A 55,954-nucleotide genomic window follows, 5' to 3' on the forward strand; every position below is an offset into this window, starting at 1 on the left:
CAGCAGCGACGCGACGCCCGCGGCCGACAGCACCATCAGCACCGTATCGCCGACGAACACGCCGCAGGCCGCGCGATACCCGGCCTTCACGCCGCGCTGCGCGGCGAGCGACAGCACGTACATCGAATTCGGCCCCGGCAGCAGGATGATGAAGATCACGCCGAACACGTAGGTCCAGATATCCGTGATGCCGAGTGCGTGGCCGAACATGATGTGAATCTCCCGTCCTTCGGTTGCGTCGATGACGTTAAGCGGTGCGCTGCTTCGCCGCGTCCATCAGCGCGGTGAAACGGTCGAACAGGTAGCCGATGTCGTGCGGGCCGGGCGACGCTTCCGGGTGACCCTGGAAGCAGAACGCCGGCTTGTCGGTCAGCTCGAAGCCCTGCAGCGTGCCGTCGAACAGCGACACGTGCGTCACGCGCGCATTGGCCGGCAGCGAATCGGCGTCGACCGCGAAGCCGTGGTTCTGCGACGTGATCACGACACGGCCGTCGCCGAGATCCTTCACCGGATGGTTCGCGCCGTGGTGGCCCGTCTTCATCTTCAGCGTCTTCGCGCCGACCGCGAGGCCCATGATCTGGTGGCCGAGGCAGATGCCGAAGGTCGGCACGCCGCGCTCGATGAATTCCTTCGTGGCCGCGATCGCGTAATCGCACGGCTCCGGGTCGCCGGGGCCGTTCGACAGGAAGACGCCGTCCGGATTCAGCGCGAGCGCATCGGCCGCGCTCGCCTGGGCGGGCAGCACCGTCACTTGGCAGCCGCGCTCCGCGAGCATCCGCAGGATGTTGTACTTGACGCCGAAGTCGTACGCGACGACGCGGTACTTCGGCGCTTCCTGCATGCCGTAGCCGCCTTCGAGACGCCATTCCGTCTGCTTCCACTCGTACGGCTTGGTGGTCGACACGACCTTCGCGAGATCCATGCCGGCGAGGCCCTCGAACGAGCGCGCGAGCTCGATCGCCTTCGCTTCGTCGTCGGAGCCCGTCAGGATGCAGCCGCTCTGCGCGCCCTTGTCGCGCAGGATGCGGGTCAGCTTGCGGGTGTCGATGCCGGCGATCGCGACGACGCCTTCGTCGCGCAGGTAGTCGCCGAGCGTGCGGTCCATGCGGAAGTTCGATGCGAGCGTCGGCAGATCGCGGATGATCAGGCCGGCGGCATGGACTTTCGTGGCTTCGACGTCTTCGGCGTTGACGCCGACGTTGCCGATATGCGGATAGGTGAGCGTGACGATCTGGCGCGAGTAGCTCGGATCAGTCAGGATTTCCTGATAGCCGGTGATCGCGGTATTGAACACGACTTCGCCGATCGTATGGCCTTCGGCCCCGATCGAATAACCACGAAAGACCGTGCCGTCGGCGAGTGCAAGCAAGGCGGGAGAAAAAGACGGCAACACGGGAGGCTCCTTGGGGAACACCCTGCTGCCGACCTGTTTACCCTGCCGCGCAAGCGCCGCGCTGCGTGGGCGCGCGCGGTCGCTAGCTGGACGCGGCCTGCATTGTCGAGACGCGAACCCGGCGCGTGGCGCACGAGGTTTCGCGGCATCGCCCGGCAGGCGGCGTGCGGCGGATGAACGGGATGAATGAGGTAGGCGCTAGGGTGCGAGGTTGATCAGCACAAACTTTCAAATTATAGCCTGAAAATGGCCCCATCTTCAATGGATATGGCCGTCCGATCGTGCGCGCACCGCGCTCGGCGGCGCAGCGCGCCGTGCTGCGGCCCCGTTTTCGCGGCCGCCTGCCCACCAGCGTACCGCCGGATCAGTGCGCTTGGCCAGCGCCGCCGCCGCGCGCGGGCCACACGTACCAGACCGCGCTCGCCAGTTGCAGCACGAGCAGCACGCCCCACGCGGTGAAATGCGCGGCGGCCGGATAACGGCCGTCGACCGCCGGCCAGTGCGACAGCACCGCGCCGACGCCGATCTGGAACGCGAAGATCAGCAGGAAGATCACGAGCGTGAGCGTCGTGTTCGCGCGGCCGATCAGATGGGCGGGAAAGTGGCCGGCCATTACCGCGTAGGTCAGGATGCCCACGCCGCCGAACATCCCGTACGCGGCCCACAGCACGGCCGGCGGCAACGGCACGCGCGCGACGATCGCGAGTTGCGTCGCGACGAACAGCGCCATGCCGATGCCGCAGGTGGCGTAGACCGACACGCCGCGCCGCTCGAGCACGCGCGCCGCCGCGCCGAAGCCGACGCAACCGGCCATCATCGCGAAACCGAGCACCGACACGAGGCGTGCGGCATGCGGCGCGTCGAACCCGCCGACATCGCGCAGATACGGCCCCACCCACAACGACTGCATCGCGTAGAACACGCCCTGCGTGACGACCGAGAACGACGCGATCTTCCAGAACGCGCGGCTCGTCAGGATGTGCCACGTGCCCTTGAACTGGCTGACGAGGCCGCCCTGGTGGCGCGCCTGTTGCGCGTCGGGCGCCCCGAAGCCGATCGAGGCCGCGACGACTACCGTCAGCACCGCGAGGCCGAAACAGATCGCGCGCCAGCTCGCCCAGCCGAGCAGCCAGGTCAGCGGCGAGCCGACCATCACGCCGCCGAGGCCGCCCACGGCCATCACCAAACCGTTCACGAGCGGCAGCCGGCCAACCGGGAAATGCTGCGCGAGCGCCTTGAACGCCGCACCGAGACACACCGATACGCCGACGCCGATCAGCAGCCGGCCGACCATCATCGTGCCGATGCCGTGCGCCGCGCCGAACACGGCCGCGCCGGCCGCCGCGAACAGCAGCATGCCGGCCGTCACGCGGCGCGGGCCGAAGTGGTCGAGCATCACGCCGGCCGGAATCTGCGCGCCCGCGAAGCCGAGGAAATAGAGGCTGGTGAGCAGGCCGAGATCGGCGGCCGACAGCCCGAGCTCGTGCGTGACGAACGGCGCGAAGCCCAGATTGACGCCGCGAAACACGTACGACACGAAATACCCGACCGAAAACAGCGCAAGCGCCCTCACCTGCATCGACGACATCGCCTCTCCTTGTTGGATGAAGACGCGCGACGCAGCGCCGCCGCGCACAAACGAAAACGCCGTCACCTCGGTGACGGCGTTTCGTCGAATTCGTCGGATGATAGCGCAATCGTGCGAGCCTCACCGGCCGCTGCGCCGCGCGCGACGGCCGCGCTTACTTCTTCTTGCCCTTGTGCGCGACGGTCTTGGCCGGCGCGGCTTTCGCGGGAGCGGCCTTCGCCGACTTCGCCGACTTCACCGACGACTTGACGGTGCCACGCTTGCCGCCATGCGACTTGCCGCCCACCGCCAGGCTCGCGCGCTCGATGTGCGCACCGGCGGCCGACGTCGCGATCCGCTCCGGACCGGGTTCCGCCGGCACCGAACGGCCGACCGGCACGTGCAGCACGAGCGCCTGGCCCGGCATCACGAGATCGCGGTGCGTCCGGTTCCATGCCTTCAACTGGCCGACCGACACGCCGTAGCGGCCGGCGAGCGCCGCCATCGACTGCTTGCGACGCACGCGGATCAGCATCTTGCGCGTATCGGGAACGTCCGGCTCCATCGCGAGCGCGCCGTTTTCGGCGACGTCCGCGCTGATGTCCTCGTCGTCGTCATTGCCGCGCGGCACGACGATCGTCGAGCCCGGTTTCAGGCGCATGCCGGCCGGAATCTTGTTGACCGACATCAGCGTATCGGCGTCGACGCCGATCTTCTCGGCGATCGCAGCCGGGCGTGCCCGCTCGCTGACCGTATAGGTGGTCCAGGACGACAGCTGGCCGCTATACGACTTCAGGCCCTTCTCGAACGCGGACGCGTTGTCGAACGGCAGCAGGATCTGCGGCTCGGTCGCGCCGAGGATCACGGGCTTCGAGAACGACGGGTTCAGCGAGCGGAATTCGTCGAGCGGCAGGTTCGCGAGCTTCGCGGCCACCGCCACGTCGATGTCGCGCGACGTCGTGACCGTCACGAAATACGGGTGGTTCGGAATATCCGGCAGCGTCAGGCCATACTGCTGCGGGCTCGCGATGATGTTCTTCACCGCCTGCAGCTTCGGCACGTAGTTGCGCGTCTCGTTCGGCATGCGCAGGCTCTGGTAGTCGGTCGGCAGGCCGGCCGCCTGGTTGCGCGCGATCGCGCGCTGCACGTTGCCCTCGCCCCAGTTGTACGCGGCCAGCGCCAGATACCAGTCGCCGAACATGTCGTGCAGGCGGGACAGGTAGTCGAGCGCGGCGCTCGTTGAAGCGAGCACGTCGCGGCGCTCGTCCTGCCACATGTTGCGCTTCAGGTTATAGGTGCGGCCGGTGCCGGGCATGAACTGCCACATGCCGGCCGCCTTCGCGACCGACAGCGCCTGCGGGTTGTACGCGGACTCGATGAACGGCAGCAGCGCGAGCTCGGTCGGCATGTGACGCGCCTCGAGCTCTTCGACGATGTGGTACAGATACTTCTGCGAGCGCTCGGTCATGCGCTGCACGTAATCGGGCCGCTGCGTGTACCAGGTCGTCTGCATGTCGACCAGATCGCTCTGCAGGTCGGGCATCTGGAAGCCGCGGCGGATGCGCGCCCAGAGATCGGAGTCCGCAGTGGTCAGGTCGCCGACGGACTGCTTGTCGACGTCGACGGTTTCTTTGGCGGTGGCTGATTTACGGAGGTAGTTGGACGCCGCCTGCGAATCGGCGGCGTTGTTGGCGACAGGGGGCTGGCTCGCACAAGCGGCGAGTAGCAGCACCACCATCGCACTCAATATAAGTCGCATGAAAATCTCTGCTTCCGACGGCTGGAAATTGCAGGCGATACTACGGAAGTGCGTGCTTCACGTCAATAAAAACACCGAAAACTCAGCGAAATCCTACATTTGGAGCAATTTTTACAGACACCGCTTGAGCTTCGGAATCCTCCGGAAAACGTCATCGGAACCGGTTTTTCCATTCGCGCATCAGCGTGAACGCGGCCAGACGATCCGTCACCGTTTCGTGCAGCTCGGCCGCGAGCGTCGCGTGGATCGCCACGCTGTCGGCCCGCATGAACGGGTTGACGGCACGCTCGTGCGCGATCGTCGTGGGCAGCGTCGGCACGCCGCGCGCACGCAGCGCCTGCGCGTCGTCGCGCCACGCGGCGAGCGCCGCATTGCCCGGCTCGCACGCGAGCGCGAAGCGGATGTTCGACAGCGTGTATTCGTGCGCGCAATGCACGCGCGTGTCGTCCGGCAGCGCCGCGAGCGCGTCGAGCGACGCGAGCATCTGCGCGGGCGTGCCCTCGAACAGGCGGCCGCAGCCGCACGAGAACAGCGTGTCGCCGCAGAACACGTGCGGCGCCGCGCTGCCCTGCCCGGCCGCGCGTTCGCTGGCCGCCTGAAAGTAAGCAATGTGGCCGCGCGTATGGCCCGGCACGTCGAGCACGTCGAACGCGACGGCCGGCGCGTCGAGCGTCACGCGATCGCCGCCCGCAAGCGGTCGCGTGACCACGTCGATCGCTTCGGCCGCGGGGCCGTAAACGGGCAGCGGCGCATCGTCCGGTTGGCTATTACGCAGCGCCTCGACACCGCCGACGTGGTCGGCGTGGTGGTGCGTGAGTAAAATAGCGGTCAACCGCCAGCCTCGTTCGGCAAGAACCCGGCGTACGGGCGCGGCTTCACCCGGATCGACGGCGATCGCATCGCGGCCGTCCGAGACGAGCCAGATATAGTTGTCTTCGAATGCCGGAACCGGCACGTATTCCAGCTCGTTCATGGGCGCGCAATCATCGTTATGTCTGACCGTCAAATTATAGACTGGCCCGCCTGGACCGACTCGCCGCCCGGCCGTTACGTGCTGGGCTGGGAACAGGCGCAGCTCGACCGGATCGTGTCCGACGTCTTCGGATTCCACGCGCTGCAGCTCGGCCTGCCGCAGCTCGACGCGCTGCGCGAGAACCGCATGCCGTATCGCGGCCTCGTGCTCGACCCGGCGAGCGGCGCGAGCGCGCCGTATCAGTATCCGTGGGCACGCGAAGCGCACGCGGCGGGCCACGCGCCCGCCGATCGCAGCACGACCTGGTGCGACCTGCTCGACCTGCCGTTCGAATCGCAGAGCGTCGACCTCATCGTGATGCCGCACACGCTCGAATTCACGTCCGACCCGCACCGCCTGCTGCGCGAGGCCGAGCGCGTGCTGATGCCGGAAGGCCAGCTCGTGATCACCGGCTTCAACTCGCTGAGCCTGTGGGGCATGCGGCAGTCGTTCGGGCGCATGGCCAACCGCCCGTTCGTGCCGGCCACGCGCGACCAGATCGCGTTCATCCGGCTCAAGGACTGGATCAAGCTGCTCGGTTTCGACCTCGAACGCGGCCGCTTCGGCTGCTACCGGCCGCCGCTCGCCACCGACCAGTGGCTGGCCCGCTACGGCTTCATGGAGGCCGCCGGCGACCGCTGGTGGCCGATTTTCGGCGCCGTCTACATGGTGACGGCCGTCAAGCGCGTGCGCGGCATGCGCCTCGTCGGTCCGATCAAGATGAAGAAGCCCGTGCTCGCACCGGGCCTGACGCCGGCGGCCTCCCCGACCACTCACCAAGAACGTTCATGACAACCGACACCATCGACATCTATACCGACGGCGCCTGCAAGGGCAACCCCGGCCCCGGCGGCTGGGGCGCGCTGCTGCGCTACGGCAATCAAGAAAAGGAACTGTTCGGCGGCGAGCCGAACACGACCAACAACCGCATGGAGCTGATGGGGGTGATCGCCGCGCTCGAAGCGCTGAAGCGGCCGTGCCGCGTGATCGTGCATACCGACTCGCAATACGTGCAGAAAGGCATCAGCGAGTGGATCCACGGATGGAAGAAGAAAGGCTGGGTCACCGCGGCGAAGGCGCCGGTGAAGAACGCCGACCTGTGGAAGCGGCTCGACGCGCTCGTCGTGCAGCACGAGATCGAATGGCGGTGGGTCAAGGGCCATGCAGGCCATCCCGAAAACGAGCGCGCGGACGCGCTCGCGAACCGCGGCGTCGAATCGCTGGCCGCCTGAACACCGGCCGCCCTCCCCCGTTTTTCTTGCTTTTCCCGACATGCGCCAGATCATTCTCGATACCGAAACCACCGGCCTGAACGCCCGCACGGGCGACCGTCTCATCGAAATCGGCTGCGTCGAGCTGCTGAACCGGCGGCTCACCGGCAACAACCTGCACTTCTACGTGAACCCCGAACGCGACAGCGATCCGGGCGCACTGGCGGTGCACGGCCTCACGACCGAATTCCTGAGCGACAAGCCGAAATTCGCGGAAGTCGCCCACCAGATCCTCGACTTCGTGAAGGACGCCGAGCTGATCATCCACAACGCGCCGTTCGACCTGGGCTTTCTCGACGCCGAATTCGCGCGGCTCGGCCTGCCGCCGTTCACCGAGCATTGCGGCGGCGTGATCGACACGCTGGTGCAGGCCAAGCAGATGTTCCCGGGCAAGCGCAATTCGCTCGATGCGCTCTGCGACCGTTTCGGCATCAGCAACGCCCACCGCACGCTGCACGGCGCACTGCTCGACTCGGAGCTGCTCGCCGAGGTGTATCTCGCGATGACGCGCGGCCAGGACAGCCTCGTGATCGACATGCTCGACGACGCGGGCGTCGGCGGCGGCGCGGCGAATGGCCAGCGCGTGTCGCTCGCCGCGCTCGACCTCGCCGTGGTGATCGCGAGCGACGACGAGCTTGCCGCGCACCAGGCTCAGCTCGACGAGCTCGACAAGTCGGTCAAGGGCACCTGCGTGTGGCGCCAGTCCGCCGACACGGATACCGCCGAAGCAGCCTGACGCACGCGGCCCGCGCCGCGGCCGCGCCTATGCGCGCGGCTGCAGCGCGATGACGGCCATCCCGCCGAGCGCGAGCATCGCGCCCGCCATGTCCCAGCGGCTCAGCGCGACGCCGTCGACCACCCGCAGCCAGATCAGCGCCACCGCGATGTACATGCCGCCGTACGCGGCATACGTGCGCCCCGCCGCGCTCGGGTGCAGCGTCAGCAGCCAAGCGAACAGCCCGAGCGACAGCGCTGCCGGCACCAGCAGCCAGGCCGGTCGCCCCGCCTTCAGCACGAGCCACGGCAGGTAGCAGCCGACGATTTCGGCCAGCGCGGTAGCGGCGAACAGCGCCGCGATCCTCATCAGTTCGGTCATCCGGTTCCTCGCGAATTCAGCCCCGTCGCGGCGGCCGGCACGGCCGCGCCGCGCGCCGCCGATCATACCGGAGCGGGCCGCGGCGGATGCCCCGCCAGACGGGCGACTCCAGGCAATTTGCACGATCGTCCGTCATCGTGCTATCATGTCGCCTGTTTCAACATTCAATCTCTGTCTTTTCGATTTTGAGAGAAGTCCGGCCGCGCGTTGCGGGCCGGTGCCTCGATCGAAATTGCATCCACAGGAAAGCCCGCCCGACAGGCCCGCTTTTCTCGTTTCGTTGCCCCTCCGGGGCGTTGCCGGAACGCCGGACCCATCGTCCGCACCGGCATCCGCCGCTTGCATCACGCGGCCCATTCTTCATGAGCGCACTGTCGCGACGGCCCATCGGGCCCGCGTCGAAGCAGCCCCTTGGCCCTTTGCTGCCCTGCGCGCAGTAAGTGCTTAAAGGCCTGCCCCGACGCGCAGCACACGACACCGCGCTCGCCGGCAAACCGTGTCGGACGGCCCGCCCGTTCCGGCGCTGTCAAAGGAGTGCATGACCTTGACCGCAACACACGTCAGCCCGACCGCTGTCTCTTCCCTCGCTTCGTCGTCCGGCGAAGCCCCGCTCGCCGCGGACGACATCACCGTCGTCGACCAGAGCCTGCTCAAGCGCGCCGTCAGCGCGATGGCCATCGGCAATGCGATGGAATGGTTCGACTTCGGCGTCTACAGCTATATCGCCGTCACGCTCGGCAAGGTGTTCTTCCCGTCCAGCAGCCCGTCCGCGCAGTTGCTCGCCACCTTCGGCACGTTCGCGGCCGCGTTCCTCGTGCGCCCGCTCGGCGGCATGGTGTTCGGCCCGCTCGGTGACCGCATCGGCCGCCAGCGCGTGCTCGCCGCCACCATGATCATGATGGCCGTCGGCACCTTCGCGATCGGCCTGATCCCGAGCTACGCGTCGATCGGCATCATGGCCCCGATCCTGCTGCTCGTCGCCCGCCTCGTGCAGGGCTTCTCGACCGGCGGCGAATACGGCGGCGCCGCCACCTTCGTCGCCGAGTTCTCGACCGACAAGCGCCGCGGCTTCATGGGCAGCTTCCTCGAGTTCGGCACGCTGATCGGCTATGTGCTGGGCGCGGGCGTCGTCGCGCTGCTCACCGCGTCGCTGTCGCAGGAGGCGCTACTGTCGTGGGGCTGGCGCGTGCCGTTCCTGATCGCCGGGCCGCTCGGCCTGATCGGTCTCTACATCCGGATGAAGCTCGAGGAAACGCCCGCGTTCAAGCGCCAGGCCGAAGCGCGCGAAGCGCAGGACAAGGCCGTGCCGAAGACGCGCTTCCGCGAAACGCTGATGCGTAACTGGCGTGCGCTGCTGCTGTGCGTCGGCCTCGTGCTGATCTTCAACGTGACCGACTACATGGTGCTGTCGTACCTGCCGAGCTTCATGTCGTCGACGCTGCACTTCGACGAATCGCACAGCCTCGTGCTGGTGCTGCTCGTGATGGTGCTGATGATGCCGATGACGCTGTACGCCGGCCGCCTGTCCGACAAGGTCGGCCGCAAGCCGGTGATGCTCGCCGGCTGCGTGGGCCTGCTGGTGCTGTCGATCCCGTCGCTGATGCTGATCCACACGGGCACCACGGCATCGGTGTTCGGCGGCCTGCTGATCCTCGGCGTGCTGCTGTCGTGCTTCACCGGCGTGATGCCGTCGGCGCTGCCCGCGCTGTTCCCGACCGAGATCCGTTACGGCGCGCTCGCGATCGGCTTCAACGTGTCGGTGTCGCTGTTCGGCGGCACGACGCCGCTGGTGACCGCGTGGCTCGTCGACGTGACGCACAACCTGATGATGCCCGCGTACTACATGATGGGCGCCGCGCTGATCGGCATCGTGTCGGTCGTCGCGCTCGCCGAAACCGCGCGCCAGCCGCTGAAGGGCTCGCCGCCGGCCGTCGCGACGCGCCGCGAAGCGCACCAGCTCGCGCGCCAGTTGCGCGACGAGGACGACGAATCGGAAATCTACGGCGTCGCGACTCCCGCACGCGCGTGAGCGTCGCCCAATGAAAAAGCCCCGGCCGAAGCCGGGGCCCGATCGAACCCGATCCGCCCGACCGGCTTGCGCCGGCCGGGCTTTTTTCATTCAGGCGGCGTGCGCATTCATGCGTGCGCTTCGCAGTGACGGCAGAAGATCAGCGCGCGCGACCGCGACACGGCCGCCTGCGCACCGCGCGCCGCGACGATCATCCCGACTTGGCCGAGATTGAAATCGCGCTCGACCATCAGCTGCGTGAGCCCGGCAAGCGCCAACACGACGGACGGGTGGTACAGGCTCGATTCAATCAGGGCTTTCATCGTCGGCTCCATCTGGCAATGCGTGATTTGATGGAGTGGATTCTAGGGATCGGTCGCCGCCGGATAAACAGCGCGAATGCGAAGTCACTTGTCAGCGGCCGAGAACAATCGGCGGCGGCTTGCCGGACAACGGCGAGCGGCGTGTGACAGCCCGGCGGGCCGCTTCACAAGCTAGGCGAGCGGCGTGTCGACGAAGGCCGGCAGCGCTTCCGCCCGCGCGGAATGCGCGGCAAGCGCCGGATAACGGGCCGGATCGATCCGCGCGAGCACCGGGTAATTGGCCGCCATGAACTGCGTGAAGCGCCACGCCACCGCGACCGTCACGTCCGACTGCAGCAGTCGCGCGCCGCCGAACCAGCCGTTGGCGGCCGCGACCAGCGGTTCTAGCGCGCCGTATGCACCTTCGAGCTGGCTCAGCACGCGTTCGATCCACGGTTCGTGCTGCTTGTCCGATGGCCGCAACGCCTGCTCGTAGACGACCTGCACGGTTTTCTCAGCCGCGGCCAGCGCGAAGCCGATCGGCACCAGCGCGCGCAGCCGGGCCTCGACGGCGCCGGGCAGCAGGCGCCGCTCCGGCGCGGCCAGGTGGTCGAGATAGTCGACGATCAGCGACGAATCGAGCAGCGTCGCGCCGCCGTCGGTCACGAGCGTCGGCGCCTTGACGACCGGATTGACCCGCCTGAACTGGTCGATATGACGAAATACCGAGATCGACTCGTGTTCGAACGGCAGGTCGAGCAGCTTCGCCGAAATGGCGACGCGGCGCACGAACGGGGAATCCAGCATGCCGATCAGCTTCATCGCGAACGCTCCGCTTACGAGGATGGGGCCGATGACTGTAGCAGCGTCGCGCGGCAGCGCCTAGCGCTTGACGCGCATCAGCCAGCCGCGCATCGGACTCGCACTGCCCGCCCCCTGCGACCATAATGCAGGTTCACGCTCCTTCCGCCCCAGGGTCCGCCATGTGGTACGCCGTCGTCGAGCAGCAGCGGGAATGGATGCGCGCGTGGCGCGCGGCGACGCGATATGCGTTCGACGCATGGCCGGCCGCGTCGCTGCCGCATGCCGCGTCGTCGTGCTACGACGACCTGTTCGAACCGCTGCTCGGCCCGCAGGCCGCGCCGCCGGGCTTCGACCTCGCGTGGCCCGACGTCGGCGAGCAGGTCGTCGCGCACACGCCGTTTTGCGACTTGCGGCGCTTCGCGCGCGCCGACGCGCGCCGCATGGTGCTGCTATGCGCGCCGCTCGTCGGGCACGCGGCCGTGATGATGCGGGAAACCGCCGAAACGCTGCTCGCCGACGGCGACGTCTGCGTGACCGACTGGCGCAATGCGCGCGACGTGCCGCTCGCGGCCGGCCGTTTCGGACTCGACGAATACGTCGCGATGCTCGACGGCTTCGTCGGCACCCTGCAGCACGACGATCGGCCGCTGCACGTCGTCGCCGTGTGCCAGGCGACCGTGCCGGCGCTCGGCGCCCTGGCGTTGCGGGCGGCGCGCGGCCTCGCGCCGCCCGCGAGCATCACGCTGATCGGCGGCCCGCTCGATGCGCGGCGGAACCCGAGCGCGCTCGGCGTCGCCGCGGCCGCCCATTCGCTCGACTGGTGCCGGCGCCATCTGATCGACATCGTGCCGCCCGGCTTCGCGGGACACGGCCGCCATGTGTTCCCGACGTATCTACAGCAGGGCGAGATCGCCCTCCTGTATCCGCAACGCTTCCTGACACTGATCGAGACCTATGCGCTGGCCGCTTCCCGCTTCGACATGGCCGGGCTCGCCGATGCACGGCGGGCGCTGCGTGAATACACCGCGCTGCTCGACATGCCGGCCGACTATTTTCTCGACACGGTCGACGTCGTGTTCCAGCGCATGTTGCTCGCGACCGGCGCGTGGCACGTGCGCGGCCGGCGCGTCGAACCGGCCGCGCTGCGCGACGTCGCGCTGCTGACCGTCGAAGGCGCCCGCGACGCGGTCACGGGCGCCGGCCAGACGCATGCGGCGCTCGACCTGTGCAGCGGCCTCCCGGCCGATGCGCGCCATCGCGTCGACGTCGACGATTGCGATCACTACGGGCTGTTTACGGGGCCACGCTGGCACGGCAACGTCCATCCGGCGATGCAGCGCGTGTTCGCGCAGGCGGAAGCCGGCCGACCGCGCCCGCGCCCGCGCCGGAACCGTCGGACGTGACGACGGATCAGGCGCGCGCCGCGTCGAGCAGCGCGCGCACCTCGTCGTCGCTCGTCTGCTCGAAGCGCGCGTAGAACTGGCTGATTCCGAACAACCGCGCCGGCTGCGACACCGCGACGAACGCATCGGCCAGGCCGTCGAACGCATGCGCCGCACCCGCCGGCGCGACCGGCGCCGCCGCGACGAGGCGCGCCGGATGGCGCTCGCGCAGCGCCTGCAGCGCGACGCGCATCGACGCGCCGGTCGCGACACCGTCGTCGACGACGATCGCGATGCGTCCGTCCACCGCCAGCGGCGGCGCCGCGCCGCGGTACAGCGCCTCGCGGCGCTGCAGTTCGGCGGTCTCGCGCGCGATCACGTCGGCGAGTTGCGCATCCGATACGCCCATCGCGCGAATCACCGAACGCTGCAGATGAATCGCGCCGCCCGTCGCGATCGCGCCCATCGCGAGCTCGGGGTCGAACGGCACGCCGAGCTTGCGCACGACCAGCACGTCGAGCGGCGCACGCAGCGCGCACGCGACCGGATACGCGACGGGCACGCCACCGCGCGGCAGCGCGAGCACGACGACATCGGTTCGCCCCGCGTATTCGCGCAACGCGTCGGCCAACTGGCGGCCGGCATCCGCGCGATCGCCAAAACTGCTTTCGGTCACGATCGGCTCCCTGCCGTTGCGCTGGGTGCGCGCGAGCCGCGCCGACGCCATGTCAACGAGCATGGTTCATCGGTCGCGCCGATGCAAGCAGGGTCATACCGGCGCGCGACGCGCCGCGGGAAAGGGTCAGAGGCCGGCGGCCTGCCGATACAGCCGCCAGAACGACTGCGCGTAGGACTGCGCGAGTTCGGGCGCGCGTCGGAACACGTTCACCGTGTCGGCGTGCTCGGCCGCGCCGTCGGACAGCGTCGTCAGCGCGACGCTGTCGTCGACGATCATGAAGCGCGACGCGGGGCCGCCGTGCCGCGAATCGATCGCGACGTCGACACCGGCGGATTTCAGATAGCCGGCGCCGCTGGTCCGGCCCGCACGCGGCGAACGCACGAGCACGACGCGCACCTCGATCCCGCGCGCACGGGCCGCCCTCAGCGCGTTCGCGACCGCCGGCGGCACTTGCGTATAGCCGGCCAGCAGCACGCGGCGCTGCGCCTGTTCGATCAGATCGACGGTCGCGTCGACCGCCGCGTTGTCATACGAAAAGTACGTGCCGACCGATGCGGCATCGGACGGAATCTGGCTGGCGTGGGCGCTCGTCGCGCAGAAAAACGCGACGAAAAGGAAGGCGGCTGGTCTCATGGCGGGCGCCATTGTAGCGACGCCATTTCGCGTGACAAGAGGCGGCTGCGACGCTGCTGCGCCGGCGCAACACACAGTGCGGAACAGGTGCCCCGCGACTGTGTTTCAAGCCGGATTTCGACCCGCCGATCAGCCGGCCGCGACGCGCGCGAGCCAGCTCGTCACGCCGTCGACGGAACGGAAATCCGCGACGCTGCGCGCGGGCAGCGCGGGATACGCGCCGCCGGCCATTTCCGCCAGCGCCCGCCCGGGGCCGAGTTCGAGAAACGCGGTCGCGCCGGCCTCAACGCATGCGGCGAGACAGGCCGCCCACTCGACCGGCTCCGCGATCTGCCGCGCGAGCTTGTCGAGGCCCGTATCGACATCGAGCACCGACGCGCCGTCAATGCCCGAGAACAGCCGCGTGCCGGGCAACGGCCGGCGCACGCGCGTCGCGGCCAGCGTCGCGCGGAAAGCCGGCACGGCCGCCGCGAGCCGGCGCGTGTGCGACGCGATCCGCACGCAGACGGGCGCGACACGCAGCGCGCCGGCGCGCGCCGCGTCGTCGGCTACGGCGGCGACATCGGCGTGCCGCCCCGCGACCACGAACGCATCGCCGGGGTTCGCGATCGCGATGGCCGCGTCGCGACCGTCGCACAGCTGCGCCAGTCGCGCCCGCGTCAGGCCGCGCACGAACGCCATCCGCTCGTCGCCGCCGCTCGCGGCATCCATCTCGCGTGCACGCGCATCGGCCAGGTCGAGCGCGTCGTGCGGGTCGATCATCCCCGCGACGCTCCACGAGCCGACCTCGCCGACGCTGTAGCCCGCGACGCAGCGCCGGCGCGGCCACACCGCGTCGAGCAGCGCGGCCGCCGCGAGCGCCTGGACCGTGCAGAGAATCTGCGCGGCGCGGTTTTCCTGCAGCGCGTCGGGCCCGGCCCGCCGGACCCACGTGCGCGGATCGTCGCCGAGCAGCCGGCCCGCGTGCGCGAACAGTGCGTCGGCCTGCGGCGCCGATCCGGTCAGGTCGAACATGTCGGCACGTTGCGCGCCTTGCCCCGAGCACAGGATGGCCAGCGTCATCGCGCACGTCCTTCGGCTTCGAGCGCATCGGCGAACACGCTCATCGCGAGCAGGTCGGCCGCGCCGCCCGGGCTCAGCCGGCGCGCCACGAACGCACGATGCGCAGCTGCCGCGCGCAACCGCCAGCCGCGCGCGCGCACGCCGCCGCGCGCGACGAACGCGCGGGCGGTCGCGCGGGCAAAATCGAGGCCGTCCTGACCGCCCCGATGCAGCAGATTCGTGTCGTCGAGCGCGGCGATCAGCGCGAAGCACGCGTCGATGCGCGCGGCTTCCGGGTCGTCCGGCAGGTCGCGCTGGGCGCGGCGCAGCGCGGGCAGTCCGATCGCATACACGGTCGGGAAGCCGTCGGCCGCCTCGCGACGCGCACCGCCGACACCGTAGCGGCGGCTCGCGCGCTCGCCGTGGCTGTCCGGCAAACGCGGGCCGCCGAGGATCTCGACGCCCCAGCGGCGGGACACGAACGCACCGAGCGTCGTGCCGTCCGGTACGGCACCCGGCATCGCACGCCGGCCGGCGGCCGCGCACAGCAGCCCGAGCCCGAAGATCGCGCCGCGATGCGTATTGACGCCGCCGGTCGCGGCGAGCATCGCATGCTCGGCCCGCAGGCCGATCTTGCGCAGCACGGCCATGTCGGCATCGCGCGCGCCCGCGTCGGCGAGTTCCGCGAAGTACGGGCGCAGCACGGCGGCGCTGCGCGCGAACGTCGTGGCGTCCATGTCCGCGTGACTGCCGGTGTCGACGTGACTGACGAGGCCCGGCTTCGGATAGGTGTCGATCTCGAGCACGAGGCTGCGCTCGGCCAGCGCGGCGATGCGCTCGGCCTCCGACGGCGACGCGACGCGGCAGGCAGCCCCGGCGTTCATTCGGTGCCTCCGATGAATGCATCGACGCGCATCAATTCGACGGTAGTCGCGGTCTTCACCGCGACTTCGGGCAGCCGCGCGTGCAGTTCGCGCCAGTTCGCACCCGCGCCGTCGTCGCGCAGCAGTTCGCCGTCGATACGCATCGGCGCACGTGCGTCGATCGCCGCAAGACCGTCGAGCAGCGGCGCGAGCGACGCGGCGTCCGGCAGCGGGAACACGATGTCGAGATCGGACGACGCGCTCAGGTACGGCTCGCCGGTCAGCGCCTGCCAGGCGAGGCTGCCGAACACGCGGCCCTGCACGCCGCAGCGCGCGCCGAGCGCATCGAGCTCGCGCAGCGGCGCATGCCACGCGGCGGGCGCTACGGCGAGGACGTCCGCCAATGCCGGCAGCGGGCCGACCGTTTCGAGCATGTCGGCGGCCACGTTCAGCGCGATGCGCCGCTTGCCCGCCGAAGGCGGCAGCGGCAGGCCGAGCGGCACGCGGCCGGCAGCGGCTTCATCCGGCGACGCGCGACGCACGATCAGCGGCCAGCCGCGCTCGGCCCATGCGCGTACGAGCGGATCGCCCGCGAGCGCGGGGTCACGGGCGAAGGCCGCGCCCCACCCGGCCGCCGTCAGCGTGACGAGCGTGTGGCGGCGCAGCGGCAGCTCAGCGTGCGGCACGCGCAAGGGCCTCGACGCGGGCGGCCACGTCGGTCGCGACCGGCCGGCCGCGCGCCGCGCGCCGGTCGACGCGCTCGGCCGGCTTGCCGAGCCATTCGCCGACCTGCGCGTCGAGCGCGCGGGACGGATCGAGCACGGCGTCGACGGCGCCCATCTTCACGAGGTTGTCGAGCCCCGGCGCGAACACCGGTGTCGAACGCGCCATCTCCTTCAGCACGTCGATCGGCAGCTTGGTCACGCGCGACATCGACGGCAGGTCCATCACCTCGGGTTCGGCGCCCGGCACCGCGAGCAGCGTGCGCGTCGCGAGCGCGGTCGCGATGAACGCGCCCGCGGCCGTGTGGCCGTACAGCACGCCGACCGTCCGGTGTCCGGCGAGATCCGCGTGCATCAGGCACTTCGCGAGATGCGACAGCCCTTCGTTCAGGCCGAGCAATTCGTCGCGCTTGCTCATCCGCTGGCTGTCGCTGTCGACCAGCACGACGATCGGCGTATCGCCGCCGCGCTCGATCGTGTCAAGCACGCGCGATGCGAGCGTCAGCGCCTCGTCGATGCCGAACGGCAGGCGGTCGGACACACCGATCACGTCGACGCGCGTGCCGGCCAGTTCCGCGTGGCCCGTCAGCAGGCCGCCATTGCGCACAATCGAATGGCCTCGGGGAAACAGCGAGTTCAGTACTTCATCGAGCGTCATGCTGCGGCTCCTGCAGTTGATCGGCGAGCTTCGCGAATGCATCGTCGGGCATGCCGGGAATCGCTTCCGGCTTGTCCGCGCCGAGCACCCGCCAGACGTCGAGCGCATCCTTGCAGCCGCCGAACCGTTCGACCCGCGCTTCGAGACGCGCCTGTTCCGCGCGCAGCCTCGCCGCATCGAACGTCGGCGCGCGGCCGATCAGGTCGAGCGCGGCCGCGCGGAACGCGTCCGGCGTATCGGCCACGTAACGATCGGCACCGCCGATCAGCCGCCGATGCTTACCACCCATCGTGCGCCAGATCAGCGCGCGATCCTTCGAGTCGAATTCCTCGACACCGCGATTGGTCTCGATCACTTCAGGCCCCGACACGCTGATGCGCCCCTGCTCCGACACCGCGAGCGCCGAACAGCACGCGGCGAGCAAACCGCCGCCGCCGTAGCAGCCCGCGCGCCCGCCGATCAGCCCGATCACCGGCACGCCGGCCGCGCGGGCTTCGACCAGTGCCCGCATGATCTCGGCAATCGCGAGCTCGCCCGCGTTCGCCTCCTGCAGCCGCACGCCGCCCGTATCGAACAGGATCAGCACCGGCTTGCCGGCGTCGCGCGCGGCGCGCAGCAGCCCGGTGAGCTTCGCGCCGTGCACTTCGCCGAACGCGCCGCCCATGAAGCGGCCTTCCTGCGCGGCGACGAACACCGGCCGGCCGTCGAGCCGCCCGTGGCCGACCACCATCCCGTCGTCGAACTGCTGCGGCAGGCCGAACAGCGGCAGGTGCGGGCTCGTCACGCGCTCGGCCGGCCCGAGGAATTCGCTGAAACTGCCCGCGTCGAGCAGCCCGTCGATGCGTTGCCGCGCCGATGCTTCATACCAGCTCGCCGCGTTCGCGACGAACGCGGGAGCGTCATGGATGTGACGAATGTCGCTCATCATGCGCCCCCCTCGATCGCGCGCACGGCCTGCGCGAGCCGCAGCGACACCATGTCGGGCCGCGCGCCGCCGTCGTTGATCGACAGCTTCAGGCCGCCCGGCGTGCGCCGTTCGACGAAATCCGACACGACCGCCTGCCACACCGCGCCGAACCCGACGGCCGCGGTGCGGATGTCGATCTCGCATTCGTTGCCCGGCAGCACGCGCTCGACGAGCACCTCGAGATTGCCGGACGCGACCACGCCGACGAGCGCCGCGGCCTGCTCGCCCTTCGCGCGTTCGCGCGCGGTGAAGCGATAGTTCAACTGTTCCATGCCCTCTTCCTCACCAGTTGCGGAACCGGGCCGGCGGCGCGTAGAGCCCGCCCGACCAGTGCACGAGGTCCTTGATCGAACGCGCGGCGAGCCAGCGGCGGTCGGCGTCGAGCGGATCGATGCCGAGATCCTCCGGGCGGCGGATCACGCCGCGCGCGCGCAGCCGCTCGACCATCCTCTTGTCGCGGCCGCGGCCGACGTCCGTATAGCCGGCCACGCCGCGGATCGCGTGCTCGCGTTCGTCCTTGTCGCGGCACATCAGCAGGTTCGCGATCCCTTCCTCGGTGACGATGTGCGTGACGTCGTCGCCGTAGACCATGATCGGCGCGAGGTCGAGCTGCAGCTTGTCGGCGAGCTTCAGCGCGTCGAGCTTCTCGACGAACATCGGCACGTTCTTGTCGCCGAACGTCTCGCCGATCTGCACGACGAGCTTGCGGCCGCGCCGCAGCGCCGCCGGCGTGTCGGGGTCGGCTTCGGCCCCCGCCTTCAGCCACGGCTCGCTCGGATGGCGCCGGCCGCGCGCGTCGCTGCCCATGTTCGGCGCGCCGCCGAAGCCGGCGATGCGCTCGGCGGTGACCGTCGACGAATGGCCGGACAGGTCGATCTGCAGCGTCGAGCCGATGAACATGTCGCACGCATAGAGGCCGGCCGTCTGGCAGAACGCGCGGTTCGAGCGCAGCGACCCGTCGGGGCCGGTGAACCACACGTCGGAGCGCGCGCGGATGTAGTCGTCCATCCCGACTTCGGAGCCGAAACAGTGAATCTGCTCGACCCAGCCCGATTCGATCGCGGGAATCAGCGTCGGATGCGGATTGAGCGCCCAGTGCGTGCAGACCTTGCCCTTCAGCCCCAGCTTCGCGCCGTAGGTCGGCAGCAGCAGCTCGATCGCGGCCGTGTTGAAGCCGATCCCGTGGTTCAGGCGCTTGATCCCGTACGGCTCGTAGATGCCCTTGATCGCGAGCATCGCGGTGAGAATCTGCGTTTCGGTGATCGCGGCCGGGTCGCGCGTGAACAGCGGCTCGACGTAGAACGGCCGGCCGGCCTCGACGACGAAATGCACGCGATCGCCCGGGATGTCGACGCGCGGCACCTTGTCGACGATGCGGTCGACCTGCGCGATCACGACGCCGTCCTTGAACGCGGTGGCCTCGACGACGGTCGGCGTGTCCTCGGTGTTCGGCCCGGTGTACAGGTTGCCGTCGCGATCGGCGCTCACGGCCGCGATCAGCGCGACCTGCGGCGTGAGGTCGATGAAGTAGCGGGCGAACAGTTCGAGATAGGTGTGCACCGCGCCGAGCGCGATCTTGCCGCCGAACAGCAGCTTCGCGATGCGCTGCGATTGCGGGCCCGAATACGCGAAGTCGAGCCGCTTCGCGATGCCGCGCTCGAACACGTCGAGGTGCTCGGGCAGCACGACGCCCGACTGCACCATGTGCAGGTCGTGGATCTTCGCGCTGTCGACGTCGGCGAGCGCGGTGGCGAGCAGATCGGCCTGCTTCTGGTTGTCGCCTTCGAGGCATACGCGGTCGCCGGGCCGCAGCACCGCCTCGAGCAACGCGACGGTGTCGCGCGCGTCGACCCGCTTGCCCTGCGCGTAAGCCGCGCCGGCCGCGACGCGTGCATCGCGCGCCTGCCGCGCGTGATTCCATCCGGTCATGAACAGTTCTCCGCTTCGATGGTTCAGCGGCATTCTAAGCCTGGCGCCGCTGCCGATTGATGATGTTGCAGAATGCGACTCAGAGGACGCCGCGATGGATGCGGCCCGCGCGCGGGCCGCGTCGCATCGCCCTACGCGCCGACCAGCGCGCGCGTCGTGAAGAACAGCAGCGACGGGCCGAGCAGGCAGCCGACGCCGGTATGGAACGTCGCGACCAGCGCGCCGTACGGCACGAGCCGGCGGTCGGTCGCGGCAAGGCCCGCGCTCACGCCGCTGACGGTGCCGGCGAGCCCGCCGAAGATCATCGCGGAGCGCGGCGTCTTCAGCCCCATGAAGTTGGCCGCGACCGGCGTGCCAACCATCACGATGATCGCCTTCACGAGCCCCGTCGCGATGCTGAGCGCGATCACGTCGGAACTCGCGCCGATCGCCGCGCCCGTGACGGGCCCGACGATATAGGTGACGGCGCCGGCCCCGATCGTCGTCATGCTGACCGCGTCGGTATAGCCGAACGCGCGCGCGACGCACGCGCCGACGATGAACGGCAGCACGGTGCCGAGCAGCAGCGACACGACGCCGACGAGCCCGGCCTTGCGCGCCTCGGTCGGCTGCACTTCGAACGCGGTCGCGACGATCGCGAAATCGCGCAGCATCGCGCCGCCCATCAAGCCGATACCGGCGAACAGCCTGACGTCGGCCAGACCCTTCTCGCCGCCGGTGAATGCGCCGCCGACGTAGGCGAGCACGAGGCCGATCACGATCGCGATCGCCGAGCCGTGGACGCGGCCGAACGTGAGCTTGCGCGACGCGATCGACGACAGCCACATGATCAGGCCGACCAGCGCGAACGACGCGACGAGCCCGTTGTGGGCGACGGTTTTTTCGAGCATCTGCAGCATGGCGGCCCCCTTCACTGTTCTTCGAATTGCGGCACGCCCGCGAAGGCCGTGTCGTCGCGCCCGGTGCGCGCGAGTACCGCGATGCAGCATGCGCAGATCGCGACCGCGCCGACGGCGGCCAGCAGCGCGACCGGCCCGCCCTTGAGCGCGGCGACCACGTTCTGGTTCGCGGCCATCGCGACGACCACCGGGATATACATCGCGCCCCAGAAACCGACGCCCGCCTCGGTCTCCTTCGGCATCCAGCCGCGCCGGTGCAGCCAGAGGCGCAGGCAGATCAGCAGCAGCATCGCGATGCCGACGCCGCCGACGTTGGTTTTCACGCCGATCGCGCTGCCGAGCAGGTCGCCGAGGAACAGTCCGGCCAGGTGGCAAAACGCCAGCAGCGCGGTTCCGTAGATGATCATGAGTCGTCTCCAGTCTCTTCGTGACGGGTGCCTGACGCGTGCGGGAGCCAGGCCCGCACGCCGATCCCGGGCGGACTGTCTGTCTCCTGCGGCGGGGCGCCGCGGCCCGGCGGCTCGTCGTGCGAGCACGTTCTCGGGGTCGATGGGATGATGCGGTTTCGGGCCGGACGCCGGATGGCTTAGACTGACCGATGCCATCGGCGGCGCGACACGGGCTACGCGTCCGGTGCCCCTCGTTGGCGGAGGCCGCACGGGCGCGTGATCCGATACTAGCGCCGCAAAATCCGGCCATTTATGAAGTTGTCGAAACCGATTCAGTGGATTTAGCAATGCGTCCGTTACCGCCCGAGTTGCTGCGCAGCTTCGTCGCCGTCGCCCAGTCCGGCAGCTTCACCGCCGCGTCCGAGCGCGTGAACCTGTCGCAGTCGACCGTCAGCCAGCATATCCGCCGGCTCGAGGAGCTGCTCGACCGGCCGCTGTTCGAGCGCGACACGCGCAACGTGCACCTGTCGCAGCACGGCGACGCGCTGTTCCGCTACGCGGTGCGCATCCTCGAGCTGATGGACGAGGCCGTCACGTCGGTCTGCGGGCCGCCGCTGTCGGGCAAGGTGCGGCTCGCGATGTCGGAGGATTTCGCGTCGGCGCATCTGACGGCCGCGCTCGCCAGCTTCGTGCAGCGCAACCCGGACGTCGAGCTGGCAATCTCGACCGGGCTGTCGGGCGACCTGTTCGACGCGCTCGACGAGGGCCGGCACGATCTCGTGTTCGCGAAGCGGATCGCCGGCAGCCGGCGCGGCCGTGTGATCCGCAGCGAACCGCTGTACTGGTGCACCGGCCCCGATTCGCGGATCACCGGCCACGAGGCCGTGCTACCGCTGGCGATGCATCCGGAGCCGAGCGTGTCGCGCCGCCGTGTGCTCGAATCGCTCGAGGCCGTCGGGCGGCCGTACCGGATCGCCGTCGTGAGCAGCAGCGTCGCGGTGTTGCGCGCCGCCGCGAGCGCGGGGCTCGGCGTCAGCGCGTTCGCCGGCTACGTGATCCCGGCCGGGCTCGCGCGGCTCGACGCGGGCCTGCCGGAACTCGGCGAACTCGAATACGTGATCGATCGCCCGGCGGCCGCGTCGCGCTCGACGCTCGCGCTCGAAGCCACGCTGATCACGGCGGCGGCCGAGTTGTAACGGCACCGCAGGCATCGCACACGGGCGCGGGCGCGCCCGCGCCTGACAGCCTTGCCCGGAACGCGTCATCGTCCGCGCAGCACCCGCTCGCGACAATGGGCCCCATCCGAACGCACCGCGCATCGCCGCGCGCGTCCGGTACCCGTCCCCTTGCTCGGAGCCCGCCATGAAGAACGTCCTGCGATTCGCCGTCGCGACCGCTGCAGCCGCCTTGCTCTCCCCCGCCTTTGCCCAGACCGACGCGTCGGCCCCCGCACAACAGGGCCTGACGCGCGCGGAAGTCATCGACCAGCTCAAGCAGGCCTATCTCGACGGCCAACTGCCGACCAACGACGGCAATTACCCGCCGAACGCCGCGACGCGTGCGCGCAACCGCGAACTCGTGCAGGCCGCGAGCCCCGCGTGGCTGGCCCACGTGCCGCCCGCCAGCCAGACGACCTCGCAGCAATGACCGGCGCCGCCGCGCCGGCGCGACGCGATCAGGATCACGGCAGGAAGCTGCGGCGCCGCGCGTCGATCAGTTCGACGAGCAAGCGGTCGCGCTCCGCCGCCAGTTCCTGCATCGAGCGCTCGCCCTGGATCGCGCGCAGCGCATCGGTCAGCTTCCGATCGACTTCCGGATCGAACGAAGGCGTGCCGAGGTCGTCCCACCAGCTCGTGATCGGCCCCGACAGATGTTCGAGGAAATGCGCGATCCCGCCCGCGCCGCCGCCGAGGTGATAGGTCAGGCACTGCCCCATCAGCCCCCAGCGCAGGCCGGGGCCCCACGCGACGGCCTTGTCCGCATCGGCGACGCTCACGACGCCTTCGCCGACGAGGTGATACACCTCGCGGAACAGCGCGGCCGCGAGCCGGTTCGCGACGTGGCCGGTCATCTCCTTGTTCAGCACGATCGTCTGCTTGCCGAGCGCATCGTAGAACTGCTTCACGCGCGCGATCACGTCCTGGCCGGTCATGTCGCCGCCGACCAGCTCGACGAGCGGGATCAGGTGCGGCGGATTGAACGGATGCGCGATCAGGCAGCGCTCCGGATGCTTCGCGCACGCGGTCTGGATCTCGGACATCTTCAGGCCCGACGAGCTCGACGCGATCGGCACGTGCGCGGGCAGCACGTCGTCCATCTGACGGTACAGCGCGCGCTTCAGGTCGAGCCGTTCCGGGCCGTTCTCCTGCACGAAGTCGACGCCGTCCAGCGCGCGCACGAGATCGGCGTCGAACGACAGCCGCGCGGAAAGCTCGGCGGCCCGCTCGCCGAGGAAGGCGGCGAGCGCGTCGCGCAGCCGCGCGTCGGCGTGCGGCGCCGGGTCGGTCGCGACGACGTCGAAGCCTTGCGTCAGGTAGAAAGCGGCCCAGCTCGCGCCGATCACGCCGGCGCCGACGATCGCGATACGTCGAATGTCCATGGTTGTCCCGTGTGGTTGGTCTGCGGATATGCCGCGGCGATTGTCGCATCGAATCCCGCGCGCAGGCGTCGACGCGGATTGCACATGCCCTCTTGAAATGTGCGGCGACGGCCACTAATTAAGCGTCGTCGGGCAGTGCCGCATGCCACGCACCGCCCCCGTTATCGACCCCGTGGAGCTACCCGTCGCGCCCGCCGCAGGCGTCGCGCCGTCGCGTCTCCCGCGTTCCCTGTTCAGGAGGACCAACATGAGCGGTATCCATCACGGCTACGACTTGTTCGACGAATTCGCCCGCGTACAGCGGCAGATGGCGAGCCTCCTCGGCGAACGCCCGTCGGGCATCCGCGCGGGGCGCGCCGGCGCGTTTCCCGCACTCAACGTCGGCGCCACCGACGACGCGATCGAGATCGTCGCGTTCGCACCCGGCATGGCCGCGGCCGACTTCGACGTGTCGATCGACAAGGATCTGCTGACGATCAGCGGCGAGCGCAAACCGGCGCCGCGCGAAGGCGACGACGTGCGCACGTATGCGCAGGAGCGCTTTCACGGCGCGTTCCGCCGCGTGGTCGAACTGCCGCGCGACGCGGACCCCGACCAGGTCAGCGCCCGCTACGAGAACGGCTGCCTGCTGATTCGCGTGGGCCGGCGCGAGGCCTCGAAGCCGCGTGCGATCACCATTCAGTAACCTTCAGGATACCGACATGAACACGAACCCGACCCTGGCCGAACGCCACCCGAGCACCGTTCACGCTGCCGCCGCCGAAGCCGCGCGCCGGCCCGCGATCACCCCGTCCGTCGACATCGTCGAGGACGCGCGCGGCGTCACGCTGCGAGCCGACCTGCCCGGCGTGCCGCGCGAGAACCTCGACGTGAAGGTGCACGACAATACGCTGACGATCGAAGCCGCGACGCAGATCGACACGCCGGCCGACCTGCGCGTGCGGCACGCGGAAATCCGTTCGACGCGCTATGCGCGGTCGTTCGTGCTGAGCGCCGATCTCGACACGTCGCGGATCGACGCGAACCTGCGCGACGGCGTGCTGACGCTGACGATTCCGCGCCGCGAGGAAACGCGCCCGCGCCGCATCGACGTGACGGCCGGCAATGCGTAGGCGTCGACGCGTGTCCTGACGCGACGCGCATGAAAAAGCCCCGCGCCGGCGCGATGCCGGGCGGGACTTCTTTTTTGCATCGAGCCGCGCGCGATCAGCCACGCGAACGGCAGATTCAATCGAAATCGAACAGGTCGAACACCGACTTCTTGCGGCGCCGGCCGTCGTGCCGGTGACGCTCGTCGTGCGAGCGGCCGTCGCGACCCCAACCGTCGTCGCGCTCGCGCGGCGCATGCGCATCGTGTTGCGCCGGCGCGGCTTCGCGGCGGGCCGGCGCATCGCCAGTCTCGCGGGCGATCAGCTTGTCGAGCTCGCCGCGATCGAGCCACACGCCGCGGCAGCTCGGACAGTAGTCGATCTCGATCGACTGGCGCTCGGCCATCAGCAGGTCGGGCGTCTTGCAGACAGGACATTTCATCGCGTTTCTCCTTTCCGTGCGAATTTCATCCGGATTCCGTATGAGGCGCGCGAACCGGCCGCCGCGGCGGCCGGCGTCACGCGCGCCGGCTCAGTCGCGCGCCGCGTGCGCGGCCCGCTTCGCCTTCGCGCGCCGCGCCAGCATGTTCATGCCCTCGACGAACGCCGAGAACGCCATCGCCGCGTAGATGTACCCCTTCGGCACGTGCGAACCGAACCCTTCGGCGATCAGCGTCATGCCGATCACGACCAGGAACGACAGCGCGAGCATCACGATCGTCGGGTTGCGGTCGATGAAGCGGGCGAGCGGCTGCGCGGCGAACAGCATCACGCTCACGGCGACGATCACGGCGACGAACATGATCGGGACGTGCTCGGTCATGCCGATCGCGGTCACGATGCTGTCGATCGAGAACACGATGTCGAGCATCACGATCTGGCCGATCGCGGCCCACATCGTCAGGCCGGCCGCGCCGGCGGTCCCGCCCGCGCCGTCGCCGTCGTGCGACACGTGGTGATGGATCTCGGTGGTGGCCTTCCACACGAGGAACAGGCCGCCCGACAGCAGGATCAGGTCGCGCCACGAGAACGCATGGTCGAACAGCGTGAACACGGGTTCGGTCAGGCTCGCGATCCACGCGACGCTGCCGAGCAGCGCGAGGCGCATCACCAGCGCGAGCGCGATGCCAAGGCGCTGCGTGCGGGCGCGCTGCGCTTCGGGCAGCTTGTTGCTGAGGATCGAAATGAAGATCAGGTTGTCGATGCCGAGCACGACTTCCATCACGACGAGCGTCAGGAGCGCGGCCCAGACGGCGGGGTCGGCGGCAAGCGTCAGCAGGTAGTCCATGGGATGGGCCGATACGAAAGTGGAAAGCCCGATGATAGGCTACGCCGAAGTTCGAAAAAATCATCGATAATCTGACTTTATGTTCGGTTTTTTCGATATATCGCGCTCCGATGCTCAATTTTCGACATCTGTACTATTTTTGGGTCGTCGTGAAGGAAGGCGGCTTCGCTCGGGCGGCCGAGCGGCTCGACATGGCCGTGCAGACGATCAGCGCGCAGGTGCGCGAACTGGAGAAATCGCTCGGGCACCAGTTGCTGCGCCCGGCGGGGCGCGGCGTCGCGATGACCGACGCCGGGCAGGCCGCCTTTGCGCGCGCGGAAGTCATCTTCGAGATGGGGCGGCAGATCCCCGACGACGTGCGCGCGGCGGCCAGCCAGCCGACCGTGCGGCTCGCGGTCGGCCTCGCGGACGGCATCTCCAAGCTCGCCGCGCACGCGATCCTGGCCCCGGTGCTCGACACGCCCACGCTGCGGCTGCTGTGCCACGAAGGCGAGCACGACGCGCTGCTCGCGGAGCTCGCGCTGCATCACCTGGATCTCGTGCTGGCCGGCCAGGGTGCGCCGTCGGGGTCGAATCTGCGCGTGACGAGCGAGCGGCTCGTCGCGTCGCCGGTCGACTGGTACGGGCCCGCGGCGCTCGTCACGCCGGCCGCGCGGCAGCGCTTTCCACAGTGCCTGGCCGACCTGCCGGTGCTGTTGCCGACCGCGCATTCGGCATTGCGCGCGCGTCTCGACCTGTGGCTGGAAAGCGAACGGATCGTGCCGCGCGTGGCCGGCGAGTTCGAGGACAGCGCGCTGATGGCCGTGTTCGCGGCGCGCGGCCTCGGCGTGTTCCCGCTGAGCGAACTCGGCGCGAACGATGCGTCGCTGCTGCGCGGGCTCCGGCGGCTCGGGCGCGCGGGCGACGTGACCGAGGAAATCCATGCGATCCGCTCGCGGCGCGGCGAACATCATCCGCTGACGTCGCAATTGCTGGCCGCGGCGCGCGGCGCGCCGGCCGACTGAAGCGAGCGCGACATCAAAGGAAACTATAATGTCGCCCCGGCCATACGAGACGTGCGCGCGCATTAATCCGGGCCTCCCCGTTGCGCCGCCGCTTGCCGAGCCTTCTGAAAGACGCCATGCACAATCGATTTCGCCTGTTTTCCGTTTCGTGCGCGCTCGCGGTCGCGACCGTGCTGGCGGCATGCTCGTCGCCGCCCAAGCCGATCTATCAGCAGGAACAGTTCGACGCGACCACCAGCCCTTACGCGCACACGTTCCACGCGAAATCCGACGCGGCCTGCGAGGCCGCGCGGCGCGCGCTGCTGAGCCAGGGCTACGTGGTGTCGTCGTCGCGCAACGACGCGGTCGACGGCAGCAAGAATTTCCAGCCGAGCAACGACATGCACGTCGTGATCGAGTTTCACGTCGTGTGCGCGGACGCGACGGCGGACGGCGCGTCGAGCATCGCGTACGTGAACGCGGTGCAGGACCGCTATACGCTGAAAAAATCGAATACGTCGGCCAGCGTGGGCTTGAGCGTGTTCGGCTCGCTGTCGCTGCCGATCGGGTCGAGCGACGACGCGCTCGTCAAGACCGCGAGCGAGACGATTCCCGCCGGCGTGTTCTATGAGCGCTTCTTCACGCTCGTCGACCATTTCCTGAAGATCGACCCGGCGCGCCGCGACCGCGCGACCGTGAAGGCCGCGGAGAAGGAGCGCGTCGCGCCGCTGCCCGAGCCCGCGCCGACGCCGCAGGGTGAACCGCTGAAGATGACGACGCCGGTCGTGCCGACGCCGCCCGCGGCGCCGGTGCCGCTGTCGGCGACGGGTGTCGCGCCGGGGTCGGGCGCGAATGCCGTGCCGGCCGCGGCATCGGCCGTCGCGGCGCCGGCTGCGATGCGTGCGGCGCCGCCGACGGCGGCGTCAGGAGCGGTGCCGGCTTCGGCGGCGGCACCCGCGGCGGCTTCTGCGCCTGCACCGGCTTCGGCCGCCGGCCCGGCGCCGGCATCGCCCCCTGCTCCGGCTCCCGCGTCGGGTGCCGCACCGGCTTCGGCGCCCAAGCCGGTTTCCGGTCCGGCAACCGCGCCCGCACCTTCGTCGACCTCCGGTTCGACGGCGGCGCCGGTTTCCCCGCCCCCAGCTCTTTCGGAACCGGCCGCATCCGCGGCCACCGCTGTGCCGTCCTCGTCTTCGACCGCGCCTTCGTCAGCGGCGTCCGCACCCGCATCACTCTCGGCATCGGCATCGCCGCCGTCGAGCGCATCGCCTGCGCCGGCTGCCGCCGACCCGGTCGCATCATCCACGCCGTCCGGCGCGAGCGCGGCCACCGCGAACTGATCGCGCGCCCGTACCGTCGCGCCCGGCCGCATGCGGCGCGGCGCGACGATACGCAGCCCTTTCGCCTTATTCCCTGAAGTCGTTTCCGCTCATCCGGCTGTGCGCCGGCCGCGATTGGCCGCGCGGGATTGATGACAGGGCAACATCGACGCGCCACACTCAGCCACGGGCGCCCCAGACTCGCAGTCGCCGCGCGCGACAATCGCAAGCGACCTGCCGTGTCGCGACCGCGCTGCTTGCCGACGCCCTCGCCTACCGCAACGTCGCGCGCAGCGTCTGCAGATCCTCGACGGGCGTGGTCACGCCGCCGCAGACGATCACCGCGATGTCCGCTGCCGACTCGAGCACCGGCACCGGCCGCTCCAGCGCGGCCAGCGCCGCGCCGCACGCGGGCTCGACGACGATCCTGTGTTCGTCGAGAAACCGCAGCGACGCAGCCACCGCGTCGGCATCGGACACGACGACCGGATGAATCGCGTGGCGTGTCGCCCATTCGACCGCCGCGTCGCACGGCCGCTTCGCGCCGAGCGTCGTCGCGATGCTCGTGATGGCCGCCAGCTCGACCGGACGCCCCTGCGCGACCGAACGCGCATAGCAGTCGGCGCCCTCCGTCTCGGCCGCGACGACGGGCACGTCGTGCCAGCCGTTGCGCGCCAGCCCTTCGAGCACGCCGCACAGCAGACCGCCGCCGCCGACCGCGAGCACGACCGCGTCGGGCTTCGGGCCGGCCGCCGCCATCTCGTCGATCATCGTCGCGTGGCCCTGCCACAGCATGCGATCGTCGAACGGATGCACGAACGCGTCGTGCGCGTCGAGCCCCGACTGCGCGAACGCGTTCGCCTCGGCCCAGCTCGCGCCGTGCACGACGAGTTCCGCGCCCTCGATGCGGATCAACTCGCGCGCCCGCCCGGACGTGCTTTCCGGCACGACGACGCGCACCGGCACGCCGAGCTCGCGGCCGCAGTACGCGACCGCGATACCCGCGTTGCCGCCCGATGACGACACGAATCGCCGCGCGCCGGCGGCGTGCCGCGCCTCGCACACGGCGCCGATGCCGCGCAGCTTGAACGAACCCGACGGCTGCAGCGCCTCGAGCTTCACCCGGATGGTCGTGCCGAGCCGACGGGATGCGATCGACGAACGGATATAAGGAGTCGGGATATGAAGCGGCATGGGACGGAACGCTATGAGGATGGAGGAAACGCGCGTGATGCGCGACGGAGCGAATACGGCAACGACGGTCATCGTACGCCGGGCCAGCCATGCTTTCCAATACCATCGAATGGCATTTGCTATGCTCCACAGGCATACCCATCCACCCCACCCGACACCCCACCGCATGCGCCAGATCGAACTGCGTCACCTGCGCTACTTCGTCGCCGTCGCCCAGGCCGGCAGCGTGATGGCCGGCGCCCGCGCGGCCGGCATCGTCCAACCCGCGCTGTCGCGACAGATTCGCGAGCTCGAGGACGCGATCGGCACGCCGCTGCTGATTCGTCGCGCGACGGGCGTCACGCTCACGGCGGCCGGCACGAGCTTCCTGCACGATGCGACCGGCCTGCTCGCGATGCTGCAGGACAGCCGCGAGCGTGCGTTGCGCAGCGCGGCCGGCCAGTTCGGCGAACTACGGCTCGGCGCGCTGCCGAACTGCCTGCCGCTGCCGGTCGTCGCGAACGTCCTCAAGGCGTTTCGCGATGCGTGCCCGGACGTGAAACTGTCGATCGCGCCGATGCTGTCGGCCGAACAGGCGAGCGCGCTGATGCGCGGCCAGCTCGACGCCGGGATCATGGCGTGGCGTCGCGAGGAAGCGCCGCACCTGACGGGCGTGCGGTTGCTGAGCGACCGCTTCGTGCTCGCGATGCCCGCGCCGTCGGGCGGCCGCTTCATCGCGCCACGCACGCTGGCCGACGTCGCGAACGAGCCGTTCGTCTGGTTCGATGCACAACGCTCCGCCGCGCACCACCGGTTCCTGATGACGCAGTGCGAGCAGGCCGGCTTCACGCCGCGCATCGCGCAGGTCGGCAGCGACATCCCGACGCTGATCGGCCTCGTCGCGGCCGGGATGGGCTGCGCGTTCGTGCCGGAAAGCGCGTCGCCGACCTGCCCGCGCACGGTCCGGCTCGTCGCGCTCGACGAGCTCGCGAGCCGCTTCGACATCGAGTTCGTGTTCGACGGCGCGGCGGCGGCCCCGTCGCCCGTCGTCGCGCGGTTTCTCGCGGCGGTCCGCGATGCGGCCGGCGAACCGGGCTGAACGAACGACGGCTGCATCGGCGCGCGATCGGGCGATGCGACTTGCAGCGCCGGCCGATGGACGGAATCGCTCCTCCGCGATCTCGTCGTTTTCGCTGTTTTTGCGCACTAAACGACACCGCCGTGCCGCCGAAAAATCTTTCAGAACGCCGACGGACGGCGTCACGACGACGCTATTTTCAAATTGACACCAAAAACGGCCGTTTAACGCCGATTCGAATCCTCCTGGCCCGAAATATACTGCCCGCGCATCCAATTCCTCGTGCCAAAGAGAGGATGCGTTTCCGCCCCGGCCACGGCCCCCCTGTGGTCGGGGCTTTTTTCCTGTCGCGCATCGAATCACGCCCCACGCGTCGCCCACGCGCCGCATTGTTGACATGAAATCAAGATAATTTCGTCCCGATGCGGCTTTTTCCGCAAAAGTAACGCAGGCACACTTCGAGCTGTCCTCAATGGCTTCGTGCCGTTGTCCCCCGCTTACAGGAGCCCGCCGCGTGAACCCCACGACTTCCTCTCCGCCCCGCCCGGGCGGCAGCGCCGCGCTGCCGCTGCTGGCGCTCGCCGCCGGCGCGTTCGGCATCGGCACGACCGAGTTCTCGCCGATGGGCCTGCTGCCCGTGATCGCCGACGGCGTGCACGTGTCGATTCCGCAAGCCGGCATGCTGATCAGCGCGTATGCGATCGGCGTGATGGTCGGCGCGCCGCTGATGACGCTGCTGCTCGCGCGCTGGTCGCGCCGCGCCGCGCTGATCGCGCTGATGTCGATCTTCACGATCGGCAACCTGCTGTCGGCCGCCGCACCGGACTACACGACGCTGCTGCTCGCCCGCCTCGTGACGAGCCTCAACCACGGCGCGTTCTTCGGGCTCGGCTCGGTGGTCGCGGCGAGCCTCGTGCCGCGCGAGAAGCAGGCCAGCGCGGTCGCGACGATGTTCATGGGCCTGACGATCGCGAACGTCGGCGGCGTGCCGGCCGCGACCTGGCTCGGCCAGATGATCGGCTGGCGCATGTCGTTCGCGGCGACCGCGGGCCTCGGCCTCGTCGCGATCGCCGGCCTGTTCGCCGCGCTACCGAAGGGCGAAGCCGGCAAGATGCCCGACCTGCGCGCCGAACTCTCCGTGCTCACGCGCCCGGTCGTGCTCGGCGCGCTCGCGACGACGGTGCTCGGCGCCGGTGCGATGTTCACGCTCTATACGTACGTCGCGCCGACGCTCGAGCACCTGACGGGCGCCACACCCGGCTTCGTGACCGCGATGCTCGTGCTGATCGGCGTCGGCTTCTCGATCGGCAACATCGCGGGCGGGCGTCTCGCCGACCGCTCGCTCGACGGCACGCTGATCGGCTTCCTGTTGCTGCTGATCGCGACGATGGCCGCGTTCCCGCTGCTCGCCTCGACCCACGCGGGCGCCGCGATCACGCTGCTGGTCTGGGGAACCGCGACGTTCGCGGTCGTGCCGCCGCTGCAGATGCGCGTGATGCGCGCGGCCCATGAAGTGCCGGGCCTCGCGTCGGCCGTCAACATCGGCGCGTTCAACCTCGGCAACGCGGTGGGCGCTGCCGCTGGCGGTGCGGCGATTTCGGCCGGGTTCGGCTACGCGGCGGTGCCGCTCGTCGGCGCGCTGATCGCCGCCGCCGGGCTCGGCCTCGTCACGCTGCAGGTCACGCAGCGCCGCCGCTCGCCGGCCGCCGCGAATTCGTAAGCGCGGGCGCGTCGGGACTGCCGGGAACCTTCCGCTCGCTTTTTTACGGCCGCGCGATGCGGCCGTTTTCATTTTCGGCGTGCGGTCGGTTCCGACGGCTCAAGTCAGCGTCCCGCGGCGAACCCGCCGAAGAACGCGCGCGCGTTCGCGTCGAGACTCTCGAGGTGATAGCCGCCTTCCTGCACGATCACCGTCGGCAGGCCGAGCGCGCCGATCGCGCCGCCGAGCCGCCCGAACCCGTCGGTCGTAACCGCGACCTGCGATTGCGGATCGTCCTTGTAGATGTCGAAGCCGAGCGCGAGCACGAGCGCATCGGGCTGGAACCGCGCGAGCGCGCGCAGCGCGTCGTCGAGCCGTGCGAAGAACGTCGACTCCGGCGCGCCGTGCGGCATCGGCAGGTTGAGGTTGAAGCCATCGCCGGCGCCCGCGCCCGTCTCTTCCTCGTAGCCCGCGACGACCGGGTAGAAGTTGGTCGGGTCGCCGTGAATCGATACGTACAGCACGTCGTCGCGGCCATAGAAGATTTCCTGCACGCCCTGCCCGTGATGCATGTCGGTATCGAGAATCGCGACGCGGCGATGGCGGCCGAGCAGCGCCTGCGCGGCGATCGCCGCGTTGTTCAGGTAGCAGAAGCCGCCGGCCGCGTCGCGGCGCGCATGATGGCCGGGCGGCCGGCACAGCGCGTAGGCTTCGCGCGCGCCGTCGTTGACGTCGGCCGCGGCGGCCAGCGCGCCCTGCGCGGACCAGTACGCCGCGCGCCACGTGTTCGCGCCCACCGGGCAACTGCCGTCGGCGAGATAGCGCGCGGCTTTCGCGAGCACGCCGCGCAGCGGGTTCGGATCGCGCACGAACACGTTCGACATCACTTCGTCGCCCCAGTCGTCGGGCATCCGTTTCCAGTCGCGGTGCGCATCCTCGAGAAAGCGCAGGTAATTCATGTCGTGCACGGCCGCGATCGGCGCGGTGCCGCGGTCGGCCGGCTCGCGCACGTCGAAATCGAGCGACCGCACGGCCGCGACGAGTCGCGCCGCCCGCTCAGGCACTTCCTGCGGCTCGCGCATCCGGCCGCGCGACAGATAGCTGCGCGGATGGTGCAGCAGTTGTTCGGGATGGAAATAGGTTTTCATCGGAGTCCTCGTCGATTCGCCGGATCAGGCACCGTGCGCGGCAACCGCCGCGTCGACGCGCGCCGCGATGCCCGCGCGCGCCAGCACCGCCTGGAGCAGCACGTTCGCGCCGCGCGTCACGTCGTCGGGCAACGCATCCTCGGCTGCGTTGTGCGACAGGCCGTCGACGCACGGAATGAACACCATCGCGGTCGGGAAACGGCGCGCGAGCAGGATCGCATCGTGGCCGGCGCCGCTCACGATCCGCTCGTGCGTGTAGCCGAACGCGGCGGCCGCCTGCGCGACCAGCCCGACGCAATCGCGATCGAACGGCGTCGCCGGGCTGCGCCAGCAGGTGTCGATCGCCAACTGCACGCCGCGCGCGGCAGCAATGCGGGCGCACGCTTCGCGCAGGTCGCGCTCCATCGCATCGACTTCGGCATCGTCGTGATGCCGCAGGTCGACCGTGAACGTCAGCTCGCCGGCGATCGTGTTGCGCGATGCGTTGCGGATGCCGACCTGCCCGATCGTCGCGAGCCCGCGCGGTGCATAAGCGGCGGCGATCCGTTCGAGTTCGAGCGCCATCTGCGCGCTCGCGAAATACGTGTCCTTGCGATACGGCATCGGCGTCGTGCCCGCGTGCGCGGCCACGCCCGTCACCGTCACGTCGAGCCAGCGGATCGCCTGCCCGCCCGTGACGATGCCGACCGTCGTGCCGTTCGCCTCGAGCACGGGCCCTTGTTCGATATGCGCCTCGAAATACGCGTCGACCGCGCCGCCCGTTGCGCGCGTGCCGCGATAGCCGCATGCGTCGAGCGCCGCGCCGAGCGTGATGCCGTCGGCATCCTGCTTCGCGAGCGCGTCGTCGAGCGGCAACGCGCCCGTGAACACGGCCGAGCCGAGCATCGCCGGCGCGAAGCGCGCGCCTTCCTCGTTGGTCCACGACACGATCTCGAGCGGCTTGTCGGTCGCGATGCCCGCGTCGTTCAGCGTGCGCACGAGTTCGAGCGCGGCGAGCACGCCGTAGACGCCGTCGAAGCGGCCGCCTTCGGGCTGCGTGTCGAGATGGCTGCCGATCAGCACCGGCGCGGCATGCGCATCGGCGCCGTCGCGCCGCGCGAAAAGGTTGCCGACCGCATCGACGCTGACCGTGAGCCCCGCGTCGCGGCACCATTGCGCGAACAGGTCGCGCCCGCGCCGGTCGTCCTCGGTGAGCGCGACGCGCCGCACACCGCCGCGCGGCGTCGCGCCGACGCGCGCCATGTCGGCCAGGCTCTGCCACAGGCGGGCGCCGTCGATTTCCAGCAGGTCATTCATAGGGATTCCGGATCGATTCGTTCGTTGAGGTTCAGTGCGAGCCGAGCGCTTCGGCGGCGGCCGGCTGCGCCGCGCGGCGCGCGTCGAGCGCGACGATGCAGAGCAGCGAAACGCCGGCGAGACACGTGTAGAACACCGCGAGCGGCCACCACTGGCCCGTGAAGCGATGCGCGAGCCACGTGCCGACGAGCGGCGTCAGGCCGCCCGCGATCGCGCCGCAAATCTGGTAAGCGAGCGAGATCGCCGAATAGCGCACGTGGGCCGGAAACACGTCGCTGACGAAGCCCGCGATCACCGAATAGAAACCGGCCATGCACACCACCGCGAGTGCGATGCCCGCGATCAGCGACGCGGACGTACCGCCCTGCACGAGCATGAACATCGGATACGGCGACAGCATCGCGAGCAGCGCCGCGAGCTTCAGGAAGCGCGCGCCGCCGATACGCTCGGCGATCCACGCGGCGAGCGGCTGCGCGAAGAACTGGATGATCGCGACCGCGAACAGGCTGTCGAGGATCAGCGAACGCGACACGCCGACGTATTGCGTCGTGTACGCGATCATGAACGTGTTCGTGAAATAGACGCCCGCGATGCCGATCGTGTTCGCGCCGATGCAGAGCAGCACGAGCCCCGACGCGGAACGAAACACTTCCGCGACCGGCAGCTTCACCGTGCGGCGGGTTTCCTTCACCCGCGCGAATTCCGGCGACTCGTTCACGCCGAGCCGGATCAGGATGCCGACCACCAGCAGCACCGAACTCGCGAGAAACGGCAGGCGCCAGCCCCACGCGAGGAAGTCGGCCTTGTCCATCGACGTGACCGCGCGGAACGCGATCAGCGAAAGGATCAGCCCGGCCGGGCTGCCGAGCTGCGCGAACGACGCGAAAAACGTGCGGCGCCCCTGCGGCGCATGCTCGCCCGCCATCAGCACCGCGCCGCCCCATTCGCCGCCGACCGCGATCCCCTGCACGACGCGCAGCGCGACGAGCAGCACCGGCGCGAGGACGCCGACCTTCGAATAGGCGGGCAGCAGCCCGACGCACACGGTCGCGACGCCCATCATCATCAGCGTGGTCATCAGCGCCTTCTTGCGGCCGATGCGGTCGCCGAGATGGCCGAAGATCACGCCGCCGAGCGGACGCGCGAAGAAGCCGACCGCGAACGTCGCGAACGACGCCATCGTGCTGACGAACGGGTCGTGCGACGGGAAATAGAGCTCGCCGAACACGAGTGCGGCCGCGGTCGCGTAGATGTAGAAGTCGTACCACTCGATCATCGTGCCGATGAACGCGGCCGTCGCGGCGCGTGCCGGCTGGCGGGCGGAAGGAAGGGAGTGAGTCATGCGGGCTCCTGACGCGCGCCGCGGCGGGGCGGCACGCAATATCGGGTGACGGCCGTCTGTCGCGGCGTCGCGCCGCACGCTGCGGCGCCCTTCCTTTATCGGTGGCCGCAAATCATTAGTCAAATTTCAAGTTATTATTCGCCGTATAAATTCAACTAATGCTTGCTCGCCGCCTGCCCGGAGACCCGATGCGCCCCGACCTCGCCCCGTTCCTGAACGATCGCCTCGACTGGAACCTGCTGCGCACCTACCTGGTGATCATGCAGGAGCGCAGCGTGAGCCGCGCGGCCGCGCGCCTGCACGTCACGCAGCCGGCCGTGAGCCAGGCGCTGCGGCGGCTCGAGGAGACGCTCGAGCGCCGGCTGATCGAGCGGCGCGGCGCGCACTTCGCGCCGACGCCGGCCGGCGAAGCCGTCTACCGGATCGCGAGCGACATCTACGGCGGCATCTCGCGCCTCGAAACCGAAATCGACGACAGCACGGCCGACCTGACCGGCTCGATCCGGCTGCTGACGGTGAGCCGTATCGAATCGCCCGTCTACGACGAATTCCTCGCGGACTTCCATCGCGCGTATCCGCGCATCGATCTGCAGATCGAAGTGATGCGTTCGTCGGACATCCTCTCCTCGCTGCTGCAGAAAACGGCCACGGCCGGGCTCGGCCTGTGCCGCACGCCGCATGACAAGCTGGAGATGCGCTGCTTCCTGCGCCAGCGCTATGCGATCTATTGCGGCCGCCATCACCGGCTGTTCGGACAGACGCAATTGCGGATGGACGATCTGCTCGCGGAGAATTTCGTGTCGTTCACGAGCGACCAGATCGGCGACAGCCTGTCGCCGCTCACCGTGTTCCGCGACCAGAAGGGCTTCACGGGGCGCATCGTCGCGTCGTCGCCGAGCCTCGACGAAGTGCGACGGCTGATCTTCGCGGGCTACGGGATCGGCTGCCTGCCCGAGCACATCGTGCGCGACGACATCGCGCAGCAACGGCTGTGGCGGTTGCCGCCCGACGACGGGCTCGTCGACGTCGACGTGTTCCTGCTGTGGCATCGCGATCGCAAGATGAACGCGGCCGAGCATGCGTTTCTCGACGCGATGGAGCGTTGCATGCAGCGCTACTCGCTCGCGGAGCGGCTCGGGAAATGACGGCGCGAACGCGCCCGGAGAAAGCGCCGGGCACATCCGCCCCGGCGCGTCGCGCCGCGTGTGTACGTCAGAAGCGATGCACGATGCCGAGCTGCACGCCGCGTGCATTCGCGCCCGGGTATGCGAGCGGCAGGCCGGGGTTCGCCGCGCCGGCGAGCGTGTAGCCGGCCTGGTTGCGGTTGCGCAGGTACGACAGCGCGCCGTAGAAGCTCGTGCGCTTCGACAGGTCGTACTCGTACATCAGCCCAAGCTGATCCGCACGGTTGCCCTGCGACGACTGGTCGTGCAGGTACGCGTAGCCGAGCGCGACATAGTTGGCCGGGTTGAACTGGTATTTGACCGACAGCCCGTACACGCGCGAATCGATTCCGAGATCCGCCCACTTCACCGCGGAGAAACCGCCATACACGGTGGCCTTGCCGATTTCGTAAGACGCACCGGCCATGATCGTGCGATCGGTCGTGGTCGCCGCCGCGTTCTTCAACCACTGCCCCGCGACGAATGCGCCGAACGGACCGTGTTCGTAGGTCAGGTCGAACTGCTGGCTGGAGCCGGCCGAGCGCACGCCGCCCGCATCGCCGAACCCGACGTACAGCCCGCCCTGGAAACCGGCGATCTCCGGGCTTTGGTACGACAGCGTATTGCTCGTGCGGAACGCGAACACGGTCAGGTTGTCCATGCCGGACGCCTGCGTGACGCCGCCGAACGCATCCTGCCCGCCTTGGTCGTTGAACAGCGGCGAATTCTGTCGGCCCGCGCGCACCTTGCCCCACTGCCCCGCGATGCCGACCCATGCCTGTCGGTTGAACATGCTGCCCGCGCTCACGAGCGAGCCGTCGTTCGGATTGAAGCCGTTTTCCAGCGCGAATTCGATTTTCTGGCCGCCGCCGATCTCCTCGCCGCCCTTCAGCCCGAACCGGCTGCCCCACTGGCCACCCGAGTTGATCGCGGCCGTATAGCCGTTGCCCGTATTCACGACCTGCGCGAATTCGTCGATCACGCCGTACAGCGTGACGCCGTCCTGCGCGAGCGTGGCGCCCGAAGCGGCGGCGCAAGCGGCCGCGACGGCCATCCGAAGACCGGCATGCGCCGATCGCACCCGGGAACGATGTCCTCGTGCGTGCATTTTATTAGCCATACTATTCAATGAAAGGAGAATGGAACGATGCCGGGCACGGTGGTCCGCCATGCCGGCATCGTGGATAACGAAGGTAATGTGTGGTGCGGTTGCCGGTCGCGCCGGTTCGGCGCATCGGGCCGCTCAGGCCACTCAGGCCGCTCAGGCCGGCGGCAAACCGGCCCGACCAACGACGTGATACGCCGGTGTCAGACCTCGCCGCGTTCGAGCGGCAGGATCAGGCGTTCGGGAATGCTGCGCCGCGACGCACGGGCGGCGACGTAATACAGCGCGGCCGGCACGACGAGGCCGAGGATCCACGAGATGTCGGTGCCGCCGAGCGCGTCGACGAGCGGCCCCGTGTAGATGTGCGTCGACATGAACGGCAGCTGCACCAGGATGCCGACCACGTAGATCGTGATCGCCATCACGTTCCAGCGGCCGTAGCGGCCATCGGGATCGGACAGCGCCGGCACGTCGTAGCGCGAACGCGTGAAGCAGTAGTAGTCGACCAGGTTGATCGCGCTCCACGGCGTGAAGAACGCGAGCAGGAACAGGATGAACGCGGTGAATTCCTTCAGGAACGAATGGCGGCCCGCGAGCGCGATCAGCGTCGATACGCAGATCATCCCGAAGATGTACACGAGGCGGCTCTTCGACGATACCGCGCCCTTGCCGCGAAAGCCGCTGACGATCGTCGCCATCGACATGAAGCTGCCGTACGCGTTGAGCGCCGTCACCGTCACCTTGCCGAACGCAATGCTGAAATACAGCAGCGCGGCCACGGCGCCCGTCGAGCCGAGGCCGACGATGTACGCCACTTCATGGTGCGCGAACTGGCTGCCGGCGAGCGCGGCCGCGAACACGCCGAATACCATCGCCGCCTGTGCGCCGATCACCGAGCCGAGACCGACCGCGACGAACGTCGCGACCGACGACGTCGAGCGCGGCAGGTAGCGCGAATAGTCGGCCACGTACGGGCCGAACGCGATCTGCCACGACGCGGACAGCGACATCGCGAGCAGGAAGCTCGCGAGCGAGAAATGCCGGTTCGCGAGCAGCGCGCCGACGTCGTGGTTCGCGAACAGTTGCGCGAACATGTAGACGAACGCGACGATGCCGACCACGCTCGCGATCCGGCCGACGAAGTGGATCGCGCGATAGCCGAACACGGTCAGCACGACGATCACGGCCGCGAACAGCAGGATGCCGGCCGCGTCGTCGACGTGCAGCAGTTGCGCGACGGCCTGCCCGGCCAGCACCGAGCCGCTCGCGGAAAAGCCGATGTACATCAGGCACACGAGCACGATCGGGATCATCGCGCCATACACGCCGAACTGCACGCGGCTCGAGATCATCTGCGGCAGCCCGAGCTGCGGCCCCTGCGCGCCGTGCAGCGCCATCACCGCGCCGCCGACGAGCTGGCCGAGCAGCAACGCGACCAGCGACCAGAACACGTCGCCGCCGAGCACGACCGCCAGCGCCCCCGTGACGATGGCCGTGATCTGCATGTTCGCCGACAGCCACAGCGTGAACTGGCTCAGCAGGCCGCCGTGGCGCTCGGCGTCGGGAATGAAGTCGATCGAGCGTACCTCGATCAGTCCGCCGGCTTTTCCACTGGAATTCGTTGACACGGGTCAATCTCCAAAATACTCAGGACCACACATGGTTTGAACGGGACAGGAAGCTGCGAGCCGCCCTTTCGGCTCGGCGGATGCGGGGCGCCGTGGATCGCCGGCATGCGCCACGCATGCACGGTCAGCACGCTGGCGCGCAAGCGGCACGACGTGTGCCGACATTGCCAGCGGATGATCTTGTATATACAACTTGTGAGATATCGGTGATTACCCGGAATCGATCGATTTTAGAAATCGTCCGAGTCATTGCGGCACGCCAGCGCAGTATTGCCGCGAATCGGGCGTCGGAAAAATGAAAGCTCGGTCGGCCGGGGGCCGATCGAGCGCAGCGGTCACCGCACGGAAAACGGACAGACTAGCGGGCGAGCGCACCGCCCGCGCGGCATCAGACGAGCCGGTCCGACGTGACGACCTGCACGCCCGGCCGTGCGTCGATCGCCGCATCGAGCAATGCGCGCGCAATCCGCGACGCGGGATTCACGCGCCACTTCGCCGGCAGCACCGGCGCGGCGGCGCTCAGCGCGAACACGAACAGCCGCTCGCCGAACCGGAACTCGTCGCGGCTGCCGCCGATCAGGCCCGGTCGCACGTACGTGAGCGAATCGAAGCCGACGTCGGCGAGCGCCTGCTCGACCTCGCCCTTCACGCGGTTGTAGAAGATGCGCGACGCAGCGTCCGCGCCGAGCGCGGAATTCAGCACGTAGGTCGGCGTGCCGTGCCGGTGCGCGAGTCGCGCGACCGCGAGCGGATAGTCGTGGTCGACGCGCCGGAAGGCCGCCTGCGAACCGGCGGCCCGCATCGTGGTGCCCAGTGTGCAGACCACGGCATCCGCGTGCCACCAGTCGGCCGTGTCGGGCAAATGGTCGAAATCCACTGCCCGTGCGCGCATCTTCGGATGCGGCGACAACGGCCGGCGCGCGACGACGATCACCTGGTCGACCCGGGCATCGGCCAGCGCGGCTTCGAGGACGTGGCGCCCGACGAGTCCGGTCGCGCCGACGAGCAGCAGTTTCATGTCCGTTCTTCCGTGTGGAGCCTGCGTTGGCGGACCGAGGCGGCCCGGTTTCCGGCTATCGACATGATCGTCGGCCGACGTGGCGGCGGCAATCCTCCACGCGTCTCGAAAAATTACGGCGCTGTCGGGCGCGGCCCCGCGCGATCGAATACGGCCCGGCCGGCGCTGCTGCTGCGCGCGTTCCTGGCCCGCGCGCGGTTACCGGCAACCCGATCAGATCGGCTTGGGACTGGCGCGAGCGGATACCGAATGAAACAACATGAAGTACATCAGACGCCGCAGGCGCCGCCAATGTGTGCGAGACGCACCGGCAGCGCTCCGTCAGGCTCGAACGTCAGACATGCAGCGCATGTCCGAGCGCGCGCAACGCCGCTTCCTGAAGCGCCTCGCCGAGCGTCGGATGCGCGTGGATCGTGCCGCCGATGTCTTCCAGCCGCGCGCCCATCTCCAGCGACTGCGAGAACGCCGCGGCCAGCTCCGACACCCCGCGCCCGACCGCCTGCCAGCCGACAATCAGGTGATTGTCGCGCCGCGCGACGACGCGCACGAATCCGTCGGTCGCCTGCAACGTCATCGCGCGCCCGTTCGCGGCGAACGGGAACGATGCGCTCAGACAATCCACGCCGGCCGCGTGCGCATCGTCGGGCGACCAGCCGGCCGTCACGATCTCGGGATCGGTGAAGCACACGGCCGCAATCGCCGCGGGCGTGAACTGGCGACGCCGGCCGGCGATCAGCTCGGCCACCATCTCGCCTTGCGCCATCGCGCGATGCGCGAGCATCGGTTCGCCCGCGACGTCGCCGATCGCCCACACGTTGCGCATCGACGTGCGGCATGCGTCGTCGATCCGCAGCGCGCGGCCGTTGCGATCAAGCATCAGCGTCTCGAGTCCGAAGCCGTCGACGCGCGGCCGGCGGCCGACGGCAACCAGCACGCGATCGGCCGGCAACGTCTGTTCGGCGCCGTCGGCCGCCTGCACGCGCACCGCGCCGTGCGCATCGAGCCCGAGCACCTTGTGGCCGAGCCACAGCCGCACGCCGAGCCGCGCGAGCGAATCGGCCACCGGCCGCACGAGTTCCGCATCGTACGCGGGCAGCACGCGCTCGGCCGCCTCGACGACGCTGACGTCGACCCCGAGCTTGCGATAGACGGTCCCGAGTTCGAGCCCGATATAGCCGGCCCCGACGACGACCAGCCGCTTCGGCAGCGTCGCGGGCGACAGCGCGTCGGTGGACGACACGACGTGCCCGCCGAACGGCATCGACGGCAGTTCGACCGGTTCGGAACCGGTCGCGAGCAACAGGTGTTCGCAACCGATCCGCACCGTATGGCCGCCGGTCGCGACCTCGACGGTCTTGCCGTCGATCACGCGCGCTTCGCCGTGCAGCACGCGCACGCCGTTCTTCTTGAGCAGCGCGCCGACGCCGCGCGTCAGACGATCGACGATGCCGTCCTTCCACGCGACGCTTTTCGCGATGTCGATCTCGGGCGTGCGCACGCGGATCCCGAGCGCGCCTTCGCCGGCATGGCCGCACGCCTGTTCGAACGCATCGGCCACGTGGATCAGCGCCTTCGACGGAATGCAGCCGATGTTCAGGCACGTGCCGCCGAGCCGGTCGCGCTCGACGAGCACGGTCGGAATGCCGAGCTGGCCGGCGCGAATCGCGGCGACGTAGCCGCCCGGGCCGCCGCCGATGACGAGCAGTGTGGTGTGTTCGTTCTTCATCGGCTCACTCCACGAACAGCAGCGCCGGGCGTTCGAGCACCGCGCGCACGGCCTGGATGAATTCGGCCGCGTCCGCGCCGTCGACGACGCGATGATCGAACGATGACGACAGGTTCATCATCTTGCGCGCGACGATCGCGCCGTCGCGGATCATCGGCCGCTCGACGATCCGGTTCACGCCGACGATGCCCACTTCCGGATGATTGATCACCGGCGTCGACACGATGCCGCCGAGCGCGCCGAGGCTCGAGATCGTGATCGTCGAGCCGCTCAGCTCGTCGCGCTGCGCACGGTTCGCGCGCACCGCGTCGGCGAGCCGCGCGATTTCGGCGGAGATCGACCACACGTCGCGCGCTTCCGCATGACGCAGCACGGGCACCGTGAGGCCGCCGTCCGTCTGCGTCGCGACGCCCATGTGCACCGCGCCGTGGCGCGTGACGACGCCCGCTTCGTCGTCGAAGCGCGCGTTGATCTGCGGGAAGTCGCGCAGCGCGATCACCATCGCGCGGATCAGCAGCGGCAGCGGCGTGAGCTTGCCGCGCGTGTCGCCATAGCGGCGGTTCAGTTCCGTGCGCAACGATTCGAGTTCGGTCACGTCGATTTCCTCGACGTAGCTGAAGTGCGGGATGCGGCGCTTCGCTTCCTGCATCTTGCGCGCGATCGCCCGCCGCAAACCGATCACCGGCACGTCGGTTTCGTCGTGGCGTTCGTCGTAGCCGTGCGGTTGCGAAGATGCACGCGCCGTGCCACCGCCGGTGCGCGCATATGCATCGAGATCCGCGTGCAGGATGCGCCCGGCTTCGCCGGTGCCGCGCACGTAGCGCAACTCGATGCCCATGTCCCACGCACGCTGACGCACGGCCGGCGACGCGAGCGGCCGTTCGCCCGGCGCGAGCGCCGCGCGCGGCTGCGCGGCCGGCTCGTCGCGGCGCGGTTTCGCCGGTGCGCGAGGCGCCGCGGGCTGCGCAGGCGGCTCGGCCGATGTGTCGGCCACCGGCTTCGACGGCGTCGCCGCCGCGACCGGTGCGGTTGCTACCTTCGTTTCTTGCACCGGTACCGCGGCCTTCAGGTTGCCGTCGCCTTCGACTTCCAGCCGAATCAGCTCGCTGCCGACCGCCATCATCTCGCCGATCCGGCCGCCCAGCTCGATCACCTTGCCCGTCACCGGCGACGGAATCTCGACCGCCGCCTTGTCGGTCATCACGTCGGCGAGCGGCTGGTCTTCGTTGATCGTCTGCCCGACTTCCACATGCCAGGCCACCAGCTCGACCTCGGCGATCCCTTCGCCGATATCCGGCATCTTGATGACATGAATCCCCATCTCACGCCTCCATCACGCGTCGCAACGCTTCACCGACCCGGGTCGGCCCCGGAAAGTACGCCCATTCCTGCGCATGCGGATACGGGGTGTCCCAGCCCGTCGTGCGCTCGACCGGCGCTTCGAGGTGGTAGAAGCAGTGTTCCTGGACCAGCGATACGAGCTCCGCGCCATAGCCGCAGGTGCGCGTCGCCTCGTGCACCACGACGCAGCGCCCGGTCTTGCGCACCGACGCGACGATCGTGTCGAGATCGAGCGGCCACAGCGTGCGCAGGTCGATCACTTCCGCGTCGATGCCCGTCTCCTCGGCCGCGGCGAGCGACACGTGCACGGTCGTGCCGTAGGTCAGCACCGTCACGTCGCTGCCAGGCCGCACGACAGCGGCCGTATCGAGCGGCACCGTGTAGTAGCCTTCGGGCACCGCGCTCGCCGGATGCTTGAGCCACGACGTCACGGGCCGCTCGTGATGGCCGTCGAACGGCCCGTTGTACAGCCGTTTCGGTTCGAGGAAGATCACCGGATCGTCGTTCTCGATCGATGCGATCAGCAGCCCTTTCGCGTCATACGGGTTCGACGGCATCACCGTGCGCAACCCGCACACCTGCGTGAACATCGCCTCCGGGCTCTGGCTGTGCGTCTGTCCGCCGTAGATGCCGCCGCCGCACGGCATCCGGATCGTCATCGGCGCGGTGAACTGGCCGGCCGAGCGGTAGCGCAGCCGCGCGCCTTCCGACACGATCTGGTCGGAGGCCGGATAGAAATAGTCGGCGAACTGGATCTCGCAAACGGGCCGCAATCCGTACGCGCCCATCCCGACCGCCGCGCCGACGATCCCGCCTTCGGAGATCGGCGCATCGAACACGCGCGACTTGCCGTATTTGTTCTGCAGCCCTTCGGTACAGCGGAACACGCCGCCGAAATAGCCGACGTCCTGCCCGAACACGACCACGTCGCTGTCGCGCCCGAGCATCACATCCATCGCGGAGCGCAGCGCCTGGATCATCGTCATCGGCTGCGTCGCCGTATCCGTCTCATGTTGCGCCATGATCACGCTCCCAGTTCCTGGCGCTGACGGCGCAGGTGCGCGGGCAGCTCCTTGTAGACGTCGTCGAACATCGAGGCCGGCGACGGAATCCGGTCGTCGGCCAGCGTCCCGTACTTCTCCGCTTCCTTCTGCGCGGCGATCACCTCGGCCTCGAGTTCGGCCGTCAACGCGTCATGCGCGCTGTCCGACCAGATGCCCTTCACGATCAAGTGACGCTTGAAGCGCTCGACCGGATCGCCGAGCGGGAAATGGGACCAGTCGTCGCTCGGCCGGTACTTGGTCGGATCGTCCGACGTCGAATGCGCGCCCGCACGGTAGGTCACCCACTCGATCAGCGTCGGGCCGAGGTTGCGGCGCGCGCGTTCGGCCGCCCAGCTCGATGCCGCGTAGATCGCGAGGAAGTCGTTGCCGTCGACGCGCAGCGACGCGATCCCGCAGCCGACGCCGCGCGCGGCGAAGGTCGTGCCCTCGCCGCCCGCGATCGCCTGGAACGTCGAGATCGCCCACTGGTTGTTGACCACGTTCAGCACGACCGGCGCGCGGTACACGTGCGCGAACGTGAGCGCGGTGTGGAAATCGGCTTCGGCCGTCGCGCCGTCGCCGATCCACGCGGACGCGATCTTCGTGTCGCCCTTGATCGCCGACGCCATCGCCCAGCCGACCGCCTGGATGAACTGCGTCGCGAGGTTGCCGGAAATGGAGAAAAAGCCCGCTTCGCGATCCGAGTACATCACCGGAAGCTGGCGCCCCTTCAGCGGATCGCCTTCGTTCGACATCAACTGGCAGATCATCCGCTCGAGCGGCACGTCGCGCGCGATCAGGATGCTCTGCTGCCGGTAGGTCGGAAAGCACATGTCGCCGTCGCGCAGCGCCATCGCGTGCGCGGCGCCGATCGCCTCCTCGCCGAGGCTCAACATGTAGAAGGAGATTTTCTTCTGGCGCTGCGCGATCATCATGCGCGCGTCGAAAATGCGGGTCTTGAGCATCGCGCGCAGCCCGGCGATCAGTCGCGCATCGTCGAGATCGGGGGCCCACGGGCCGACGGCCTTGCCGCTGTCGTCGAGCACGCGCACGAGGCTGCGGGCGAGATCGGCGGTGTCCGCCGCGGCTACGTCGATCGGCGGGCGGCGGACGGCGCCGGCCGGCGATAGATGCAGATAGGAAAAGTCCGTCTTGCAGCCCGGGCGCCCGGTGGGCTCCGGCACATGCAGACGCAATGGCTCTGACAGGCTCATCGTGTCGTCTCCACGCTCGATTGTGTCTCACGCTGTTTGGGAACGCGCGGGCCGGTTGCCGGCCTGCGCGCGAGCTGACGCGCGGATAAGCGCGCCAACCTTGGAAATCTATGCCCGGCAGCGGCGGGCGTCGATGCCCAAGCCGCTCGTTCGTCGTGAGCAGATTTGCCATGGCCGATCGCGGCGGCGGGCGAATGCGCCGCGTGGAGTCGGCGCGGGACGGGTTTGCTGCGGTGCGGGGTCGCGGGGCCGGCAGCGATCGGCACCCGGGAGCGGACGCATCGGTATGCGTCGCGATCATGTGAGGATACGAAGCAAAAGACCCCGCGAAATCCTGGATTTCAGTGGGGTCTTTCGTCGGATTCGAGCGCTCGTGCGCCGGTTTACCGGCCTACTGCGGCACGCGATCGATCACGCGTCGGGACGAAAAAGATCGAAGCGGCTGTCGGGCGTCACGTGCACATAGGCCGACGGGCCGCCCGCGCGAAGAATGATGCCTGCGCCGAACGTGTCGAAGATGCCGTCCTTCAGCAGGTCATGGCGGATATGGACCGCGACGACCTCACCCAGCACCAGCGTGGCCGGCGTCTCGACGCCGCGGTGATCGCGCAGCCGGATCACGTCCGTCACCTTGCACTCGAAGTTCACGCCGCTTTCCGCGACGCGCGGCACGTCGACGAGGCGCGACGGCACCGCGGTCAAGCCGCCGAGTTCGAACTCGTTCACGTCGTACGGCACGGCGGCGCAGGTCTGGTTCATCCGCTCGGCGAGATCGCGCGTCGCGAGGTTCCACACGAACTCGCCGGTCTCCTGCACGTTGCGCACGCTGTCCTTCGCGGTGGTGCTCGAAAAGCCGATGATCGGCGGCCGATAGTTGAACGCGTTGAAGAAGCTGTACGGCGCGAGGTTCAGCGTGCCGTCGCTGCCGCGCGATGAAATCCAGCCGATCGGGCGCGGGCCGATGATCGCGTTCAACGGGTCGTGCGGCAGGCCGTGGCCTTGCGACGGTTCGTAATAGTGATGGGTCGAGTCGGTCATGACGGGTGGTCCGGCGAGAGGCAAACGATGAGGGAAGCGGTCGCCGGGACGTGTTGGCCGATGGCGACGCAGGCGTCCGGTGCGACGTGCGTGCCAGTATCACATGGCGCGGTTTTCGGCGCAGTGGCGCGCATCGCCAGCCGCGCGGGCGTGCCGCTGCATGGGCGTGCGCCCAATAAAAAACCCGCGAGCGCTGGATTTCTCGCGGGTTTCCTGCGCCTTCGTCGAATCGAATCGAATCGAATCGAATCGCGGGGACGCAATCGATGGTGCCGGGGACCGGACTCGAACCGGCAAGCCAGTTAAGGCGGCGGATTTTCGTCACACTGCTTCTTTCAAAGCCGGCGTCGCGGGCGCGAGCCGTTCGTGCGCTGGACTATGCCTTCACCGTCGCGCGCGGGCGTAACCACTGCCCGTGCGCCTTAGGCGCCCCCCGTCTAGTCTCTACACCTTCCTCGCGGCTGCCGCGAGGCTTGGCTCGGCGTTGCCTCGATGCGCACATCAGGGGTTTCGCCGAATTTGAAGGGTTCTGCACCGACCGTTTCCGGCCGGGCACTCAATCGTTTAAGTCCGCTATGTTTACCAATTTCATCACCCCGGCAACAGGGCGGACGCGATTCTACCATTGCTCGCGCATGCGCTCCCTTATTCCGCAACGCCGCATCGCGATACCGGCGCCACCGCATCGCTTGCTCCCGCGCCGCGACCGCCGCCGATACAATCGACCGCGCGTCGTCCACCGCCCCCACCGTCTGACGTTTGTATCGTGCTTTTCGCGAAACAAGCGTCGCGTGCGTCATCGCGAAGTCACAAACGTTTTCGATAATTCCCCGGCCGAAAACGTTTACATCGCACGATTTCATGACCTCGACCATCAAGGACGTCGCCGCCCTCGCGGGCTTCTCGATCGCCACCGTTTCGCGTGCGATCAACGCGCCGCATACCGTCAGCCCCGCCACGCTGCAGACGATCCGCTCCGCCATCGACGCGCTGCAGTTCCGCCCGAGCCCGCTCGGTCGGCAACTGCGCGGCGAGCGCACGCGGCTCGTCGGCGTCGTCGTGCCGACGCTGTCGAACCCGGTGTTCGCCGACTGCCTGCAAGGCATCGACGAACTCGCGACCGCGGCCGGTTTCAAGCTGATCCTGATGACGACCGAATACGACGCGGCGCGCGAGCGTCATGCGATCGAGACGCTGCGCGAGCAGCGCGTCGAAGGGCTGATCCTCACCGTCGCCGATGCGGACACGCACCCGCTGCTCGACATGCTCGACCACGACGGCCCGCACTACGTGCTGATGCACAACGACCCCCGACGCCGCCCGTCGGTGTCGGTCGACAACCGCCGCGCCGCGTATGACGGCGTGCAACGACTGACCGCGCACGGCCATCGCCGCGTGCTGATGCTGGCCGGTTCGCTCGCCGCGTCGGATCGCGCACGCCAGCGTCATCTCGGTTATGCGCAGGCGCTCGATGAAGCCGGCGTGGCGCCGCTGCCGCCCGTCGAAGTCGACTTCAACGCGCCCGAGCTGCCCGATGCGGTGCTTGCGCATCTCACCGCGCACGCCACGCGCCCGACCGCCCTCTTCTGCAGCAACGACCTGCTCGCGATGGTCGTGATGCGCGGCCTGCGCCGCGCCGGTTTCTCGATTCCCGACGATCTGTCGGTGCTCGGCTTCGACGGAATCGCGATCGGCGAGCTGCTCGCGCCGCCGCTCGCGAGCGTCGCGACGCCGAACCGCGACATCGGCCGCCACGCGTGGCAGCGTCTCGTCGAATGCATCGGCGGCGCGGCGATCGAGCGCACGTCGACGATCCTGCCGCACACGGTGCGCGACGGCGCGACGATCGCGCCACCGGCCACCGACCTGCAACTGCGCAAGGCCTGAACGCCGAACGCACGCGCCGCGCGGTCACACATACCCCATAACCCCAGCGCCACACCTACTCGCCCGGAGATTCACCGTGTCCTTTCGCCTGACCTCGCTGCTGCGCGCGCTTGCCGCGCCGCTCGCCCTCGCCGCGCTCGTCGCCGGCGCCCCCGCCGCCCACGCCGACGAAACGGCGATCTGCTACAACTGCCCGCCCGAATGGGCCGACTGGGCCGCGCAGATCGCCGCGATCAAGCAGAAGACCGGCATCCGCGTGCCGTCCGACAACAAGAACTCGGGCCAGGCGATCGCGCAGCTGATCGCCGAGCAGAAGAGCCCGGTGGCCGACGTCGTCTACCTCGGCGTGTCGTCGGCGTTCCAGGCGAAGGACAAGGGCGTGATCGCGCCGTACAAGCCCGCGCACTGGAACGACATCCCCGCGAATCTGAAGGACCCGCAAGGCTACTGGTTCGCGATCCACTCGGGCACGCTCGGCTTCTTCGTGAACAAGGACGCGCTCGACGGCAAGCCGGTGCCGCGTTCGTGGGCCGACCTGCTGAAGCCCGAATACAAGGGCATGGTCGGCTATCTCGATCCGTCGAGCGCGTTCGTCGGCTACGCGGGCGCGGTCGCCGTCAACCAGGCGCTCGGCGGCAGCCTCGACAACTTCAAGCCTGGGCTCGACTGGTTCCGCAAGCTGAAGGCGAATGCGCCGATCGTGCCGAAGCAGACGGCCTATGCCCGCGTGCTGTCCGGCGAGATTCCGATCCTGCTCGACTACGACTTCGATGCGTATCGCGCGAAGTACAAGGACAACGCGAACGTCGAGTTCGTGATCCCGAAGGAAGGCACGATCGCGGTGCCGTACGTGATGAGCCTCGTGAAGGGCGCGCCGCACGACGCGAACGGCAAGAAGGTGCTCGACTTCGTGCTGTCGGACGAAGGCCAGAAGCTGTGGGCCAACGCCTACCTGCGCCCGGTGCGCGCGCAGGCGCTTGGCGCGGACGTCGCCGCGAAGTTCCTGCCGGCGAGCGAATACGCGCGGGCGAAGGCGGTCGACTTCGGCAAGATGGCGGCCGGCCAGCAGGCGTTCGGCCAGCAGTACCTGCAGATCATGCAGTAAGCCGCGGGACGCAACCGATGCTCGACCTGACTTTTCCGCTGCGCTGGCGCGTCGCGCTCGTCGCGCCGGCGCTGGCGGTATTCGCCGCGTTCTGGCTGCTGCCGATGGCGTCGCTCGTGCAGGTGTCCGCCGACGGCGCCTTCTTCTCGCACTACGCGGCGCTGCTCGGCAACGCGCGCTACATGAAGAGCCTCGGCGAGACGGTCGCGTTGTCCGCGGGCGTCACGCTCGCGACGCTCGCGCTGTCGACGATCTCGGGCCTGCTGCTCGCGCGCCGCGAATTCGCCGGCAAGCGCGTGCTGCTCGCGCTGCTCACGTTTCCGCTCGCGTTCCCGGGCGTCGTCGTCGGCTTCATGGTGATCATGCTTGCCGGGCGCCAGGGGCTGATCGGCATGCTGTCGACGAAGCTCACCGGCGACAAGTTCGTGTTCGCGTATTCGGTGGCCGGCCTGTTCATCGGCTACCTGTACTTCTCGATTCCGCGCGTGATCGTCACCGTGATCGCGGCCGCGTCGAAGCTCGACGCGTCGCTCGAGGAAGCCGCGCGTTCGCTCGGCGCGTCGCCGTGGCGCATCTTCGTCGACATCGTGTTGCCCGCGCTTGCGCCCGGCCTGATCGCGGCCGGCGCGATCTGCTTCGCGACCGCGATGGGCGCGTTCGGCACCGCGTTTACGCTCGCCACCGATCTGAACGTGCTGCCGATGACGATCTATACCGAATTCACGCTGAACGCGAATATCGCGACGGCAGCCGGCCTGTCGATCGTGCTCGGCATCGTCACCTGGGCCGTGCTCGCGCTCGCGCGCCGCTTCACCGGTCACACCGCCGCCGCCGCGGCCTGAGGATTTACGCATGCAATCGCTTTCCGGCTCTTCCGCGCCGTCGCCGGCGCCCGCTCCGGCTCCCCTGCACGCGACACGCGCCGCCCGGCATGCGCCGCGCGTCACCGGCGCACGTGCGATCGCCGCGCTGCAATGGGGCGTCACGCTGCTGCTGGGCGCGTTCCTGATCGTACCCGTCGTGATGTCGGTGCTCGCGGGGCTGACCGTCAACTATTTCCGCGGCCTGTCGAGCGGCCTCACGCTGCGCTGGCTCGAACAGGTGTGGCAGCAGTATCACGGCTCGGTCGCGCTGTCGCTCTACGTCGCGTTCGCGACGCTCGCGATCGTGCTCGCGGTCGGCGTGCCGGCCGGCTATGCGCTCGCGCGCAGCAAGAGCCGCCTCGCGCGTGCGATCGAGGAAGCGCTCGTGCTGCCGGTCGCGCTGCCGGGTCTGGCTTCGGCGCTCGCGCTGCTGGTCGTATACGGCGGCTTCACCGCGTTCCGGATGAGCCTGTGGTTCATCGTCGTCGGCCACGTCGTGTTCACGCTGCCGTTCATGGTGCGCGCGGTCGCGGCGGTTGCTGCCGGCGCCGACCTGCGCACGATCGAGGAAGGCGCGGCGAGCCTCGGTGCGTCGTTCGTCACGCGCTTCGTCACGATCGTGCTGCCGAACCTGCGGCCGGGGATCGTCGCCGGGGCGCTCGCGGTGCTCACGCTGTCGATCGGCGAGTTCAACCTCACGTGGATGCTGCATACGCCCGACACCAAGACGCTGCCGGTCGGGCTCGCCGATACGTACGCATCGCTGCGCCTCGAAGTCGGCAGCGCGTACACGATCCTGTTCCTGCTGATGACGCTGCCGCTGCTCGTCGCGATGCAGTGGCTCGGCGTCGATCCGTCCGGTACGCGCGCGCTGAAGAAGCGCCCGCGCTGAATTTTCTTGCAGACATGAAACTCGATTCCACTCCCATCACCCTGACCGGCTGCGCGAAGACGTTCCGCGGCACACGCGTGCTCGAACCGCTCGACCTGTCGATCGGCGCCGGCGAAACGCTCGTGCTGCTCGGGCCGTCCGGCTGCGGCAAGACCACCACGCTGCGCCTGATCGCGGGCCTCGACACGCCGGACGCCGGCGGCACGATCGCGTTCGGCGACGACGACGTCACCGCACTGCCGATCGAGCGCCGGCAAGTCGGCATGGTGTTCCAGAACTACGCGCTGTTTCCGAACCTGACGGTGCGCGGCAACGTCGGCTACGGGCTGAAGATCCGCAAGACCGAGCCGCGTGCATTGCGCGAACGCGTCGACGAACTGCTCGCGATGATGCGGCTCGACGCGCATGCGGACAAACCGGTCGATCAACTGTCGGGCGGCCAGCGGCAGCGCGTCGCGCTGGCGCGCGCGCTCGCGGTGCGGCCGCGCGTGCTGCTGCTCGACGAACCGCTGACCGCGCTCGACGCGAAGCTGCGCGACGTGCTGCGCCGCGACATGAACGCGCTGCTGCGCGAGCTCGGCGTGACGACCGTCTACGTGACGCACGACCAGGCCGAAGCGATGGAGCTCGGCGACCGGATCGTCGTGATGGGCGCGGGCCGCATCGAACAGATCGGCACGCCGCGCGAGATCTACTACCAGCCCGCGAACCGCACGGTCGCGCAGTTCATCGGCACGCTGAACCGGCTCGCGGGCCAATGGCGCGACGGCGCGCTCGAGACGACGGGCGGCGCGATCGTCACGCCGCATGCGGCCGACGAATGGTTCTTCCGCCCCGAGGATGCGCAGCTCGCCGATCCCGCGCATGCGCCGCTGCGCGGTGCGGTCGGCGCGTGCGCGTTCCTCGGCGAACGCACGCGGCTCACGATCGAGCATGCGGCGCCGGACGCGCTCGTGATCGACGTGCCGGGCCGCATCGCGCTCGCGCGCGGCACGGCGGTCGGCCTCACGATCGCGCCGGAAGGCCTGATCGCGCTCGGCGCGTAAGCCGTCGATCGGGCATCATCCAGGCAGCCCCCACGCGGCGCACGCCGCCGCGACAACAACCAGACGATTCCGAGGAACGACGATGCTGCTTGCTCAAATCAGCGATCTCCACATCAAGCGGCCGGGCCAGCTCGCGTACCGCCGCGTCGACACGGCGGCCGCGCTCGCGCGCTGCGTCGAGAAACTGAACGCACTCGTGCCGCGCCCCGACGCCGTGCTCGTCACCGGCGACCTGACCGACTTCGGCCACGACGAAGAGTACGGCAACCTGCGCGGGCTGCTCGATGCGCTCGAGATTCCGTATTACCTGATGATCGGCAATCACGACGACCGCGCCGGTTTGCGCCGCGCGTTCGCCGATCGCGCCGAGCTGCAGGACGGCGAATTCGTGCAGTACGCGCTCGACGTCGGTGCGGTACGCGTGCTTGCGCTCGATTCGCAGGTGCCGGGCGCGAGCCACGGCGACCTGTGCGACGCCCGGCTCGCGTGGCTCGCCGCGCAGCTCGACGCCGCGCGCGACCGGCCGGTGATCGTCGCGCTGCATCACCCGCCGTTCGCGTCCGGCATCGGGCACATGGACAAGCTGCGTCTCGCGCCCGCCGCCGCCGCGAAACTCGATGCGCTGTTGCGCGGCCATCCGAACGTCGAGCGCGTGCTGTGCGGTCACGTGCACCGCACGATGTTCACGCGCTTCGGCGGTACGCTCGCGTGCGCGGTGCCGTCGCCCGCGCACCAGGTCGCATTCGACTTGCGAGTCGATGGGCCGTCCGCGTTCCGGCTCGAACCGCCGGCGTTCGCGGTCCATCGTCATGCGCCCGATACGGGGATGATGTCGCATCACGTCTATGTGGACGAAGGCGCCGGACCGTATCCGTTCTACGAGCCGACGGGCGAGCTGGTCGACTGACGACGCGAAGCGCGTGCCGCGACGGGCGGCGGCCGGCCGGTTGTGCCGGTTATACCGGTTATGCCGCCGGCAGGATTCGCGTCGCTCCGGTATGATCGGCAGCCTCGACCGGCGCCCGGCCTGACTGCGCACCCGACGCGTGCGCCGCCTGCCGCGCCGCCCACTCCGTTGCCGCCGCCATGTCCACCGCCTCCACCGACCGTCCGACCGACGCCCCCTCGCCCCACTATTCGCGCAGCCTGCTGTTGCTGCTCGCGACGATCGCGGGCGTATCGGTCGCGAACATCTACTACAACCAGCCGCTGCTCGACAGCTTCCGCTCGTCGTTTCCGGACGGCGCGTCATGGATCGGCGCGGTACCGACCGCGACGCAGCTCGGCTATGCAGCCGGCATGTTCCTGCTCGCGCCGCTCGGCGACCGCTTCGATCGCCGCGGATTGATCCTGCTGCAGATCGCCGGGCTGTCGATCGCGCTGATCGCGGCGGCCGCCGCGCCGTCGCTCGTCGTACTCGTGGCCGCGAGCCTCGCGATCGGCATCCTCGCGACCATCGCGCAGCAGGCCGTGCCGTTCGCCGCCGAAATCGCGCCGCCGGCCGAACGCGGCCACGCGGTCGGCACCGTGATGAGCGGCCTGCTGCTCGGCATCCTGCTCGCGCGTACCGCCGCCGGCTTCGTCGCCGAGTATTTCGGCTGGCGCGCGGTGTTCGCCGCCTCGGTCGCGGCGCTCGTCGCGCTCGCCGTCGTGATCGTGCTGCGGCTGCCGCGCAGCTCGCCGACGTCGACGCTGTCGTACGGCAAGCTGCTTGGCTCCATGTGGCATCTGGCCGCCGAACTGCGCGGACTGCGCGAGGCGTCGCTGACGGGCGCCGCGCTGTTCGCCGCGTTCAGCGCATTCTGGCCGGTGCTCACGCTGCTGCTCGCCGGCGCGCCGTTCCATCTCGGCCCGCAGGCAGCCGGCCTGTTCGGGATCGTCGGGGCCGCCGGCGCGCTCGCCGCACCGTATGCGGGCCGCTCCGCGGACACGCGCGGGCCGCGCGCAGTCATCTCGCTCGCGATCGCGCTGCTCGCGCTGTCGTTCGTGATCTTCGCGCTGTCGGGTTCGAGCCTCGTCGGGCTCGTGATCGGCGTGATCGTGCTCGACGTGGGCGTGCAGGCCGCGCAGATCTCGAACCAGTCGCGCATCTATGCGCTGAAGCCGGAGGCGCGCAGCCGCGTGAACACGGTGTACATGGTGTGCTATTTCATCGGCGGCGCGCTCGGCTCGTCGGCCGGCGTCGCCGCATGGCGCGCATTCGGCTGGACCGGCATGTGCGCGGCCGGGCTGCTGTTTACCGCGCTCGCCGGCTGGTCCCACCACCGCGGCGGCCGGCGCGGCTGAACGCGGCCGGCTGCTGCCGCGGCGTCACGCGTCGGTGCGCGAGACGACCGGCTCGGCGGCGGCGGGCGGCGGCGCGAACGCCGGGGCCGGGTCGATCACCGCGGCGGGATCCATCACCGCCGCGGGCGTCGGCACCGCGAGCGGGACGGCCGAAGGCGCGAGGATGGGCGCCGCATCCGGCGTGGCGATCGGCTCGGCGACAGGCGAAGCGTCCG

General features: G+C 69.3%; 56 protein-coding genes (2 of these 56 cut by a window edge). 21 read left to right on the top strand and 35 right to left on the bottom strand.

The window, feature by feature from the left end:
• From leuE to gloB, 5 genes are all read right to left on the bottom strand, one after another.
• On the bottom strand, positions 1-210 hold the 5' end (the start) of the coding sequence (gene leuE / locus QZM72_RS24235; RefSeq protein ID WP_301739431.1) for a leucine efflux protein LeuE. The gene continues 450 nt to the left of window position 1, outside the view; the window shows 210 of its 660 coding nt (coding positions 1-210); the start codon lies at positions 208-210; its stop codon lies beyond the left edge, outside the window.
• A 37-nt stretch (positions 211-247) separates the two neighbouring features.
• On the bottom strand, positions 248-1,393 hold the full coding sequence (carA, locus tag QZM72_RS24240; protein ID WP_301739432.1) for a glutamine-hydrolyzing carbamoyl-phosphate synthase small subunit: 1,146 nt from the start codon (positions 1,391-1,393) through the stop codon (positions 248-250).
• Positions 1,394-1,757: 364 nt separating this feature from the next.
• On the bottom strand, positions 1,758-2,981 hold the full coding sequence (locus tag QZM72_RS24245; RefSeq protein ID WP_301739433.1) for a nitrate/nitrite transporter: 1,224 nt from the start codon (positions 2,979-2,981) through the stop codon (positions 1,758-1,760).
• 154 nt (positions 2,982-3,135) lie between these two features.
• On the bottom strand, positions 3,136-4,719 hold the full coding sequence (locus QZM72_RS24250; protein WP_089467126.1) for a transglycosylase SLT domain-containing protein: 1,584 nt from the start codon (positions 4,717-4,719) through the stop codon (positions 3,136-3,138).
• 151 nt (positions 4,720-4,870) lie between these two features.
• Entirely contained in the window at positions 4,871-5,692 is an 822-nt protein-coding gene (gloB, locus tag QZM72_RS24255) for a hydroxyacylglutathione hydrolase (protein WP_301739434.1), read from the bottom strand.
• An 18-nt stretch (positions 5,693-5,710) separates the two neighbouring features.
• Here gloB and QZM72_RS24260 point away from each other — a divergent pair, with 18 nt between their 5' ends.
• Genes QZM72_RS24260 through dnaQ form a run of 3 tightly spaced genes read left to right on the top strand, consistent with a single transcriptional unit; the run spans position 5,711 to position 7,738 of the window.
• Complete coding sequence (locus QZM72_RS24260) at positions 5,711-6,523, top strand: class I SAM-dependent methyltransferase (RefSeq protein WP_301739435.1); 813 nt, start codon at positions 5,711-5,713, stop codon at positions 6,521-6,523.
• Entirely contained in the window at positions 6,520-6,963 is a 444-nt protein-coding gene (rnhA, locus tag QZM72_RS24265; RefSeq protein ID WP_301739436.1) for a ribonuclease HI, read from the top strand. Before QZM72_RS24260 ends, rnhA begins: the two co-directional genes overlap by 4 nt.
• Positions 6,964-7,003: 40 nt before the next feature.
• Positions 7,004-7,738, top strand: a complete 735-nt coding sequence (gene dnaQ, locus QZM72_RS24270; protein WP_089467122.1) for a DNA polymerase III subunit epsilon — start codon at positions 7,004-7,006, stop codon at positions 7,736-7,738.
• A 27-nt stretch (positions 7,739-7,765) separates the two neighbouring features.
• Here the strand turns inward: dnaQ and QZM72_RS24275 are convergent, their stop codons facing one another.
• Positions 7,766-8,098 carry a YnfA family protein gene (locus QZM72_RS24275; RefSeq protein ID WP_089467922.1) on the bottom strand — a complete coding sequence of 111 codons (333 nt, stop codon included), beginning with the start codon at positions 8,096-8,098 and terminating at the stop codon, positions 7,766-7,768.
• A 538-nt stretch (positions 8,099-8,636) separates the two neighbouring features.
• Between QZM72_RS24275 and proP the strand changes: the two genes are divergently transcribed.
• Positions 8,637-10,127: a glycine betaine/L-proline transporter ProP gene (gene proP / locus QZM72_RS24280; protein ID WP_301739437.1), complete on the top strand. Its 1,491-nt coding sequence runs from the start codon at positions 8,637-8,639 to the stop codon at positions 10,125-10,127.
• 107 nt (positions 10,128-10,234) lie between these two features.
• Here the strand turns inward: proP and QZM72_RS24285 are convergent, their stop codons facing one another.
• Together QZM72_RS24285 and QZM72_RS24290 are read right to left on the bottom strand one after the other, a co-directional pair.
• The gene (locus QZM72_RS24285; protein WP_089467120.1) at positions 10,235-10,441 is read right to left on the bottom strand and encodes a hypothetical protein; all 207 of its coding nucleotides are present in this window, start codon (positions 10,439-10,441) and stop codon (positions 10,235-10,237) included.
• A gap of 159 nt (positions 10,442-10,600) precedes the next feature.
• Positions 10,601-11,230, bottom strand: coding sequence for a glutathione S-transferase family protein (locus QZM72_RS24290; RefSeq protein WP_301739438.1), 630 nt, complete (start codon positions 11,228-11,230; stop codon positions 10,601-10,603).
• A 161-nt stretch (positions 11,231-11,391) separates the two neighbouring features.
• Between QZM72_RS24290 and QZM72_RS24295 the strand changes: the two genes are divergently transcribed.
• A complete protein-coding gene (locus tag QZM72_RS24295) occupies positions 11,392-12,615 on the top strand; it encodes a polyhydroxyalkanoate depolymerase (RefSeq protein WP_301739439.1) in 1,224 nt (407 codons plus the stop codon).
• 7 nt (positions 12,616-12,622) lie between these two features.
• Here the strand turns inward: QZM72_RS24295 and QZM72_RS24300 are convergent, their stop codons facing one another.
• The 11 genes from QZM72_RS24300 to madL all read right to left on the bottom strand — a co-directional run bounded on the left by QZM72_RS24300 (position 12,623) and on the right by madL (position 21,392).
• Complete coding sequence (locus QZM72_RS24300) at positions 12,623-13,270, bottom strand: phosphoribosyltransferase (protein ID WP_301739474.1); 648 nt, start codon at positions 13,268-13,270, stop codon at positions 12,623-12,625.
• A gap of 126 nt (positions 13,271-13,396) precedes the next feature.
• A complete protein-coding gene (locus QZM72_RS24305) occupies positions 13,397-13,918 on the bottom strand; it encodes a phospholipase D-like domain-containing protein (RefSeq protein WP_089467117.1) in 522 nt (173 codons plus the stop codon).
• A 117-nt stretch (positions 13,919-14,035) separates the two neighbouring features.
• Positions 14,036-14,968: an acyltransferase domain-containing protein gene (locus QZM72_RS24310; protein WP_089467116.1), complete on the bottom strand. Its 933-nt coding sequence runs from the start codon at positions 14,966-14,968 to the stop codon at positions 14,036-14,038.
• Entirely contained in the window at positions 14,965-15,831 is an 867-nt protein-coding gene (gene mdcB / locus QZM72_RS24315) for a triphosphoribosyl-dephospho-CoA synthase MdcB (protein ID WP_089467115.1), read from the bottom strand. Before mdcB ends, QZM72_RS24310 begins: the two co-directional genes overlap by 4 nt.
• Entirely contained in the window at positions 15,828-16,496 is a 669-nt protein-coding gene (gene mdcG / locus QZM72_RS24320) for a malonate decarboxylase holo-[acyl-carrier-protein] synthase (RefSeq protein ID WP_089467920.1), read from the bottom strand. Before mdcG ends, mdcB begins: the two co-directional genes overlap by 4 nt.
• The gene (gene mdcE, locus QZM72_RS24325; protein WP_089467114.1) at positions 16,483-17,190 is read right to left on the bottom strand and encodes a biotin-independent malonate decarboxylase subunit gamma; all 708 of its coding nucleotides are present in this window, start codon (positions 17,188-17,190) and stop codon (positions 16,483-16,485) included. The genes mdcG and mdcE overlap by 14 nt, the downstream gene beginning before the upstream one ends.
• Complete coding sequence (locus tag QZM72_RS24330; protein ID WP_301739440.1) at positions 17,177-18,118, bottom strand: biotin-independent malonate decarboxylase subunit beta; 942 nt, start codon at positions 18,116-18,118, stop codon at positions 17,177-17,179. The genes mdcE and QZM72_RS24330 overlap by 14 nt, the downstream gene beginning before the upstream one ends.
• On the bottom strand, positions 18,115-18,429 hold the full coding sequence (gene mdcC / locus QZM72_RS24335) for a malonate decarboxylase acyl carrier protein (RefSeq protein WP_077242255.1): 315 nt from the start codon (positions 18,427-18,429) through the stop codon (positions 18,115-18,117). The genes QZM72_RS24330 and mdcC overlap by 4 nt, the downstream gene beginning before the upstream one ends.
• Positions 18,430-18,439: 10 nt before the next feature.
• Positions 18,440-20,086, bottom strand: a complete 1,647-nt coding sequence (gene mdcA / locus QZM72_RS24340) for a malonate decarboxylase subunit alpha (RefSeq protein WP_301739441.1) — start codon at positions 20,084-20,086, stop codon at positions 18,440-18,442.
• 131 nt (positions 20,087-20,217) lie between these two features.
• Complete coding sequence (gene madM, locus QZM72_RS24345) at positions 20,218-20,985, bottom strand: malonate transporter subunit MadM (RefSeq protein ID WP_301739442.1); 768 nt, start codon at positions 20,983-20,985, stop codon at positions 20,218-20,220.
• 11 nt (positions 20,986-20,996) lie between these two features.
• Positions 20,997-21,392 carry a malonate transporter subunit MadL gene (madL, locus tag QZM72_RS24350; RefSeq protein ID WP_089467112.1) on the bottom strand — a complete coding sequence of 132 codons (396 nt, stop codon included), beginning with the start codon at positions 21,390-21,392 and terminating at the stop codon, positions 20,997-20,999.
• Positions 21,393-21,721: 329 nt separating this feature from the next.
• Here madL and QZM72_RS24355 point away from each other — a divergent pair, with 329 nt between their 5' ends.
• Together QZM72_RS24355 and QZM72_RS24360 are read left to right on the top strand one after the other, a co-directional pair.
• A complete protein-coding gene (locus QZM72_RS24355; RefSeq protein ID WP_089467111.1) occupies positions 21,722-22,570 on the top strand; it encodes a LysR substrate-binding domain-containing protein in 849 nt (282 codons plus the stop codon).
• A 166-nt stretch (positions 22,571-22,736) separates the two neighbouring features.
• Positions 22,737-23,021, top strand: coding sequence for a DUF4148 domain-containing protein (locus QZM72_RS24360; RefSeq protein ID WP_301739443.1), 285 nt, complete (start codon positions 22,737-22,739; stop codon positions 23,019-23,021).
• Positions 23,022-23,055: 34 nt separating this feature from the next.
• Here QZM72_RS24360 and QZM72_RS24365 read toward each other — a convergent pair whose 3' ends face one another.
• Positions 23,056-23,973 carry a 3-hydroxyacyl-CoA dehydrogenase NAD-binding domain-containing protein gene (locus QZM72_RS24365; protein ID WP_301739444.1) on the bottom strand — a complete coding sequence of 306 codons (918 nt, stop codon included), beginning with the start codon at positions 23,971-23,973 and terminating at the stop codon, positions 23,056-23,058.
• Between the two features lie 247 nt (positions 23,974-24,220).
• On the opposite strand from QZM72_RS24365, the gene QZM72_RS24370 reads away from it, so the two are divergent.
• Together QZM72_RS24370 and QZM72_RS24375 are read left to right on the top strand one after the other, a co-directional pair.
• Positions 24,221-24,658, top strand: coding sequence for an Hsp20/alpha crystallin family protein (locus QZM72_RS24370; protein ID WP_089467108.1), 438 nt, complete (start codon positions 24,221-24,223; stop codon positions 24,656-24,658).
• Positions 24,659-24,674: 16 nt separating this feature from the next.
• Positions 24,675-25,085, top strand: coding sequence for an Hsp20/alpha crystallin family protein (locus tag QZM72_RS24375; protein WP_301739445.1), 411 nt, complete (start codon positions 24,675-24,677; stop codon positions 25,083-25,085).
• A 115-nt stretch (positions 25,086-25,200) separates the two neighbouring features.
• On the opposite strand, the gene QZM72_RS24380 is transcribed toward QZM72_RS24375, so the two are convergent.
• Positions 25,201-25,503: a zf-TFIIB domain-containing protein gene (locus QZM72_RS24380; protein ID WP_301739446.1), complete on the bottom strand. Its 303-nt coding sequence runs from the start codon at positions 25,501-25,503 to the stop codon at positions 25,201-25,203.
• Between the two features lie 90 nt (positions 25,504-25,593).
• The gene (locus QZM72_RS24385) at positions 25,594-26,349 is read right to left on the bottom strand and encodes a TerC family protein (protein ID WP_301739447.1); all 756 of its coding nucleotides are present in this window, start codon (positions 26,347-26,349) and stop codon (positions 25,594-25,596) included.
• A 110-nt stretch (positions 26,350-26,459) separates the two neighbouring features.
• Here QZM72_RS24385 and QZM72_RS24390 point away from each other — a divergent pair, with 110 nt between their 5' ends.
• Both QZM72_RS24390 and QZM72_RS24395 read left to right on the top strand, forming a co-directional pair.
• On the top strand, positions 26,460-27,353 hold the full coding sequence (locus QZM72_RS24390) for a LysR family transcriptional regulator (RefSeq protein ID WP_301739448.1): 894 nt from the start codon (positions 26,460-26,462) through the stop codon (positions 27,351-27,353).
• Between the two features lie 116 nt (positions 27,354-27,469).
• Positions 27,470-28,669, top strand: coding sequence for a DUF2242 domain-containing protein (locus tag QZM72_RS24395; RefSeq protein ID WP_301739449.1), 1,200 nt, complete (start codon positions 27,470-27,472; stop codon positions 28,667-28,669).
• A 252-nt stretch (positions 28,670-28,921) separates the two neighbouring features.
• On the opposite strand, the gene QZM72_RS24400 is transcribed toward QZM72_RS24395, so the two are convergent.
• Positions 28,922-29,842, bottom strand: a complete 921-nt coding sequence (locus QZM72_RS24400; protein WP_089467103.1) for a pyridoxal-phosphate dependent enzyme — start codon at positions 29,840-29,842, stop codon at positions 28,922-28,924.
• Positions 29,843-30,008: 166 nt separating this feature from the next.
• Between QZM72_RS24400 and QZM72_RS24405 the strand changes: the two genes are divergently transcribed.
• On the top strand, positions 30,009-30,920 hold the full coding sequence (locus tag QZM72_RS24405; protein ID WP_089467102.1) for a LysR family transcriptional regulator: 912 nt from the start codon (positions 30,009-30,011) through the stop codon (positions 30,918-30,920).
• A 493-nt stretch (positions 30,921-31,413) separates the two neighbouring features.
• Positions 31,414-32,619 carry an MFS transporter gene (locus QZM72_RS24410; RefSeq protein WP_301739450.1) on the top strand — a complete coding sequence of 402 codons (1,206 nt, stop codon included), beginning with the start codon at positions 31,414-31,416 and terminating at the stop codon, positions 32,617-32,619.
• Between the two features lie 104 nt (positions 32,620-32,723).
• Here QZM72_RS24410 and QZM72_RS24415 read toward each other — a convergent pair whose 3' ends face one another.
• The 3 genes from QZM72_RS24415 to QZM72_RS24425 are packed head-to-tail and all read right to left on the bottom strand — an operon-like array spanning position 32,724 to position 36,384.
• Positions 32,724-33,746 carry a histone deacetylase family protein gene (locus QZM72_RS24415; RefSeq protein ID WP_301739451.1) on the bottom strand — a complete coding sequence of 341 codons (1,023 nt, stop codon included), beginning with the start codon at positions 33,744-33,746 and terminating at the stop codon, positions 32,724-32,726.
• Positions 33,747-33,770: 24 nt separating this feature from the next.
• Positions 33,771-35,042, bottom strand: coding sequence for a Zn-dependent hydrolase (locus QZM72_RS24420; RefSeq protein WP_301739452.1), 1,272 nt, complete (start codon positions 35,040-35,042; stop codon positions 33,771-33,773).
• Positions 35,043-35,073: 31 nt separating this feature from the next.
• Complete coding sequence (locus QZM72_RS24425) at positions 35,074-36,384, bottom strand: MFS transporter (protein WP_301739453.1); 1,311 nt, start codon at positions 36,382-36,384, stop codon at positions 35,074-35,076.
• Positions 36,385-36,572: 188 nt separating this feature from the next.
• Between QZM72_RS24425 and QZM72_RS24430 the strand changes: the two genes are divergently transcribed.
• Complete coding sequence (locus QZM72_RS24430; RefSeq protein WP_050015147.1) at positions 36,573-37,529, top strand: LysR family transcriptional regulator; 957 nt, start codon at positions 36,573-36,575, stop codon at positions 37,527-37,529.
• Between the two features lie 67 nt (positions 37,530-37,596).
• On the opposite strand, the gene QZM72_RS24435 is transcribed toward QZM72_RS24430, so the two are convergent.
• From QZM72_RS24435 to QZM72_RS24470, 8 genes are all read right to left on the bottom strand, one after another.
• Positions 37,597-38,655 carry a porin gene (locus QZM72_RS24435; RefSeq protein WP_089467096.1) on the bottom strand — a complete coding sequence of 353 codons (1,059 nt, stop codon included), beginning with the start codon at positions 38,653-38,655 and terminating at the stop codon, positions 37,597-37,599.
• Positions 38,656-38,855: 200 nt separating this feature from the next.
• Positions 38,856-40,280, bottom strand: coding sequence for a cytosine permease (locus QZM72_RS24440; RefSeq protein WP_089467095.1), 1,425 nt, complete (start codon positions 40,278-40,280; stop codon positions 38,856-38,858).
• A gap of 388 nt (positions 40,281-40,668) precedes the next feature.
• Positions 40,669-41,298, bottom strand: a complete 630-nt coding sequence (locus QZM72_RS24445; protein WP_089467094.1) for an NAD(P)H-binding protein — start codon at positions 41,296-41,298, stop codon at positions 40,669-40,671.
• Positions 41,299-41,632: 334 nt separating this feature from the next.
• Positions 41,633-43,024: a dihydrolipoyl dehydrogenase gene (gene lpdA / locus QZM72_RS24450; protein ID WP_089467093.1), complete on the bottom strand. Its 1,392-nt coding sequence runs from the start codon at positions 43,022-43,024 to the stop codon at positions 41,633-41,635.
• Between the two features lie 4 nt (positions 43,025-43,028).
• A complete protein-coding gene (locus QZM72_RS24455; RefSeq protein WP_089467092.1) occupies positions 43,029-44,345 on the bottom strand; it encodes a dihydrolipoamide acetyltransferase family protein in 1,317 nt (438 codons plus the stop codon).
• A 1-nt stretch (position 44,346) separates the two neighbouring features.
• Entirely contained in the window at positions 44,347-45,387 is a 1,041-nt protein-coding gene (locus tag QZM72_RS24460; RefSeq protein WP_089467091.1) for an alpha-ketoacid dehydrogenase subunit beta, read from the bottom strand.
• A 2-nt stretch (positions 45,388-45,389) separates the two neighbouring features.
• Positions 45,390-46,622 carry a 3-methyl-2-oxobutanoate dehydrogenase (2-methylpropanoyl-transferring) subunit alpha gene (locus QZM72_RS24465; RefSeq protein ID WP_089467090.1) on the bottom strand — a complete coding sequence of 411 codons (1,233 nt, stop codon included), beginning with the start codon at positions 46,620-46,622 and terminating at the stop codon, positions 45,390-45,392.
• A gap of 411 nt (positions 46,623-47,033) precedes the next feature.
• Positions 47,034-47,660: a flavin reductase family protein gene (locus QZM72_RS24470; protein ID WP_089467089.1), complete on the bottom strand. Its 627-nt coding sequence runs from the start codon at positions 47,658-47,660 to the stop codon at positions 47,034-47,036.
• Positions 47,661-48,521: 861 nt separating this feature from the next.
• Between QZM72_RS24470 and QZM72_RS24475 the strand changes: the two genes are divergently transcribed.
• The 7 genes from QZM72_RS24475 to QZM72_RS24505 all read left to right on the top strand — a co-directional run bounded on the left by QZM72_RS24475 (position 48,522) and on the right by QZM72_RS24505 (position 55,739).
• Entirely contained in the window at positions 48,522-49,547 is a 1,026-nt protein-coding gene (locus QZM72_RS24475) for a substrate-binding domain-containing protein (protein WP_089467069.1), read from the top strand.
• Between the two features lie 76 nt (positions 49,548-49,623).
• On the top strand, positions 49,624-50,652 hold the full coding sequence (locus QZM72_RS24480; RefSeq protein WP_089467068.1) for an ABC transporter substrate-binding protein: 1,029 nt from the start codon (positions 49,624-49,626) through the stop codon (positions 50,650-50,652).
• 17 nt (positions 50,653-50,669) lie between these two features.
• The gene (locus QZM72_RS24485; protein ID WP_301739454.1) at positions 50,670-51,494 is read left to right on the top strand and encodes an ABC transporter permease; all 825 of its coding nucleotides are present in this window, start codon (positions 50,670-50,672) and stop codon (positions 51,492-51,494) included.
• Between the two features lie 10 nt (positions 51,495-51,504).
• Positions 51,505-52,407, top strand: a complete 903-nt coding sequence (locus QZM72_RS24490) for an ABC transporter permease (protein ID WP_301739455.1) — start codon at positions 51,505-51,507, stop codon at positions 52,405-52,407.
• A gap of 14 nt (positions 52,408-52,421) precedes the next feature.
• On the top strand, positions 52,422-53,453 hold the full coding sequence (locus tag QZM72_RS24495; RefSeq protein WP_069617061.1) for an ABC transporter ATP-binding protein: 1,032 nt from the start codon (positions 52,422-52,424) through the stop codon (positions 53,451-53,453).
• 82 nt (positions 53,454-53,535) lie between these two features.
• Entirely contained in the window at positions 53,536-54,360 is an 825-nt protein-coding gene (locus tag QZM72_RS24500; protein WP_089467065.1) for a phosphodiesterase, read from the top strand.
• A 179-nt stretch (positions 54,361-54,539) separates the two neighbouring features.
• The gene (locus tag QZM72_RS24505; protein ID WP_089467064.1) at positions 54,540-55,739 is read left to right on the top strand and encodes an MFS transporter; all 1,200 of its coding nucleotides are present in this window, start codon (positions 54,540-54,542) and stop codon (positions 55,737-55,739) included.
• A 24-nt stretch (positions 55,740-55,763) separates the two neighbouring features.
• Here the strand turns inward: QZM72_RS24505 and QZM72_RS24510 are convergent, their stop codons facing one another.
• Positions 55,764-55,954, bottom strand: partial view of an EamA family transporter gene (locus QZM72_RS24510; protein ID WP_301739456.1) — the 3' end only. The gene runs 991 nt beyond the window's last position; 191 of the gene's 1,182 nt are visible here — the last part of the coding sequence; its start codon lies off the right edge, out of view — the gene reads right to left on this strand; the stop codon is at positions 55,764-55,766.

The organism is Burkholderia sp. AU45388, from assembly GCF_030481585.1.
Classification (GTDB): Bacteria; Pseudomonadota; Gammaproteobacteria; order Burkholderiales; family Burkholderiaceae; genus Burkholderia; species Burkholderia sola.

Bases quoted from the DNA above. Each gene is read 5' to 3' on its own strand.
- QZM72_RS24245 (WP_301739433.1), bottom strand. From the start codon at position 2,981: ATGTCGTCGATGCAGGTGAGGGCGCTTGCGCTGTTTTCGGTCGGGTAT.
- QZM72_RS24250 (WP_089467126.1), bottom strand. From the start codon at position 4,719: ATGCGACTTATATTGAGTGCGATGGTGGTGCTGCTACTCGCCGCTTGT.
- gloB (WP_301739434.1), bottom strand. From the start codon at position 5,692: ATGAACGAGCTGGAATACGTGCCGGTTCCGGCATTCGAAGACAACTAT.
- QZM72_RS24260 (WP_301739435.1), top strand. From the start codon at position 5,711: ATGTCTGACCGTCAAATTATAGACTGGCCCGCCTGGACCGACTCGCCG.
- rnhA (WP_301739436.1), top strand. From the start codon at position 6,520: ATGACAACCGACACCATCGACATCTATACCGACGGCGCCTGCAAGGGC.
- dnaQ (WP_089467122.1), top strand. From the start codon at position 7,004: ATGCGCCAGATCATTCTCGATACCGAAACCACCGGCCTGAACGCCCGC.
- QZM72_RS24275 (WP_089467922.1), bottom strand. From the start codon at position 8,098: ATGACCGAACTGATGAGGATCGCGGCGCTGTTCGCCGCTACCGCGCTG.
- proP (WP_301739437.1), top strand. From the start codon at position 8,637: ATGACCTTGACCGCAACACACGTCAGCCCGACCGCTGTCTCTTCCCTC.
- QZM72_RS24285 (WP_089467120.1), bottom strand. From the start codon at position 10,441: ATGGAGCCGACGATGAAAGCCCTGATTGAATCGAGCCTGTACCACCCG.
- QZM72_RS24290 (WP_301739438.1), bottom strand. From the start codon at position 11,230: ATGAAGCTGATCGGCATGCTGGATTCCCCGTTCGTGCGCCGCGTCGCC.
- QZM72_RS24295 (WP_301739439.1), top strand. From the start codon at position 11,392: ATGTGGTACGCCGTCGTCGAGCAGCAGCGGGAATGGATGCGCGCGTGG.
- QZM72_RS24305 (WP_089467117.1), bottom strand. From the start codon at position 13,918: ATGGCGCCCGCCATGAGACCAGCCGCCTTCCTTTTCGTCGCGTTTTTC.
- QZM72_RS24310 (WP_089467116.1), bottom strand. From the start codon at position 14,968: ATGACGCTGGCCATCCTGTGCTCGGGGCAAGGCGCGCAACGTGCCGAC.
- mdcB (WP_089467115.1), bottom strand. From the start codon at position 15,831: ATGAACGCCGGGGCTGCCTGCCGCGTCGCGTCGCCGTCGGAGGCCGAG.
- mdcE (WP_089467114.1), bottom strand. From the start codon at position 17,190: ATGACGCTCGATGAAGTACTGAACTCGCTGTTTCCCCGAGGCCATTCG.
- QZM72_RS24330 (WP_301739440.1), bottom strand. From the start codon at position 18,118: ATGATGAGCGACATTCGTCACATCCATGACGCTCCCGCGTTCGTCGCG.
- mdcC (WP_077242255.1), bottom strand. From the start codon at position 18,429: ATGGAACAGTTGAACTATCGCTTCACCGCGCGCGAACGCGCGAAGGGC.
- mdcA (WP_301739441.1), bottom strand. From the start codon at position 20,086: ATGACCGGATGGAATCACGCGCGGCAGGCGCGCGATGCACGCGTCGCG.
- madM (WP_301739442.1), bottom strand. From the start codon at position 20,985: ATGCTGCAGATGCTCGAAAAAACCGTCGCCCACAACGGGCTCGTCGCG.
- madL (WP_089467112.1), bottom strand. From the start codon at position 21,392: ATGATCATCTACGGAACCGCGCTGCTGGCGTTTTGCCACCTGGCCGGA.
- QZM72_RS24355 (WP_089467111.1), top strand. From the start codon at position 21,722: ATGCGTCCGTTACCGCCCGAGTTGCTGCGCAGCTTCGTCGCCGTCGCC.
- QZM72_RS24360 (WP_301739443.1), top strand. From the start codon at position 22,737: ATGAAGAACGTCCTGCGATTCGCCGTCGCGACCGCTGCAGCCGCCTTG.
- QZM72_RS24365 (WP_301739444.1), bottom strand. From the start codon at position 23,973: ATGGACATTCGACGTATCGCGATCGTCGGCGCCGGCGTGATCGGCGCG.
- QZM72_RS24370 (WP_089467108.1), top strand. From the start codon at position 24,221: ATGAGCGGTATCCATCACGGCTACGACTTGTTCGACGAATTCGCCCGC.
- QZM72_RS24375 (WP_301739445.1), top strand. From the start codon at position 24,675: ATGAACACGAACCCGACCCTGGCCGAACGCCACCCGAGCACCGTTCAC.
- QZM72_RS24380 (WP_301739446.1), bottom strand. From the start codon at position 25,503: ATGAAATGTCCTGTCTGCAAGACGCCCGACCTGCTGATGGCCGAGCGC.
- QZM72_RS24385 (WP_301739447.1), bottom strand. From the start codon at position 26,349: ATGGACTACCTGCTGACGCTTGCCGCCGACCCCGCCGTCTGGGCCGCG.
- QZM72_RS24390 (WP_301739448.1), top strand. From the start codon at position 26,460: ATGCTCAATTTTCGACATCTGTACTATTTTTGGGTCGTCGTGAAGGAA.
- QZM72_RS24395 (WP_301739449.1), top strand. From the start codon at position 27,470: ATGCACAATCGATTTCGCCTGTTTTCCGTTTCGTGCGCGCTCGCGGTC.
- QZM72_RS24400 (WP_089467103.1), bottom strand. From the start codon at position 29,842: ATGCCGCTTCATATCCCGACTCCTTATATCCGTTCGTCGATCGCATCC.
- QZM72_RS24405 (WP_089467102.1), top strand. From the start codon at position 30,009: ATGCGCCAGATCGAACTGCGTCACCTGCGCTACTTCGTCGCCGTCGCC.
- QZM72_RS24415 (WP_301739451.1), bottom strand. From the start codon at position 33,746: ATGAAAACCTATTTCCATCCCGAACAACTGCTGCACCATCCGCGCAGC.
- QZM72_RS24420 (WP_301739452.1), bottom strand. From the start codon at position 35,042: ATGAATGACCTGCTGGAAATCGACGGCGCCCGCCTGTGGCAGAGCCTG.
- QZM72_RS24425 (WP_301739453.1), bottom strand. From the start codon at position 36,384: ATGACTCACTCCCTTCCTTCCGCCCGCCAGCCGGCACGCGCCGCGACG.
- QZM72_RS24430 (WP_050015147.1), top strand. From the start codon at position 36,573: ATGCGCCCCGACCTCGCCCCGTTCCTGAACGATCGCCTCGACTGGAAC.
- QZM72_RS24435 (WP_089467096.1), bottom strand. From the start codon at position 38,655: ATGCACGCACGAGGACATCGTTCCCGGGTGCGATCGGCGCATGCCGGT.
- QZM72_RS24445 (WP_089467094.1), bottom strand. From the start codon at position 41,298: ATGAAACTGCTGCTCGTCGGCGCGACCGGACTCGTCGGGCGCCACGTC.
- lpdA (WP_089467093.1), bottom strand. From the start codon at position 43,024: ATGAAGAACGAACACACCACACTGCTCGTCATCGGCGGCGGCCCGGGC.
- QZM72_RS24455 (WP_089467092.1), bottom strand. From the start codon at position 44,345: ATGGGGATTCATGTCATCAAGATGCCGGATATCGGCGAAGGGATCGCC.
- QZM72_RS24460 (WP_089467091.1), bottom strand. From the start codon at position 45,387: ATGGCGCAACATGAGACGGATACGGCGACGCAGCCGATGACGATGATC.
- QZM72_RS24465 (WP_089467090.1), bottom strand. From the start codon at position 46,622: ATGAGCCTGTCAGAGCCATTGCGTCTGCATGTGCCGGAGCCCACCGGG.
- QZM72_RS24470 (WP_089467089.1), bottom strand. From the start codon at position 47,660: ATGACCGACTCGACCCATCACTATTACGAACCGTCGCAAGGCCACGGC.
- QZM72_RS24475 (WP_089467069.1), top strand. From the start codon at position 48,522: ATGACCTCGACCATCAAGGACGTCGCCGCCCTCGCGGGCTTCTCGATC.
- QZM72_RS24485 (WP_301739454.1), top strand. From the start codon at position 50,670: ATGCTCGACCTGACTTTTCCGCTGCGCTGGCGCGTCGCGCTCGTCGCG.
- QZM72_RS24490 (WP_301739455.1), top strand. From the start codon at position 51,505: ATGCAATCGCTTTCCGGCTCTTCCGCGCCGTCGCCGGCGCCCGCTCCG.
- QZM72_RS24495 (WP_069617061.1), top strand. From the start codon at position 52,422: ATGAAACTCGATTCCACTCCCATCACCCTGACCGGCTGCGCGAAGACG.
- QZM72_RS24500 (WP_089467065.1), top strand. From the start codon at position 53,536: ATGCTGCTTGCTCAAATCAGCGATCTCCACATCAAGCGGCCGGGCCAG.
- QZM72_RS24505 (WP_089467064.1), top strand. From the start codon at position 54,540: ATGTCCACCGCCTCCACCGACCGTCCGACCGACGCCCCCTCGCCCCAC.